58 protein-coding genes (1 of these 58 running past the window's edge) are annotated in these 57,671 nt (G+C 43.1%); 40 read left to right on the forward strand and 18 right to left on the reverse strand.

Features of this window, described 5'->3' with window-relative positions:
- The first annotated feature begins 350 nt into the window (after window positions 1–350).
- The 4 genes from O8C65_08405 (at window position 351) to O8C65_08420 (ending at window position 3,209) form a co-directional block, all read left to right on the forward strand.
- On the forward strand, window positions 351–842 hold the full coding sequence (locus O8C65_08405) for a hypothetical protein (GenBank protein ID MCZ7356940.1): 492 nt from the start codon (window positions 351–353) through the stop codon (window positions 840–842).
- A 373-nt stretch (window positions 843–1,215) separates the two neighbouring features.
- A complete protein-coding gene (locus O8C65_08410; GenBank protein ID MCZ7356941.1) occupies window positions 1,216–1,431 on the forward strand; it encodes a hypothetical protein in 216 nt (71 codons plus the stop codon).
- Window positions 1,432–1,447: 16 nt separating this feature from the next.
- Window positions 1,448–2,227 (forward strand): 3-hydroxy-5-phosphonooxypentane-2,4-dione thiolase, encoded by a 780-nt coding sequence (lsrF, locus tag O8C65_08415; protein ID MCZ7356942.1) that lies wholly within the window; start codon window positions 1,448–1,450, stop codon window positions 2,225–2,227.
- 4 nt (window positions 2,228–2,231) lie between these two features.
- Window positions 2,232–3,209 (forward strand): alcohol dehydrogenase catalytic domain-containing protein, encoded by a 978-nt coding sequence (locus O8C65_08420; GenBank protein ID MCZ7356943.1) that lies wholly within the window; start codon window positions 2,232–2,234, stop codon window positions 3,207–3,209.
- A 19-nt stretch (window positions 3,210–3,228) separates the two neighbouring features.
- Here O8C65_08420 and O8C65_08425 read toward each other — a convergent pair whose 3' ends face one another.
- Window positions 3,229–4,260: a hypothetical protein gene (locus O8C65_08425; protein ID MCZ7356944.1), complete on the reverse strand. Its 1,032-nt coding sequence runs from the start codon at window positions 4,258–4,260 to the stop codon at window positions 3,229–3,231.
- Between the two features lie 137 nt (window positions 4,261–4,397).
- Here O8C65_08425 and O8C65_08430 point away from each other — a divergent pair, with 137 nt between their 5' ends.
- The 6 genes from O8C65_08430 to O8C65_08455 all read left to right on the forward strand — a co-directional run bounded on the left by O8C65_08430 (window position 4,398) and on the right by O8C65_08455 (window position 8,535).
- On the forward strand, window positions 4,398–4,637 hold the full coding sequence (locus O8C65_08430) for a hypothetical protein (protein ID MCZ7356945.1): 240 nt from the start codon (window positions 4,398–4,400) through the stop codon (window positions 4,635–4,637).
- Window positions 4,638–4,688: 51 nt separating this feature from the next.
- Window positions 4,689–6,317, forward strand: coding sequence for an ABC transporter permease subunit (locus O8C65_08435; GenBank protein MCZ7356946.1), 1,629 nt, complete (start codon window positions 4,689–4,691; stop codon window positions 6,315–6,317).
- Window positions 6,318–7,061 carry an ABC transporter ATP-binding protein gene (locus O8C65_08440; GenBank protein ID MCZ7356947.1) on the forward strand — a complete coding sequence of 248 codons (744 nt, stop codon included), beginning with the start codon at window positions 6,318–6,320 and terminating at the stop codon, window positions 7,059–7,061.
- A gap of 2 nt (window positions 7,062–7,063) precedes the next feature.
- Window positions 7,064–7,537 carry an AAA-associated domain-containing protein gene (locus O8C65_08445; protein MCZ7356948.1) on the forward strand — a complete coding sequence of 158 codons (474 nt, stop codon included), beginning with the start codon at window positions 7,064–7,066 and terminating at the stop codon, window positions 7,535–7,537.
- Window positions 7,538–7,544: 7 nt separating this feature from the next.
- Window positions 7,545–7,703, forward strand: a complete 159-nt coding sequence (locus O8C65_08450) for a hypothetical protein (GenBank protein MCZ7356949.1) — start codon at window positions 7,545–7,547, stop codon at window positions 7,701–7,703.
- A 73-nt stretch (window positions 7,704–7,776) separates the two neighbouring features.
- On the forward strand, window positions 7,777–8,535 hold the full coding sequence (locus O8C65_08455) for a hypothetical protein (GenBank protein ID MCZ7356950.1): 759 nt from the start codon (window positions 7,777–7,779) through the stop codon (window positions 8,533–8,535).
- A gap of 173 nt (window positions 8,536–8,708) precedes the next feature.
- Here O8C65_08455 and O8C65_08460 read toward each other — a convergent pair whose 3' ends face one another.
- Both O8C65_08460 and O8C65_08465 read right to left on the reverse strand, forming a co-directional pair.
- A complete protein-coding gene (locus tag O8C65_08460; protein ID MCZ7356951.1) occupies window positions 8,709–8,879 on the reverse strand; it encodes a hypothetical protein in 171 nt (56 codons plus the stop codon).
- 90 nt (window positions 8,880–8,969) lie between these two features.
- Window positions 8,970–9,251: a type II toxin-antitoxin system HicB family antitoxin gene (locus tag O8C65_08465; GenBank protein ID MCZ7356952.1), complete on the reverse strand. Its 282-nt coding sequence runs from the start codon at window positions 9,249–9,251 to the stop codon at window positions 8,970–8,972.
- Between the two features lie 131 nt (window positions 9,252–9,382).
- Here O8C65_08465 and O8C65_08470 point away from each other — a divergent pair, with 131 nt between their 5' ends.
- The 3 genes from O8C65_08470 (at window position 9,383) to O8C65_08480 (ending at window position 10,454) form a co-directional block, all read left to right on the forward strand.
- Window positions 9,383–9,820 carry a hypothetical protein gene (locus O8C65_08470; GenBank protein MCZ7356953.1) on the forward strand — a complete coding sequence of 146 codons (438 nt, stop codon included), beginning with the start codon at window positions 9,383–9,385 and terminating at the stop codon, window positions 9,818–9,820.
- Window positions 9,821–9,963: 143 nt separating this feature from the next.
- Window positions 9,964–10,188, forward strand: coding sequence for a hypothetical protein (locus O8C65_08475; GenBank protein MCZ7356954.1), 225 nt, complete (start codon window positions 9,964–9,966; stop codon window positions 10,186–10,188).
- Between the two features lie 2 nt (window positions 10,189–10,190).
- Window positions 10,191–10,454, forward strand: a complete 264-nt coding sequence (locus O8C65_08480; protein ID MCZ7356955.1) for a type II toxin-antitoxin system RelE/ParE family toxin — start codon at window positions 10,191–10,193, stop codon at window positions 10,452–10,454.
- Between the two features lie 990 nt (window positions 10,455–11,444).
- Here the strand turns inward: O8C65_08480 and O8C65_08485 are convergent.
- A complete protein-coding gene (locus O8C65_08485) occupies window positions 11,445–12,362 on the reverse strand; it encodes a hypothetical protein (protein ID MCZ7356956.1) in 918 nt (305 codons plus the stop codon).
- A 310-nt stretch (window positions 12,363–12,672) separates the two neighbouring features.
- Window positions 12,673–13,827, reverse strand: a complete 1,155-nt coding sequence (locus tag O8C65_08490) for a formate--phosphoribosylaminoimidazolecarboxamide ligase family protein (protein MCZ7356957.1) — start codon at window positions 13,825–13,827, stop codon at window positions 12,673–12,675.
- A 103-nt stretch (window positions 13,828–13,930) separates the two neighbouring features.
- Here O8C65_08490 and O8C65_08495 point away from each other — a divergent pair, with 103 nt between their 5' ends.
- On the forward strand, window positions 13,931–14,065 hold the full coding sequence (locus O8C65_08495; protein ID MCZ7356958.1) for a hypothetical protein: 135 nt from the start codon (window positions 13,931–13,933) through the stop codon (window positions 14,063–14,065).
- Window positions 14,066–14,227: 162 nt separating this feature from the next.
- Here O8C65_08495 and O8C65_08500 read toward each other — a convergent pair whose 3' ends face one another.
- On the reverse strand, window positions 14,228–15,124 hold the full coding sequence (locus O8C65_08500; GenBank protein MCZ7356959.1) for a homoserine kinase: 897 nt from the start codon (window positions 15,122–15,124) through the stop codon (window positions 14,228–14,230).
- Window positions 15,124–15,606: an adenosine-specific kinase gene (locus O8C65_08505; protein ID MCZ7356960.1), complete on the reverse strand. Its 483-nt coding sequence runs from the start codon at window positions 15,604–15,606 to the stop codon at window positions 15,124–15,126. Before O8C65_08505 ends, O8C65_08500 begins: the two co-directional genes overlap by 1 nt.
- A 108-nt stretch (window positions 15,607–15,714) precedes the next feature.
- Between O8C65_08505 and O8C65_08510 the strand changes: the two genes are divergently transcribed.
- The 8 genes from O8C65_08510 to O8C65_08545 all read left to right on the forward strand — a co-directional run bounded on the left by O8C65_08510 (window position 15,715) and on the right by O8C65_08545 (window position 21,962).
- Complete coding sequence (locus tag O8C65_08510) at window positions 15,715–16,353, forward strand: biotin transporter BioY (protein ID MCZ7356961.1); 639 nt, start codon at window positions 15,715–15,717, stop codon at window positions 16,351–16,353.
- Window positions 16,354–16,386: 33 nt separating this feature from the next.
- Window positions 16,387–16,887 carry an NOB1 family endonuclease gene (locus tag O8C65_08515; protein MCZ7356962.1) on the forward strand — a complete coding sequence of 167 codons (501 nt, stop codon included), beginning with the start codon at window positions 16,387–16,389 and terminating at the stop codon, window positions 16,885–16,887.
- A 126-nt stretch (window positions 16,888–17,013) separates the two neighbouring features.
- Entirely contained in the window at window positions 17,014–17,535 is a 522-nt protein-coding gene (locus O8C65_08520) for a hypothetical protein (protein ID MCZ7356963.1), read from the forward strand.
- A gap of 247 nt (window positions 17,536–17,782) precedes the next feature.
- The gene (locus O8C65_08525) at window positions 17,783–18,361 is read left to right on the forward strand and encodes an NAD(P)H-dependent oxidoreductase (GenBank protein ID MCZ7356964.1); all 579 of its coding nucleotides are present in this window, start codon (window positions 17,783–17,785) and stop codon (window positions 18,359–18,361) included.
- Window positions 18,362–18,421: 60 nt separating this feature from the next.
- Window positions 18,422–19,042, forward strand: coding sequence for an orotate phosphoribosyltransferase-like protein (locus tag O8C65_08530; protein ID MCZ7356965.1), 621 nt, complete (start codon window positions 18,422–18,424; stop codon window positions 19,040–19,042).
- Between the two features lie 3 nt (window positions 19,043–19,045).
- Window positions 19,046–19,555 carry a hypothetical protein gene (locus O8C65_08535; protein MCZ7356966.1) on the forward strand — a complete coding sequence of 170 codons (510 nt, stop codon included), beginning with the start codon at window positions 19,046–19,048 and terminating at the stop codon, window positions 19,553–19,555.
- On the forward strand, window positions 19,552–21,018 hold the full coding sequence (locus O8C65_08540) for a cobyric acid synthase (protein ID MCZ7356967.1): 1,467 nt from the start codon (window positions 19,552–19,554) through the stop codon (window positions 21,016–21,018). Before O8C65_08535 ends, O8C65_08540 begins: the two co-directional genes overlap by 4 nt.
- Complete coding sequence (locus O8C65_08545; GenBank protein MCZ7356968.1) at window positions 21,018–21,962, forward strand: ribose 1,5-bisphosphate isomerase; 945 nt, start codon at window positions 21,018–21,020, stop codon at window positions 21,960–21,962. The genes O8C65_08540 and O8C65_08545 overlap by 1 nt, the downstream gene beginning before the upstream one ends.
- A gap of 1 nt (window position 21,963) precedes the next feature.
- On the opposite strand, the gene tpiA is transcribed toward O8C65_08545, so the two are convergent.
- Both tpiA and O8C65_08555 read right to left on the reverse strand, forming a co-directional pair.
- The gene (gene tpiA / locus O8C65_08550) at window positions 21,964–22,632 is read right to left on the reverse strand and encodes a triose-phosphate isomerase (GenBank protein MCZ7356969.1); all 669 of its coding nucleotides are present in this window, start codon (window positions 22,630–22,632) and stop codon (window positions 21,964–21,966) included.
- Window positions 22,633–22,641: 9 nt separating this feature from the next.
- Complete coding sequence (locus tag O8C65_08555; GenBank protein MCZ7356970.1) at window positions 22,642–23,412, reverse strand: circadian clock protein KaiC; 771 nt, start codon at window positions 23,410–23,412, stop codon at window positions 22,642–22,644.
- Between the two features lie 197 nt (window positions 23,413–23,609).
- Between O8C65_08555 and O8C65_08560 the strand changes: the two genes are divergently transcribed.
- From O8C65_08560 to O8C65_08580, 5 genes are all read left to right on the forward strand, one after another.
- The gene (locus O8C65_08560) at window positions 23,610–24,314 is read left to right on the forward strand and encodes a phosphoribosyltransferase (protein ID MCZ7356971.1); all 705 of its coding nucleotides are present in this window, start codon (window positions 23,610–23,612) and stop codon (window positions 24,312–24,314) included.
- A gap of 4 nt (window positions 24,315–24,318) precedes the next feature.
- Entirely contained in the window at window positions 24,319–25,173 is an 855-nt protein-coding gene (gene mtnP, locus O8C65_08565; protein MCZ7356972.1) for an S-methyl-5'-thioadenosine phosphorylase, read from the forward strand.
- 72 nt (window positions 25,174–25,245) lie between these two features.
- Window positions 25,246–25,752, forward strand: coding sequence for a hypothetical protein (locus O8C65_08570; GenBank protein MCZ7356973.1), 507 nt, complete (start codon window positions 25,246–25,248; stop codon window positions 25,750–25,752).
- Window positions 25,753–26,358, forward strand: coding sequence for a 6-phospho-3-hexuloisomerase (gene hxlB, locus O8C65_08575; protein MCZ7356974.1), 606 nt, complete (start codon window positions 25,753–25,755; stop codon window positions 26,356–26,358).
- Complete coding sequence (locus O8C65_08580; protein MCZ7356975.1) at window positions 26,358–27,464, forward strand: pyridoxal phosphate-dependent aminotransferase; 1,107 nt, start codon at window positions 26,358–26,360, stop codon at window positions 27,462–27,464. The genes hxlB and O8C65_08580 overlap by 1 nt, the downstream gene beginning before the upstream one ends.
- Before the next feature lie 121 nt (window positions 27,465–27,585).
- On the opposite strand, the gene O8C65_08585 is transcribed toward O8C65_08580, so the two are convergent.
- Entirely contained in the window at window positions 27,586–28,074 is a 489-nt protein-coding gene (locus O8C65_08585) for a hypothetical protein (protein MCZ7356976.1), read from the reverse strand.
- A gap of 387 nt (window positions 28,075–28,461) precedes the next feature.
- Here O8C65_08585 and O8C65_08590 point away from each other — a divergent pair, with 387 nt between their 5' ends.
- On the forward strand, window positions 28,462–28,752 hold the full coding sequence (locus tag O8C65_08590) for a hypothetical protein (protein MCZ7356977.1): 291 nt from the start codon (window positions 28,462–28,464) through the stop codon (window positions 28,750–28,752).
- 109 nt (window positions 28,753–28,861) lie between these two features.
- On the opposite strand, the gene O8C65_08595 is transcribed toward O8C65_08590, so the two are convergent.
- Complete coding sequence (locus O8C65_08595; GenBank protein MCZ7356978.1) at window positions 28,862–29,671, reverse strand: HAD-IC family P-type ATPase; 810 nt, start codon at window positions 29,669–29,671, stop codon at window positions 28,862–28,864.
- 245 nt (window positions 29,672–29,916) lie between these two features.
- On the opposite strand from O8C65_08595, the gene O8C65_08600 reads away from it, so the two are divergent.
- Both O8C65_08600 and afpA read left to right on the forward strand, forming a co-directional pair.
- Entirely contained in the window at window positions 29,917–30,534 is a 618-nt protein-coding gene (locus O8C65_08600; protein ID MCZ7356979.1) for a flavodoxin family protein, read from the forward strand.
- Window positions 30,535–30,553: 19 nt separating this feature from the next.
- Window positions 30,554–31,111 (forward strand): archaeoflavoprotein AfpA, encoded by a 558-nt coding sequence (afpA, locus tag O8C65_08605; protein ID MCZ7356980.1) that lies wholly within the window; start codon window positions 30,554–30,556, stop codon window positions 31,109–31,111.
- A gap of 1 nt (window position 31,112) precedes the next feature.
- On the opposite strand, the gene O8C65_08610 is transcribed toward afpA, so the two are convergent.
- Window positions 31,113–31,643 carry a YfcE family phosphodiesterase gene (locus O8C65_08610; protein ID MCZ7356981.1) on the reverse strand — a complete coding sequence of 177 codons (531 nt, stop codon included), beginning with the start codon at window positions 31,641–31,643 and terminating at the stop codon, window positions 31,113–31,115.
- Window positions 31,644–31,659: 16 nt separating this feature from the next.
- The gene (locus O8C65_08615; GenBank protein MCZ7356982.1) at window positions 31,660–33,000 is read right to left on the reverse strand and encodes a cyclic 2,3-diphosphoglycerate synthase; all 1,341 of its coding nucleotides are present in this window, start codon (window positions 32,998–33,000) and stop codon (window positions 31,660–31,662) included.
- A 166-nt stretch (window positions 33,001–33,166) separates the two neighbouring features.
- Here O8C65_08615 and hacB point away from each other — a divergent pair, with 166 nt between their 5' ends.
- The 4 genes from hacB to O8C65_08635 all read left to right on the forward strand — a co-directional run bounded on the left by hacB (window position 33,167) and on the right by O8C65_08635 (window position 38,265).
- Window positions 33,167–33,664 (forward strand): homoaconitase small subunit, encoded by a 498-nt coding sequence (gene hacB / locus O8C65_08620; GenBank protein ID MCZ7356983.1) that lies wholly within the window; start codon window positions 33,167–33,169, stop codon window positions 33,662–33,664.
- The gene (locus O8C65_08625; protein MCZ7356984.1) at window positions 33,661–34,536 is read left to right on the forward strand and encodes a hypothetical protein; all 876 of its coding nucleotides are present in this window, start codon (window positions 33,661–33,663) and stop codon (window positions 34,534–34,536) included. Before hacB ends, O8C65_08625 begins: the two co-directional genes overlap by 4 nt.
- On the forward strand, window positions 34,533–35,540 hold the full coding sequence (locus tag O8C65_08630) for an isocitrate/isopropylmalate family dehydrogenase (protein MCZ7356985.1): 1,008 nt from the start codon (window positions 34,533–34,535) through the stop codon (window positions 35,538–35,540). The genes O8C65_08625 and O8C65_08630 overlap by 4 nt, the downstream gene beginning before the upstream one ends.
- Before the next feature lie 184 nt (window positions 35,541–35,724).
- A complete protein-coding gene (locus O8C65_08635; protein ID MCZ7356986.1) occupies window positions 35,725–38,265 on the forward strand; it encodes a PAS domain S-box protein in 2,541 nt (846 codons plus the stop codon).
- On the opposite strand, the gene O8C65_08640 is transcribed toward O8C65_08635, so the two are convergent.
- The 3 genes from O8C65_08640 to O8C65_08650 all read right to left on the reverse strand — a co-directional run bounded on the left by O8C65_08640 (window position 38,257) and on the right by O8C65_08650 (window position 40,364).
- Window positions 38,257–39,231 (reverse strand): inorganic phosphate transporter, encoded by a 975-nt coding sequence (locus tag O8C65_08640; GenBank protein MCZ7356987.1) that lies wholly within the window; start codon window positions 39,229–39,231, stop codon window positions 38,257–38,259. The two genes, O8C65_08635 and O8C65_08640, sit on opposite strands and share 9 nt — an antisense overlap.
- An 83-nt stretch (window positions 39,232–39,314) precedes the next feature.
- Complete coding sequence (locus O8C65_08645; GenBank protein ID MCZ7356988.1) at window positions 39,315–40,040, reverse strand: tRNA 5'-guanylyltransferase; 726 nt, start codon at window positions 40,038–40,040, stop codon at window positions 39,315–39,317.
- A 30-nt stretch (window positions 40,041–40,070) separates the two neighbouring features.
- Window positions 40,071–40,364, reverse strand: coding sequence for a PRC-barrel domain-containing protein (locus O8C65_08650; GenBank protein MCZ7356989.1), 294 nt, complete (start codon window positions 40,362–40,364; stop codon window positions 40,071–40,073).
- Between the two features lie 97 nt (window positions 40,365–40,461).
- Here O8C65_08650 and O8C65_08655 point away from each other — a divergent pair, with 97 nt between their 5' ends.
- Window positions 40,462–42,159, forward strand: a complete 1,698-nt coding sequence (locus tag O8C65_08655) for a glutamate--tRNA ligase (GenBank protein MCZ7356990.1) — start codon at window positions 40,462–40,464, stop codon at window positions 42,157–42,159.
- A gap of 32 nt (window positions 42,160–42,191) precedes the next feature.
- Window positions 42,192–42,899 (forward strand): hypothetical protein, encoded by a 708-nt coding sequence (locus O8C65_08660; protein ID MCZ7356991.1) that lies wholly within the window; start codon window positions 42,192–42,194, stop codon window positions 42,897–42,899.
- 72 nt (window positions 42,900–42,971) lie between these two features.
- Here O8C65_08660 and O8C65_08665 read toward each other — a convergent pair whose 3' ends face one another.
- On the reverse strand, window positions 42,972–45,416 hold the full coding sequence (locus O8C65_08665; protein ID MCZ7356992.1) for a DEAD/DEAH box helicase: 2,445 nt from the start codon (window positions 45,414–45,416) through the stop codon (window positions 42,972–42,974).
- A gap of 129 nt (window positions 45,417–45,545) precedes the next feature.
- Window positions 45,546–51,473, reverse strand: coding sequence for a S8 family serine peptidase (locus tag O8C65_08670; protein MCZ7356993.1), 5,928 nt, complete (start codon window positions 51,471–51,473; stop codon window positions 45,546–45,548).
- Between the two features lie 373 nt (window positions 51,474–51,846).
- Between O8C65_08670 and O8C65_08675 the strand changes: the two genes are divergently transcribed.
- The 4 genes from O8C65_08675 to O8C65_08690 all read left to right on the forward strand — a co-directional run.
- Complete coding sequence (locus O8C65_08675; GenBank protein ID MCZ7356994.1) at window positions 51,847–53,418, forward strand: class I SAM-dependent DNA methyltransferase; 1,572 nt, start codon at window positions 51,847–51,849, stop codon at window positions 53,416–53,418.
- Complete coding sequence (locus O8C65_08680; protein MCZ7356995.1) at window positions 53,415–54,605, forward strand: restriction endonuclease subunit S; 1,191 nt, start codon at window positions 53,415–53,417, stop codon at window positions 54,603–54,605. The genes O8C65_08675 and O8C65_08680 overlap by 4 nt, the downstream gene beginning before the upstream one ends.
- 83 nt (window positions 54,606–54,688) lie before the next feature.
- Window positions 54,689–54,937, forward strand: coding sequence for a DUF433 domain-containing protein (locus tag O8C65_08685; protein ID MCZ7356996.1), 249 nt, complete (start codon window positions 54,689–54,691; stop codon window positions 54,935–54,937).
- A gap of 10 nt (window positions 54,938–54,947) precedes the next feature.
- Window positions 54,948–57,671, forward strand: partial view of an HsdR family type I site-specific deoxyribonuclease gene (locus O8C65_08690; protein MCZ7356997.1) — the 5' portion only. 219 nt of this gene lie beyond the right edge of the window; only the first 2,724 of its 2,943 coding nucleotides appear in the window; the start codon lies at window positions 54,948–54,950; its stop codon lies off the right edge, out of view.

The raw sequence follows: 57,671 nt of genomic DNA on the forward strand, positions 1-57,671 counted from the left end.
GGAGTTACTGGAGAATGTCTACACTGTTAACATCCATCATGGAGATAAGCTGTTAAAAAGAACGAGTTCTGTGACTGAAGAGCAGAAAAAAATTATGGATGTTTTTGGCTGTTGTCATAACCAAGGGTAAAAGTTGGGTGGATTAACTTCGTTCTTATCTTTGTTATCATGCCACTCATAATTATAACAATTACAATTATTATTTAAATGCATAAATATATAAGTCTTAAATTTCAATTATTGAATGATAGGAAGGTTTGGGATCTGGTGGTCCTCCCGCCATCTATAAAAAAGTTTTACCCGCTCCCCACCAATCCCAACATGCTCCTGAAAGAGCTGTGAGGTGGTCCATGAGAAGTAAGCTTGATACCCTGAATCGGAAAGAAGGGAAGAAATTCCTCGACAAGGAACTGGAGAGCTGCATGGAAGTGGATTATGCTTTTTCTAAGATAACCGATACGAATGTCCAGAAAGAAATAATAATCCCCGCTCTCCTTCTCAAAGAAAATCTCAAGAACAAGGATAGATATCTTGATGTCACGATGCATAGCAGATGGTCTTCCATCAATGGGGACATGAATGAACATGAAGCGTGGATGTTCCTCGATATCGACTTCGAAAACCTTGGTATATTGAAATTTAAGTTCAATCTATTTGATGCCAGGGCCAGAAGGTGGATTGAAACCCTGATTCTTGCAGATGGAAAAGCCGTTCTTTGCGACAAGAATGAAGAAACGAACTTCGCTGTCGGACTATCGAATATTCCCCTGGACATACCGCTTATACAGATGGCTTTAACGGCTTTTTTCTTGGCAAGAAAGAAATCTTTCGTAGGCGGGTAAAAGAAGAACGAAAAGTGAAGGATGAATCCGATGACTTTTCGATCATCGTGCCAATTAAATTTCACCTTTGAAAATCTTTCACTTCAAAATGCTGGAGTTGAAATTCAAGCTATTCAGAATAACGAAATGTTATTGACATCAAAGCATTGAGAAGGTTTCATTGTGTGTTGGTAGATAAAACACTATTCATATCGGCCATCTTCTGACAAATATGAAACCAAGGAGGGCACAGAGGATACAGAGCAAAACAAACAACTCTCTGTGCTCGCTGCGTTCTCTGTGGTTAATTATCAATTATAGACCTTACCCAAGAGGTAAGGTAACGATCTCAAAGTATCGTAAATCTTAAGTATTCAGAATCAGCTTTGTGATTGTGCCAATCGAGGGATTTGTAGATTATAAAAGAAGAGAATATTGCAACGATATTGAATGCCCTGTACAGGTTATGATGAATAAGAAGGCACAGGGCTCACCAGATTACAATGACCTTAGAGAGATATGCCAGGAAAATTGCCTGCATACCACATATGAATTCCATCATTGGTTGATAGAGAAGGGCTATTTGCTGGTCAGACCTGAAGAAAGGTAACAGGAGGAAATTGAAAATGAACTGGGGAATGAAGAACAGGATTTCAAGGATAATCAGGCCGAAAACAGGCCGCTGCGTTATGCTGGCTGTGGATCATGGTTATTTCCAGGGACCCACAACGGGATTAGTGAACCTGGGCATAACTGTTGATCCGCTGCTGCCATATGCTGACGCCTTGATGATAACCCGGGGCGCTGTCCGGAACTGGATAGACCCGACAGCGGATATACCCATCATTTTGCGCGTCTCTGGAGGCCAGAGCATTTTGAAGGAATTATCTAACGAAATACTTACTGCTTCTATAGAGGACGCAATAAGGATCAATGCTTCTGCAGTCACATGTTCGGTATATGTTGGCGGGGAATGCGAAAAGGAAACCATTGATAACCTGTCGAAGCTCGTGGATGAAGGGGAAAAATATGGTATCCCTGTTCTGGCCGTGACCGCTGTGGGGAAAGAGATGGTCCGGGACGCCAGATATCTTGGCCTTGCCTCCAGGATATGTGTGGAAATGGGGGCGCACATTATAAAAACCTATTACACCGAAGATTTTGGGAAAGTTGTTGAGGCATGCGGTAATATTCCTGTTGTCATCGCAGGCGGGAAAAAACTTCCGGAGAGGGAAGCCCTGGAGATGAGCTATAATGCGGTCTCGGATGGTGCGGTCGGCGTGGATATGGGCAGAAATATCTTCCAGAGCGATAGTGCGGTAGGCATGATACAGGCGGTAAGGGCGATCGTTCATGATGGAAAGTCCGTGAACGAGGCTTACGAGATATACGAACAGTCGAAATAGTACCATGAAAACCGCTGTATATTATAACAACAATGATATCAGGATAGAGAACAGGCCGAAACCTGAAATAAGAGATGGGGAAATACTGGTCAAGGTCAAAGCTTCCGGCATTTGTGGAACCGATCTGATGGAATGGTACCGCATCAAAAAAGCGCCCAGGGTACTGGGTCATGAAATTACAGGAGAGATCGTCGAATCCCTGTCTGATAGATTTAATATCGGGCAGAGGGTTTTCGTGAGCCACCATGTTCCCTGCAACGAATGCAAATATTGTCTTGCAGGCAATCATACTGCCTGTGAAACACTGCATAAAGGCAATTACGATCCCGGAGGATTCAGCGAGTTCGTAAGAGTCCCGAAAATAAATGTTGATAATGGCACATATGCTCTGCCGGATAATGTTTCTTATGAGGAAGGAACGATGATCGAGCCGCTGGCATGCGTTGTGAGGGCACAGAGGATAATCGGGGTCGGCGAATGGCAAACTATCCTTGTAATGGGTTCAGGGATTTCGGGTCTCCTGAACATACAGATGGCTAAATTGAAAAAAGCGAGGGTCATTGCAACCGATATCAACGAATATAGATTGAATAAGGCAAAAGAATCCGGGGCCGATGAAGTGTTCAATGCAAACGATGACCTGGAGATTAAAGCGGACAGGATCGTAATGTGTACGGGGGCGATGACTGCTTTTGAAAAAGCGTTCAGGTATGTGGACAAGAAAGGCATAATAATGCTGTTTGCAATCCCGAATAAAAACATTTTAATCCCTGTTGAAGAGTTCTGGAGGAATGAACTGGGCCTTGTATCAAGTTACGGCGCAGCACCTGTTGATCTTGAAGAGTCTCTGGACCTTATTAAAGATGGGAAGATAAATGTAAAGGATTTGATCACCGACAGGGTCAGACTGGATGATATCCAGAAAGGTTTCAAGATAGCTGGTGGAGCAGGGGAGTCGCTGAAGGTTATTGTAGTTCCTTGAACAAATGTTTAGAATAAAATTATCCATATCCCACAAACCTTGGCTCAGTCAGCTTTCTATGGAATTCCGGCATGCTGATCACTTCATTGATCGCGGAAGCTGCCTCAAGCCCCTCCTTTACCGGGAGACCCCAGATGTTCCTGCCGTAAATACCTCCTTCAGCTCCTGCTTTCATTACGATTTCCGTCTGTTTCTTCAGGCTCTCTGTCGGATCGCCCCGCAGTTTTGGCCCGCCTGAGAAAATCACAATGGAATTGGGAGCGGTCTGCACGACGAGGCTTGCCCTGAATATTTCCTGCTCAGATGTCAGGGCCGTCTCGGCATCTTTCGGCTCGATGTATTTGTAAGCGATCATGCTTGAGTTCTTTTTTGCGAGTCCTTCTATATACGCATCATACGCCCTGCGGTTGTCCGGCTTTACCTTTACCGGGTATTTGGTTTTGACTATGTCCGCTCCCAGGAAGCCCGAGGCTATCGCGACGGCATAGTGCGTCCAATAGAGGCTGTCCGCCTGCGTTATGCCCTGGAACTCCCCCTCCGTATCCTTCAATTTTGTCTTTTCATCAAGGCCGGTGCCCCGCGCATAGGCCCACACCACAGCTACAAGACCGGATTTATGCGCCTCCCTGATGATCCCCGCTGCCCTTTCCATATCAGCACTGATATGCTCCCCACCCGGGTAGATCGTCAATCCTATGGCTGATGCGCCGTATCTCAGCGCCTCTTTCACCAGTTCTGCTATTGCTCTTATGTCGGCTGAGCCTCTTCCCCTCAGGCTGATCTCTTCAGCGCTTGGGTCATCTCTTTCCCATAAGAATTCATGTCCCGGCCCGTGTTCCGAGCTTTTCTGGTCAAAAGGCATGAACAGGGCAGTCCCATTGCCCGGGCCGTTGTTGTAAAGCATACGGTAAAGGTTAGCTTCAACCCCTCCTTCCAGAAAACGCATTTTCTCAAGCCTTGGGCGGACAGCCACATTTTTTGCAATGTCGATCTCTAAATCAATTTCATCGATGTGTTTCCTGGAATCCATTAATTTTTGAACGAAAGCCATGTTTCTCTCCCTGATTTTTTTAACAAATCTTTGTCCTCTTTATTAAATGTTTCCGTTTAATCAACCTTTCGAACTATTTGAACCACAAACTACATAAATAAAGAGCTACAAAACAAAATTGGATAGAATAGGAAAAAATGTCAATTAATGAACTAATGCTGATGGTTTTCCTTGTCAACCTGCCATTTGGCTATATCAGGGGCAATGCCACACGGTTCTCAAGGCAATGGATGATGGCAGTGCACATACCGGTGCCGTTCGTTTTCTTGTTGAGAATATTTTCAGGTCTCAACTGGACCGTTATACCGCTGCTTGTTCTCTCAGACGTTGCCGGCCAGATAGCAGGCGGAAAGCTTAGAAAGCGGGAATTGCAGTAAGCCAAAAGAGGCCAAAAAAGAATATATATAAGCTGTGACTGCAATTAGCCGATGAAAAAAGGATATTTTATCATTGCTATCATCCTTTTCCTGGTTTCAGTCGCTTTAGCTTTCTACTTTTTTGATTTCATAGATTTTCCTGAACTTAAATTACTTCCATATTATGCAGCCGCATCATTTTCCCGAATGGCCATGGCTTATTTCTTTTCATTATGCTTTGCCCTGTCGTATGGCTACCTCGCCGCGACAAATAAGACCGCGCGCAAAATAATGCTTCCCTTTCTTGATATACTCCAATCCGTGCCAATTCTTGGGTTTTTCCCGGCTGCGGTTCTCTTTTTCATAGGCCTTATCCACGGAAGGCTCGGGGTCGAGGTAGCGGCAGTGTTCCTGATTTTTACAAGCATGGCATGGAATATGGCCTTTGGGATTTACGAATCCCTCACGACCATACCGAAGGAACTGGTTGAAGCGGCGGACAGTTACGGGCTCAGCGGATGGCAGCGCCTCGAAAACCTCACGCTCCCGGTGTGTGTCCCAAAACTGGTTTATAACAGTATCGTATCCTGGTCTGTGGGATGGTTCTTCCTGGTCGCATCCGAGATCATCTCGGCAGGTTCTGATACCTACAAACTTCCAGGGCTTGGAAGTTTTCTTATAGACACCACTTATTCCGGAAAAATAGCCCTGATGCTCGTTGGTTTATCCACACTGGTCATCATAATACTGTTGCTTGAATTGTTCGTCTGGAAGCCTATGCAGTCATGGGCTGACAAGTATAATTATGAGTATTCTGGCGAGAAAAAGCCAGGCGAGTTCATTTTTAACACACGAATAGTAAAATATATATTCAGGTTTATTTTCGAGGGTTTTTCAAAAATAATGGTTTCATCATATATCATATTTCACAAACATAGATCGATAAAAATCATCTCGAAATTCGTGGGTTATCTTGCTGTGGTTTCAATTCTTGCGTATATTGCTTACGTTTTTATTACATCTATCACAAGGCTGCTGCTGAACCTTCCGGATGATGCGTATTCAATACCACTGGCTATTGGATATTCTTTTGCCAGATTAAGTATCGCATATGTGATATGTGTTATCTGGACAATTCCGGCAGCATACTACATAGCCAGAAGCAAGAGAGCCTCATCCTATCTTATGCCAGTTATGGAAGTCGCCGCATCTATCCCCGCCATAGCGCTCTTTCCCGCAATGGTGGTTATTTTCATCAGGTACGGGAGCCTTGAGATAGCAGCGATCATTCTCATACTGCTGGGTATGCAGTGGTACCTTCTTTTTAACCTGATCTCAGGGGTAAAGTCGATACCCGGCGATATAGAAAATGCCGCAGCATCTTTCGGTGTCAGGGGAAAGCTCTACTGGAAAAAAGTCCTTCTCCCGGCTATGTTCCCATCGTTCATGACAGGAAGCATTACGGCATGGGGAGGAGGGTGGAATACATTGATAGTTGCGGAATTTATCGTATTCAAAGGCCAGGAATACCATCTTTTCGGTATAGGGTATTTGCTTGACAGGGCCACTTTCCAGTCGCCAAATTCGAGCATGGTAATATTATCCGTGCTCAGCATGTCTGTAACCATTATATTCCTGAACAGGCTTATATGGCAGCCATTATACAGGAAAGCACTGGCCAAATATAAATTCGAGGCATGAATGCTGGTAGAAATAAAAAATGTGTCCAAGACCTATGAAACCGACGGCAATAAGATACTTGTTCTCGATAATATCAATTTCTCTGTTGAAGATAACGATTTTATATGCATCGTAGGCCCTTCAGGATGCGGGAAAAGCACACTTTTGCGCATAATCGTGGGGCTGGAAAGACCAAACTCTGGGGAGGTTCTTTTTAAAGGGGAAGTAATTTCTCCAGATAATCCCAAGGTGGCAATGGTATTCCAGAATTTCGCGCTATTCCCCTGGCTTACGGTACAGGAAAACATAGAACTGGTTCTCGAATCCTTAAAGCTTGTGAAAGATAAGGGAAAAGCGGCCTGCAAATATATCAAAGCCGTTGGCCTGGACGGATTTGAAAAGGTTTACCCGCGTGAACTCTCAGGAGGCATGAAACAGAGGGTCGGGTTTGCACGCGCCCTTGCAGTGGAGCCTGTTCTCCTGTGCATGGATGAGCCCTTCTCATCCCTTGATGCGCTCACTTCCCAGAACCTGAAAGATGAACTGCTGATGCTCTGGGCCGATCCTGGCATGCCTCCGGAAGCGGTGATCATGGTGACCCATAATGTTGAGGAAGCAGTGTACATGGCAAATCGCATAATCATCCTTTCACACCGCCCCGGGAAGGTCGTGGCGGATCTGAGGATCGAGCTGGAACGACCCAGGAACAGGAAAGACCCTGAGTTCTATCGATGGGTTGATAAAGTCTATTCACTAATAGTGTAGCCATGATATTCCCAAAAGCAACCATCAGCGAGATAGTCGGGCTTCTTGAAGTGGTCAATGACTCCGGGGGCATAGAGGATGCCGCCCGCCTGGCTGGCGATTTCGACCTTGAACTCGATGAGATACTGCCTTCTATCGATGGCGCCGAATTGCTCGGGTTTGTCAGGGTGACTGATGGTAATATTGAACTCACTGGAGACGCCCAGAAACTCCTGGATACAGGAATAAGGGAAAGAAAGAAAATCATCAGGGATAAAGTTGCAGGTGTGGAGCTTATTAAGGGCCTCAGGAATATGCTCATGGAGTCTCCGGAGCGAAAGATGAGCAAGGAGGAAGCGTTAAAATTCCTCCAGAGCAGGATTTCCACTTCTGACATAGAGAGTTATTTCAGGATAATAATCAACTGGACAAGGACCGCAGGATTGATTGGATACAATAGCGATTCTGAAGAGATCTGCCTGATGTCGAAAGAGTGAAAGTTCGATGGCAGAAAAAATTTTGAGTCACAAACAGGCCGGATTGGAAATCCGGGGCATCCTGTGGATGCTCGATTGGTTTGAATCTTTAAGTGTTAACGGAGTTTCTTTTTCTTGCGGCAAGGAGGGCAATATCATGTTATTGGAATTAGGCCAAGATTTTTAATAGTAGTAATCTTATATATTTTGATTGATGCAGCAAAATTAATATAGTATATAGAAATTATCGTACGAGGTATATGGGTGATATTTCAAACATAGCTGGTTTTTTCAAAGAGACAATTATTTCAACAATATTATTTATATTTATTTTTGGAATATATAATAAGGAAAAAAATATACTTAAAGAAAAATCTGAATCATTCAAAACAGAAATATTAGATAAATTTTTGATAAATTCGACTTTCGAATTAGAAACAATTGAAAATAAACAGAGAGATAGATTTTTTGAAAAAGTAATGTCCTATAAAAATAAGACGATGAGCAAGGAACTGATAGAAGAAATTACTGATGTTTTAGAACACTTTTCAAATGAATTTCCCGATAGAAGAAAATTTGAGAATTATTTAACAGATTTTCAAAATAAAACATCTAATATATATTTTGTCTGGAGAGATTTAATATCAAACACGTTTTATAGTTGGATTAGTCTTGTAATTTTTTTTGTAATTTTTTCTGCGATTTTTATCATATTTCGAATTAGTGACAGCCTATATACACCATTGGCTTCTGGTTTTTTTTTATTATTCTTGTTCAATATTTTCTATAGTATAAGTTTCATACGATTTCATTTTTTTGGGGACATAGATATTTTTCTGAATTATAAAAATAAAGAAGAAACTATGAAGCTATTAAAAATAGAATTTGATCGATTTGTCGCAATTAAAAGAAGAAATGAAAAGATAAAAAATTTTCTTAAAAAACCCAAAAAGAGTATTAACAGCAACTACCACGAAATGAAACATCTTAATTATTACACATGGCTTACTCGTCAATAATCTAAATTTATTTAACTGTGATACTCTTCGAGTTAATTGAATAACATATCGCTCCAAAGCCCATGCTGACGATCAGGATCAATCCTCCGGCAAAAGGAATTAGAAATTGATGTTTAGAATAATGAACCCGGTGATAAATATCCATATATCGCTGGTCTTGAACTTAAAAAGGTCTACAAACCTTCTGCCTGCAGCGAACTACACAAAAGAAGTGATAGCATCAGCGCTATCATAAAAAGCATTCCTGAAATTACCGCAACCGGAAGACCAATAACAGTTACAGCGATCAAAATTATTAAAACTGCTGCTACAATGATGAAAACAAAACCTGCTACTGCTTTCACAATTGTAGCGAACTCTTCTTTATTTGCATCGTCAGCGTTTTAATTCAGGGGCAGAGATTCAAATGAGAAAAAATGTTTTGGGGCAAGCAGTTAAGCCGTCTGCTCCATACTTGATTTTTCAGCAACTGCTACATACTCTGCAAAAGATTTTGATTCCGGAATGGGTAACTTATCCTCCATCAATCCATGTATATGCATTTCAATAGCTTCATACATGTTCTTTTCAGCTTCTTCACGGGTTGCGCCTGTAGCCACACAGCCCTGTAAGTCCGGCGAATATGCCGAGTAGTTATTATTTGCTTTTTCAATCACAACAAGGAAACGATACATACCATCAGCTTTTAGCAATTTTATGATTTCGCGTATTTTCATTGTAAATCTATCTTTATGGCTATTTAAGCAATTCTATATCAACCTTCATGACCCAATAATGTAGGGAGATGCATAAGGGTTTCTATTGCTTTATTCGTTGTTCTGGTTTTTAGCTAATCGGAGGAAGATCGATGAAATTAAAAGACGTTGAGATTGTAATTATGAGCGATGAAGAATACGGAGAGCATCTAAACCAATTATTTGAAAGAGTCAAACGCGGCGAGCCCCATAAGATAATAGCGCGCACGGCAGAGGATATCGGAAAGATATTAACCCGAGAGCGCCTGCGCTTACTTTCGATTATCAGGGAGAAGAGGCTAGAATCTATCAGTGAGCTGGCAAGGATACTAAAACGCAAGGAATCAAATGTGCATAATGACCTCACGTTCCTGGAAGGTATCGGGCTCTTGAGCTTAAGGAAGGGAAAAATCACGTCAAGAAAGTGCCTGTTGTTGACTATGATGCGCTGCATATTACGGTACCGCTATTTGTTTAGTTCACTTCCTTCGGACCTCGAAAATGATCAAGTAAGGCACTATACTGATTTGCTGATATATTCAAACCGATAATCAAGCGAATCTCAGGCGCAGGATTTTCTTTAAAATATAAAAAATATTTTTTATATTAATTAAAATAGCTTTAATCTTTTCATTTGGCTATACCTTTGACATCAATACAAATCTTTAAAATCTATGAAATTCTATTTACTCTCATGGATTCTGCTGCTAATCTGGATGAATTGAAATTAGAATTAAAAAGGGAGCTCCGGCAAGAGATTCTGACAGAGGTTCTGGATATAATTCGAGACGAGTTTTATCCTCCTGAAGAAAAAATTCGCAAAGAATTTATAAAAAAAGTTGAAGAAGCTGAACGCAGGGTAAAAGAAGGCAGGTTCTCAAAATATACCCCGGAAGAGTTTGAAAAAAGGTTTCTTTGATCATGCCTTATACAATTCAAATTGAGACCGCCCTGGAGATAACTCTGGATAAACTCAAAAAGAAGGATAATTCTATTTATCAGAGGATAATCCACAAAATATTAGAAATTAGTAAAAATCCCGAACTGGGCAAGCCCCTCCGAAACGTGTTAAAAGGTAAAAGGAGAGTTCATGTTGGTTCATTTGTTCTTTTTTATTCGATTGACAAGAAAAACGAGATTGTGACTTTCCTTCAGTTCGAACATCACAATAAAGCATATCGATAATATGCGCCTGAAGTTTGGTTTTTGTAGTTAGGTTGTTCTGGATTCCTATAGCCTTTTGAGAGCATGAAAAACGCCTATCGTTATCAGTCCCGGAAGCCCGATTAAGATCGGGAGCATCAACGGTTGGCACATGAGAATTCCTATCGCTTTTCTGGTTGTTCGGGATTTTGACGCCGCATGGTAGCAGTATAGAGGGGTTAAGCGCATGTACGGGGTTTGTGACCTGTTCCATCAATTAAATTTCTAATCATAATAATAAGTACAATTATTATATATATGAATAAATATATACGTTCAAACGATTCATTAATTTATGGTGGATAGGTCGCCGCTTATGAATGAGAGTGCCTCCTGTCCACAAATTGTATCATAAGATTCCTTCAGGAGTGAAAAGATAATCATGATAAATGAAAAAGTTAAAGAACTTATACACCCTGACAACTTTATCTTTGTCGTGCCAGTGATTACGATAATTTTATCACTTGTATTACTATTCTATATGAGGGGATACAATGCATGGGGCAATCCACGGCTTTTCTTTCTTGTTTTGGTAGTAACGGGAGTCTTGTATATACAAACGGTTAGAATCATAAAAAAAACATATTTTATAAAAAATTAAGGAGGTTATCAGGGAAATATGCGTGATTCATTTATTTGGACATACGACAATAAACAGTTACTGGAATTCGCTTTGATTTATTTTGGATTTGGAATTGTATTAAACTTTTCCTATGGTCTGTATACAATGAGTCTTAATCATCTCTCAAACGGGATTCTACTCGGTATAGTTTCTCTTGGAATAAGTAGAATCATAGTACTTAAAGAAAAAATGGATGCATGATAAACGGCTTATCCTCTTCAGTCACAAATCCCGTACGATGTATGAGGCCTGTATAGCCGTTTTTTTTAGCAAAAATAGTATTAACAGCAGCCACTACGGAATGAAACATCTCAAATATTACCCATGGCTCACTCGTCAATAATCTAGATTTATCTAACGGTGGTTATGCTCCTCCAGTTCTCCCTCACCGAATAACATATCGCTCCAAAGCCCAGGCTGACCGCTATGATCAGGATCAATCCTCCGACAAATGGAATTAGATATATAATGTTTAGAATAATGAACCCGGTGATAAAAATCAATATATCGCTGGTCTTGAACTTGAAAAGGTCTACAAACTTTCTGCCTACAGCGAACGATACAAAAGAAGTAGATAGCATCAGCGCTATCATGAAAAGCATTCCTGAAATTACCGCAACCGGAAGACCAATAAAGGTTACAGCGATTAAAATTATTAAAACTGCTGCTACAATTATGAAAACAAAACCCGCTACTGTTTTTACAATCGTAGATTTCATTATTTCCTCTTCAACTTTAAAAAATTGCGCCGGGAATAATTTAATCAGGATTATGCCAAGTATCAGGAATCCAACAGTAAAAAGAATCCGAAATACGCCAACTATCGCCTTAAAACGCTGCGAAACTTCACTTCGCTTAAAGTCTACGCTGCCCGCACTTCCGGTGTTTTGAAAATTTTCACTTCTCACTGTCAGGTTGCCGTTGATCCTGCCTGCATTGTTGACCCTGCCGCCTGAAATGAATGCATCTTTGGTTATGGTAGCAGTAGAATGGATGTTGACATTACCCCCCGAAATTACGATGTTTTTTGCGCTGCCTTTCAGATCAATATTTCCCCCGGCAGCTACGATTTTTCCTTTGACATCGGAGTTTATCGATATCTGGCCGCCAGCAACAAAGACATCTCCGTTCACAGGCGCGTTGATATTAATTGTACCCCCGGCAATTACGACCCCGGCTACAGGAGCGTTGATGTCTATGATGCCGCCCGTCGCAAAAATATCGTCATCCACCGGGGAATCGACAGATACCTGATCTCCAGATAACATTCGTAATGCCTGGGCACCTGAAGCAAGTAGAAGAATTGATATAAATAAGATAATAAATTGATGTAGGAATTTGTATCCATTTCTTCTTAAAGTCTGAGGAAGCATACACTGATCACTCCATTTACTAATTTTACTATGTCAGCATTAAACCTTTCTATTGTGCATTTGAGACTTTTCAATTATTCTGGATAAATGAGAGCCTTCCGGGATAATCAACCACAGAGGACACAGAGAACACGGAGAGTTGTAACGTTTCTCTGTGTCCTCCGTGATCTCTGTGGTTTTTCAAACCAATATAAAGTCTCGAGAATCACGTCACTATCTCTTCCACCCTCTCCTGCTCGATGGCCCTCCGTATCTCCATCGCCGCGCGCCGGCCCGTGCTCATGGGTCTTCGCCACAGGGTATTCCCGTACGGGTGCCCCACAGAGACGTGCACGTTCGTGCCCCCGCCCACGCGGGGCGCCACATCATACACATAAAAATTCAGATCTTTGTCCACGCAGGTCTGGAGGCAGAACGGCCCTATGATGCCGGGCTTGTAGTATTTCTGCGTGGCCTTTACATATTTTTCAGCGAGATCAAAAGCATCCTCAAGAAGCGATTCACGCAGCGTTGCTGAATTGTGGCCGCACACCGTATATTCAGGCATGATCTGCCGCTCATTGAGTGTCATCTGCTGGGGTGCTGGCAGGCGCACATGCCCGTCAAGGCTCGTTTCGAAGCGCCAGTCGATGCCCAGCAGTTCTATTTTATTCATCTCTTCTTCAAGGGGTGAGTAGAACATGTCAAGATTGAAAACCGGACCGATGATGTAACGCTCGATCCTCGCATCGGCAAGTGCCTCCCGGGTGATTATCCCCTGCTTCAGGAAGGCCCCTGATTTTTGTTTGAACTCTGAATACGATGCTGCTGTGAAAAACCCGCGCTCAAGTTTCTTCACTGCATGCGGGAGCTTTACCATGACAAGACTGTCGATGTCCTCAGGTTTTTCGATCTTCTCCGGATAAGGAAGCCCGGCCTTTTCAAGCAGCCAGTAATAATCCCGCTCGATGCCCCGCTCCTCGCTGCGAAGCAGGTTGCGGCTCCCGAACATCGGCACTTTGAAATCGTCTTCGATTTCATCTATCCCGCAATAAGAGGTGAATGAGCGGTTCGGAATGAAAATCGTATTCTTATCACGAAGTTTCTGTTGATTCTCTGGCTTCAGAATTTCATTGAACTTTGTATAAACATCGGTTGTATCCACGATCCCGCGTATGAGCTTTCCGTTCTCCCGCTGCGCCTTGAAGTATTCTGCATACGTCTTTTCGCGCCCTTTCTCACAAACTGCATGTGTCCTGAGTCCTTCTTCCACAGCCCCGTCGCAGACATCGAGCGCGGAGTGAGATGCAAGGACGCCGATTGTGGTTTCACTCAAATCATAGTTTGACAGAACTTCTATTATTTCCGGTCTCTCAATCATAACTCACTTGTAGGTTTTTTATGTCTAAAAGGTTGCGATATTATAATTGTAAAGGCCTGATACGAAATACTTATACTTCATCACATTGATTTTATAATATAATATGACTGCAATCAGAACAAAACCGAGGGCTCCAGAAAAAGTTAAAATGTTCATCGAGATAGCAAAACTTCGAGTACAGGAAGGAGTGATTTTTGAAGGAAATAGAATTAAAGAGGTTTTGCCTTGGGAGAATTGAGCAATAAATTCAGAATTTTAGCTGAAATAAGTGAGAGACTTCCAGGAGAGAAAAAGCCCATTCTGGTTGGAGGTAGCGCGGTAGAATTTTATACAAGGGGTACGTCCCTTGAATTTATAAGTCCCATGATCTGAATCGAAGACGGGATCATAATATACCTATTCAATGACCAATAATTTCCACTCCTTTTCCAATCGTGGTCATGAAAGCCTCGCTCCTGACATGGCTTTCTAGAAAAGCCTGTTTCATAGCCTGTGCAACCACATCCCTTTCGTTCATCCTACAGACCGCTATCATTGTCGGCCCTGAACCGCTGATAGTTACTCCAGCGGCGCCTGCCTCAAGCCCTTTTTTCTTGACTTCCGCATATCCTTTGATGAGCTCTGAGCGCCTTTCCTCTATTATCCTGTTCTCCATGCTTTCCCCTATCAGTTCTATATCGCCTTTTATCATGCCAATGACCATCGACGCTGCGCTGCCCACATTGAAAGAAGCGTTCTTAAGGGAGATCTTTTCAGGAAGAATGGCGCGAGCCTTACGTGTACTGACGATTATATCGGGGTGAACTGCCACAATTCCGATGTTGGCGGGCATCAGGGAAATTACTCTGTTCTTGTGCACTATCGAAAAACCACCATAGATGGCAGGTGCCACGTTATCAGCATGCGCGACTCCGGCAACGACTTTCTCACCTTCCGCTGCAATGCGAACAAGTTCTTCTTTTGAAAGCCCGAGGTCGTATATCTCATTCAGGGCGAAAGCTGTCCCTGCTGCGGGCGCGGCGCTGCTTCCAAGCCCGCTGGATAGGGGAATATTCCGATGTATCGTGATCTTAGCGGGTTTTTCAAGAACGGAGGCAACAACACCGGCAGTGTTCTTTCGAGGGTCTGTTGGTATATGTTCTGAACCTTTCCCCCGGATTATTATTTCCGTTTTCTTACTTTTTTTGACTTCGATTATATCAGCAGGAATTTCTAAGGCGATACCGAATACATCAAATCCTGCACCAAGGTTTGCAGAAGTCGCGGGAACTCTGACCTTCAGATAATCCTTTTGCATTATTTTTTATAACCTATTGTGCGAAGGAACGATTTCCTTTCTTCGACATCTTTTTCAGTTTCAATACCTTTCGGGCTTTCCCCGTCTATAACCCCAAGTATTCCTCTTCCCTGTTCTGTCCTGGCAATTATGACTTCAACAGGATTTGATGTTGCGCAATAAATGCTGCATACCTCACCAATGTTCTTTATCGCGTTCAGGATATTTATCGGATAGGCGTTCTTAATAAATATAATGAAGCAGTGGCCGCAGCCAAGAGAAGAAGCATTATCTCGCGCCGCTCCTATTAGCATATCATCATTTCCCTCGCTCCTTACGAGGCACTTTCCTGAAGCTTCGCAAAATGCAAGCCCGAATTTTATCCCGGGGACGGATGTAACGAGAACCTCATATAGATCCTCGGTGCTTTTGATGAAATGCGTTTGGCCGAGTATCAAGTTCGTATCTTGCGGCGCATCGATTTTGACGGAAACTATTTCCATACTTTCCTCCCTTTTTTATTATTGTTTTTTAAGTATTTATGTTGTTTGTAGATAACCCTTAAATAGATTGTTTACCTCTCAGAATAAAAAGTTTACAATGGGTGACATATGTCGGAGTTCAACAGCGAATTAAAAAATATATCTGCAAAATATGAGTCGATTAAATATGATTTATTCAAATGGCGGTTTGAATCCACATTTGCGAACAAAGTTGTCCTTGCGCTGGGCTTTGCGTGTTTAACAGGATTGCTCGCACAATTGCGGTTTTATCTCCCTTACACGCCCGTGCCTGTAACAGGCCAGGTTTTTGCCGTTCTACTTTCAGGCGTCGTTCTCGGCAAATGGTACGGTGGGTTGAGCCAGGGATTCTACACAGCTATTGGAGTGCTGGGGGTTCCGTGGTTTGCTGATGCAAAAAGTGGTATGGCGGTCCTCACGGGAGTAACGGGCGGTTATATCATTGGATTTATTGCCGCTTCATTGATAATAGGATGGTTCACTGATATGTATATAAAGTCCAGGGGTTTCGTCGTGATGTTCAGCGTCATGCTTCTCGGGATAGCAGTGATTTACCTGGCTGGAATGATTCAGCTGGCGTTCGTACTTGGAGTCAATGCACAAAAGGCAATTGAACTGGGCGTACTTCCCTTCGTCGGTGTCGATATATACAAGGCATTGATAGACGCGGCGATCGCAACGGCTATTGTCCCGAAAACCGGATACGGAAATGAACTTGATTCCAGATGAATTGTTGTTTATCAGAACGAGAAATCCCAAAGAATGATATATATTGTTGACGCTTCACTTTTCATCATAAGAAAAAGGCTTGAAGGAAACATTGTGACCGTCCCCTCAGTGGTACAGGAACTCAGGGATGAAAATGCTATTACAACAATGGAATTAATGAAGGCAAGGATCGAGCCGCCGCTTGAACGTTTCAAAAAGGAAGTCTTATCCAAAGCCGGGATAACAAAGGACAGCGAGGAACTCTCGGATACAGACATCGATATTCTGGCAAAGGCGTTGGAATATTCAAGATGCGAGGAAACAATCCTTGTGACTGATGATTTTGCAGCCCAGAACACCGCGATTCAACTTGGAATCAAGGTTATGCCTGCGGGGCAGAGAATGATAAAAGATATCCTGATGTGGGAAAAACAGTGCATCGGGTGCAAGAGGCGATATCCGCAGGGAGATGTCTGCCCTGTATGCGGTTCCCCCATGAAAAAGAGGAGAAAAGGCCATGTTAAGGCCATGGGTGGAAGTATTAAAAAAGTTTAAGAAAAATTCAATTACAGTTTATATCTTCATCCTATACTTAACGACCAAAAGCTTTTTTAATGAATAAGCATAATGTTAATATGTTCGTAGGATTACGAATATTATAAATGAGGTATAAAAATTAAAATGGAAATCGGAAATATCAGAAATGAGAACAACTTTCATGGCCGGCTGGACAACGCTAAGACCCTTGCAGACATCTTCGAGGTGGTTAAAGCTGCCGTCTGGGTGAGCCAGAGGAAGAGCCGCGCCGGTTTGATGCTGGGACTTGCCAACCTGGGGAACCATCCGCAGGGATTTTTTGGAGGCTTCTATCCCGTTGGTACAAATGTGATCGTTATGAACAAAGTCCCTCTTGAGAGGATAAAAGAAACAAGACCTGAGCTTTACAAGCCATATATTTTTCATATCCTTATGCATGAGTACCTGCATACCCTCGGATACCTGAGCGAAAGTGGAGTGAGAGTCATGGTTCTTCAGATAACAAGAGAGGTCTTCGGGGATGAGCATCTTGCAACAAAAATAGCCGTAGATACCACCCATTTCTTCAAGAACCTTGTTTATCCTGATGCAACATGGCAGCCGGATAATATGAAAATGGAGCTTGTTGAGGGCTTTGACAGGGGCAGCACGAATTACATCAATTAAGACCATAATTACATTATGAAAAATCGATAAGGGAGCCCGGCATCATTCTGGGCATCAACTTGGAATTCCGGCTTCCTGCTTTTTTGCCTTGCCAAATGATGGAACCGGACAAATACAGCAATAATATTCCTGGAATAATTGAAACGATAAATGTTCTGGATAGGATTTCACACTTTTCAGATACTGGGTTCCGAAACGCATATCTATTGTAAATAGAATATATCACTATAGAGGGGAGGAGAAAACAATGAAACATCTGATTATCTATTCGCACCCGAATCCCAGGAGTTTCTGCCATGCCATCCTTGAAACCACTTCAGGGGCTCTAAAAGCAAAAAGGCATGAAGTTGTAGTAAGGGACCTGTATGCATTGGATTTTGACCCAGTGTTGAAAAGTGGCGATATAGAAGGGATCATATCCGGGAAAGTTCCTGCAGAAATTAAAGCAGAACAGGACAAGATAACCTGGGCCGATGTCATTACCTTCATATATCCCATCTGGTGGACAGGCTTACCAGCTATGGTAAAAGGCTACATTGACCGTGTGTTCTCATTGAATTTTGCATATTCTATGGGAGCCGGAGGACCTATCGGGCTGCTTGCGGGCAAAAAAGTTGTTATTTTCAACACAACAGGAGCAGCCAGGGAGATATACGATTCCACTGGAATGTTTGATGCCATGAAAAAGGCATCAGATACCGGGATTTTTAATTTTTCCGGGATTGAAGTTGTGGAACATAAATTTTTCACTTCAGTGCCTTCTACGGATGATGCTACAAGAAAGGGGTATTTATTGGAAGCTAAAGCCTTGATGGGCCTATTTTAATATATCTCCCGAACACCCAACCTTTTAATACAAAGATGGTATTATCATTCGTTGATTGCTATGAAAACAATTGATGAACTGATCCAGAAAGCTGTCGAGCTTCAGGCTGCCGGGCTTCTAACAGGCCAGATCGCAGATGAATTGAACGTTTCCCGCGAAACAGCCACATGGCTTCTCACCCATGCAAAAAAAGGAGATAATGTTCAGGCTCCTAAGGATATTTACGTGGATTGGAGCAATATCGGTCGAAGTTCAACCAGGCAGAGGTTGATCGCCGGGGCCCTCACGGATATGATCCTTGATTGTCTTGAAGAAACGTGCGTGAATGTGGTCATCGGCGTAGCCCTCAGTGGAATTCCACTTGCAAACATGGTGGCAGATGAATTGGGATGTGAATTTTCAACGTATCATCCCAATAAGCAGCGCTGGGAGCCAGAATCAAAAGAAACAAAAGGTACCATAAGCCAGAACTTCGCGCAGGTGGAAGGCAAGAACTGCGTTCTCATCGATGATGTGGTCACGACAGGCACAACACTTACAGAGGCAGTAGCTGTGCTTGAGGCACTTAATGCAAAGCCTGTTGCTATCGCGGTGCTGGTGGATAAGAAAGGTATAGACAGCATCCAGGGCGTACCGATCAATGCTTTATTGCGTGTGACCAGAGTGGATAAGATAGAATAAAAAATGCCAGACTGGCCGATCCATTTAATCGTCCCTCTGCTTGCCCTTCTGATAGTGAGCAAGAAAGAGGATCATAAATATATCCTCCTACTTTTGCCGCTTGCAGTAGTACCTGATTTTGACACTTTATTGACCCAGCACAGGGCGCTCCTTCACAACATTTTCATCCCGTCGTTTTTTCTGCTTTTCGGCCTGCTTCTGAAAGAAAAGAGATCGATTTTCATTATAGCCTCGGTCTACCTTGCGTCCCATGTCTTCATGGATATTTTCGACGGCGGGACAGTGCTTTTCTATCCTTTCTATAATCAGATGGCGTTCATTGATGCAAGTCTCGGGATGAGTAAAACAAATGAACTTTTGTGGACATTTAATTATGGTTTCAAACAGTATGGCACAGGATGGATGAAAGCATACGGCTATATCTCTGATAGCATAGGTACGGGTGCAATGCTTTTTGTGTTTCTGGCAGGAATATGTGTTGTATACAGGAACAGGATGAAACGGATTCGATGACAAAAAATCTCATGATCGTCGGGACAAGCTCCCACGTCGGAAAAAGCATGCTTGTGACCGCTCTTTGCAGGATACTGTCAAGAAGATACAGAGTCGCCCCTTTCAAGGCCCAGAACATGAGCCTCAATTCCTGGATAACCCGTGACGGCAGGGAGATAGGGATCGCCCAGGCCATCCAGGCAAACGCTGCGGGGGTAGAACCCAGTGCAGATATGAATCCTGTTCTTTTAAAGCCGAAAGGCTCGCATATTTCTCAGGTCGTTATCCTGGGAAAACCGTATGCGGACAAAAAGGCAGGGGATTACTACGATTCGATCGGTGAAATGATGTCGATAGTTGGCGAAGCGTATAATAGACTTGCTTCGGCTTACGATGTGATCGTGATTGAAGGAGCTGGCGGGGCGGCTGAAATAAACCTGTACCACAGGGATATCGTGAATATAGGTATGGCGAGGCTGGTCCATCCCGAAATGATACTGGTTGGCGATATTGAACGCGGCGGCGTGTTCGCAAGTATCTATGGAACATTGCAATTGCTTCCCGAAGACGTGAAGCCGCTCATTCGCGGAATAATAATAAACAAATTCAGAGGAGATAAAAGCCTGCTTGAGCCGGGAGTAAGGCAACTTGAAGAACTTACAGGTCTGCCGGTTATCGGGGTTATTCCATACACGGATATAAAGATCCCGTCTGAAGATTCCGTGTCCATAAAGGATAAGACCAGAAACGGTCACCCGGTCAGGATAGCCGTGATACGACTATCGCACATTTCTAACTTCACGGATTTTGAACCTCTTGAGAAACAAGCTGATATCAGATATGTCGATCCGGGGGAAGAACTCGATGAACCTGATGCTATCATAATCCCCGGTACGAAAAACACTATCGACGACCTTATGGAGCTGACCTCAACAGGTATGGATAAAAAAATAATTGAAGAGGCAGGAAAAGGGACTCCAGTTTTTGGAATATGTGGAGGATACCAGATCCTGGGAGAGGAAATAGTAGATAGTGGAATTGAAGGCACAACAGGGGTCTGTTCGATAAAAGGTCTGGGTCTTCTCAATGTTTCCACACGATTTGGCATTTATGAGAAACAGACAAGGCAGGTTGATATGATCATATCGGGTAATGGTGGGATCCTGGGGCCTTTAAAAGGGGAGAAAGTGAGGGGATATGAGATCCACATGGGTGAAACCTTGATAAAATCGTCCCACGAGAAAGCTGTTCACAATGCCTTCGGCGATGACGGATGCGTGAGTGAAAACGGTCTTGTCATAGGGACTTACCTTCACGGCCTCTTCGAAAATAGGAATATTAAAGACTCATTCCTCAGTTATTTATATAAACGGAAAGGTATGATATTTAAGAGTGAAGACGTCGGCGATAAGATAGAAGAATTGGCAGGATTTGTTGAGCACCAGATAGATATGGACTTCATATACCACATGCTGGAGGATTAATGAAAAAGCTTCTGGAGACCGTGCAAAAGATAAGATCCATGGAAATCCGTGGCGCTGGAAGTATTGCACGGACAGCAGCTGCTGAACTTCGGGATTATGCAGGGCGCGTTGCGGCAAGCGACATAGATGTATTCAATGAAAAAATGAAACATGCTGCCGAACTTCTTGCTGGCACGCGTCCCACGGCTGTATCCCTGCCAAATGCAGTGAGGGCAGTTATGAGGTATGAAGGCGAGACTGTTGAGGAGGCAAATTCCAGCATTAAAAAGCTGGCGGATGAATTTATCCGTAATTCAGAGAACGCAATCAAGCGGATAGGTGAGATAGGGGCGCGGAGGGTGCGCAACGGAGATACGATAATGACGCACTGTAATTCAGCAGCTGCTATCTCGATAATCGCCGAAGCACATGCGCAGGGAAAGCAAATCAATGTCATAGCTACGGAATCGCGACCCAGATTGCAGGGACATATTACGATCAAGCAGCTTGATGCCCTGGGGATCAAGACTTCGCTGATAGTGGATTCCGCTGTGCGTTATTTCATGAAGGATATTGACCTTGTGATAATGGGTGCTGACGCCATAACGGCCAATGGTTCGGTCATCAACAAGATAGGGACTTCCCAGTTAGCGCTGGCTGCCCACGAAGCCCGGAAAAATGTCATTATCGCTGCCGAAACCTATAAATTCAGCCCGAAAACCTTGCTGGGTGAGCTTGTTGAGATAGAAGAGCGGGATAGCAGCGAAGTAATCAGCAGGGAAAAACTGGAAGTGTTTTCAAACGTCAGCGTGAGGAACCCTGCGTTCGATGTTACGCCGCGGGAATATATCGATCTCATAATCACGGAGGTTGGGGCAATTCCACCTGAAATGGCATATGTCATTATCAAGGATTATTTGGGCTACGGGATTGAGGAAATGAATTCCAACGGGACGAAAAAATAGGCTATATCTTTCCCACAAGGTCAAGAAGCGCGGCCTTTGGGTCTTTTGCCTTGATAACTCCGGAAGCCAGAAGCACGCCGCATGTCCCGAGTTCCAGAGCAGCTGCAACATCTTCTCCTTTTGAAATGCCGGCACCGCAGAGAACGTCAACATCTGGAGCTATTTTTTTTACTGCCATGACAGACCCGCTTACTATGTCAGGGTCGGCCTTTGAAACAGGAATACCCGAACCTATTAGCTCGGGAGGCTCAATCGCAACAAAATCAGGCGCCAATGTCGCTGCTGCTGTGGTAACAGAAACATTGTTCGTGCACACGATGGTATTCAATCCTGCTTTTTTTGCGCAATGGAGCGCTGAATCGATATCTGATAGCAGGAGACGCCGTTCCGAGTGATTTATAAGCGTGCCACGGGCTCCTGCAGATTTGACGCATTCAGCAGTGATGTGGCCGGTGTAGCTCCCCGCTCCCACGCCATCGATATGCTGGGCAAAAACCGGGATTTTGACTGAAGATGCCACTCTATATAAATCGGGTACCTGCGGGCAGACGATGATTTCAATACCTGATTCATCGCTAACTTCCTCGCAATAACGGGTGATTCTCACAGCTTTCTCGCCGATACCTTCGGTATAGGTTTTGAAGTTCAGCACTATCAGCGGCTTTCTCATGTGGAATAATTATGGTGCGTATACTTCTTCCCTTGGATGAACCACTATGCCGGTTGATGTGATATCATACGGATGGATATTCTGACTGTGGTTTGTACCTCTCATCTTGAATATTTCTACACTGCGCACCCTTACCGCATCAGCTCGCTTATAGTACATCAAAATGGTACCTTCAGTTACGAATGTTTCAACACCGAACCTGCTGGCCTGGGTCTCATCAATGATTTCGCATGTCATCAGCGAGGTCAGCCCGAGGATTTCAAGAGTTGTGCTTAATTTCAGAAGCTCGACCCTTATCTTTGCAGGGTCCTGTAGATAAAAACCAATGGATGTAGTCCCATCTACTAAAGCCCTTTTTGCATCAATATCTTCCTGTATAGCAATGATCTGGTCAAGCATCGAACGCATATCAAAGGGTCTTACATCAACATACTTTTCATGTGAAGGAATGCCGATCTTAGTAGAACAGGCATCGAGGATAGCTAGTTTTCCTTCATCCTCGAGGGCTTCAAAATCCCATCCGAACTGTCTCACATTCTCTCTGACCTGTTCCGGGCGCTCTTCTGTCGCTATAAAGATGCCATTTTCGCCGTATTTCGTAATGCCGTTGTAGAGATACTGGAGCCCGAATATGGTCTTACCTGCGCCCGCTGCCCCGGATATAAGATAGGTCCGGTTCCGCAGCAGTCCGCCACCGCATAAATCATCAAAACCAGGAATTCCCGTTGGGACGCGTTGTGTGTCCATTGTTTCAGTTTTTGCCTGCTTTTTTTCAGCCATATAATTTATCACCTGATTATATACTAATCTTTTACTGACAGATATAAATACTTATTTATCAAATTTTAATGATAATGATGAATTATGCGCCGGAAAGCTACATTGCACAGATACTGTCTAAATAATTTTAAACTCGAACTTTCAAGGATTTACAAAAAATATATAACGCTACACTACCTCTTTGGGGTGGTGGAATCATGGTGCTTCCTGATAAATTCAAATGTGTTATAACCAACTGGGATTATATCTATGACCTGTGCAGGCATGTATCAGACGAAGTAAAAAGATCGGGGTATAAACCCGATACAATAATCGCGCTGGCACGGGGAGGTTGGTTTGCAGGAAGGGTGCTCTGCGATTTCCTTGGGCTCAATGACCTGACAAGCCTTAAGATCGAACATTACGTGGGCACCGCATCGGCGGGGAGCGGCCCGGCTATCAGGTATCCTCTGGCTGACAATGCTGTGGCAGGAAAGAAAGTACTCATTGTGGATGATATCACGGATACGGGAAAAAGCATCGTTCATGCGAAAGAGTATGTCGAGAGGCAGAACCCGGCGGAAGTCAGAACAGCAGTGCTTCAATACCTTTACACCTCTGATGTCAAGCCGGATTATTGCGGGGAAGTTGTACAGGAATGGGCATGGATCGTATACCCATGGAATTTTATCGAGGATATGATCGATATAATCTCACGGCTTATGGCCAAAGAAAAAAAGGATGAATGGACAATTGAGAAAATAAGATCGGGATTGTTGAAATACCATAATATCGATCCCATAAGCTATGAGATAGCTCAGCCGAATCGGATGGATGAGATACTCGAAGAAATGACCTGCAGGGGAATAGTCAAAGCAAAATCAGTTTCGGGTGAAAAAACGTGGAAATACGAAGGAGCGTGAAGTTATGCATGCAGATATTGCAATAATTGGGGGCAGCGGCGTTTATGATACCTCTATGCTCGATAATGTGAAGGTTGTTGGGCTTGATACTCCTTATGGTAAACCATCTGATTCCATCACAATAGGCTCCTTTGGGGAAATTAATGTCGCCTTTCTCCCCAGGCATGGCAAAGGGCACATGATTTCCCCGAGCAAACTGAATTCACGTGCGAACATACTCGCCCTGAAAAAACTCGGAGTGAAGAGGATAATCTCAGCATCAGCGGTCGGAAGCCTGAAGCTTGAACATAAACCCCTTGACATCGTGATACCGGACCAGATTTTCGACAGGACAAGGATCCGTGAGAGTACGTTCTTTGAGGACGGCATCGTTGTCCATATAGGTTTTGCTGACCCGTTCTGTCCTGAGATGTCATCTTTACTTGGCGACATAACTGAGCAACTGGGATACAGTGTTCATAGGAAGGGAACTTACGTTTGTATGGAAGGACCGCAGTTTTCCACGCGCGCTGAATCAAGAGTCTACCAGCAACTGGGATTTGACATCATCGGCATGACAGCGCTTCCTGAGGCTAAACTTGCGCGTGAGGCAGAGATATGTTACAGCATGCTTGCGACAGTTACTGATTATGACGTCTGGCACGAAGAGGATGTCACGATTGAAACGGTGATAGCCAATGTTGTGAAAAACGAGGAAGCTGTTCGCAATATCATCAAAGAGGCTATCCCGAGGATTTCCCTCGAGAGAAACTGCATCTGCGCTAATGCGTTATCCGGCGCGATATTAACTGCCTCTAATAAGATACCTGTCGGGACCAAAAAGAAGCTCTCGGACCTGATAGGGAAATATATAAAGTAGCATTTCTATAATGTAACGGGTTCCATGAACCTTTAATCATGATGCTCCAATAGTCGGGTGGATGAAAGACTGATGGTAGAAAATAATGTGATAAAAAACGGCTTTTTCACTGATGAGAGGGACGTCACAGCTATTGAAATGGGACGGGATGATGTAATCGTTTCCTGTACGCAGGGTAAGATCATGATATGGTTTGGCAGGCAGGCGACGGAACAGGTTATCAGGCAGGTAATTTTTGGCATATCCAATGCAGATTCTTCAGTAAATCACGAGCAAGAGGTAATATGTTCCTTCAGTGCGATCGCGGATTATGAAAACATTGGCTATGTACTGACATCGTACGCGAAAACCAGGAATGGTTACAGGGCGATATTCAATATCCCATTTTCAAAGAAATTTGCACTTGTGCATTTCGTTAAATCCATCGAGGACCAGCTTAAGCAGAAGGATGTCCGGAAAACCTTCCACTGGGATGGAAGCAAGGGCAGGATATTGCAGATTTACAATGAGTTGAAAAAGTTGGAGGGATGGGAAATAAAACGAATTGATTATAAAGTTGAAGGGGAAAAAGGAGTCTAAATGAGACGAAAGAAGGAATGTGAAACAACCATTGAATCGATGAATTTTATCGCAGAACATATTGAGAAATTTGCTTCGAAACTGGATAAGAGTTCTGTGACATCTCTCGTGAATGGCATAACGGGAGCGCGGAAAATATTCCTTATGGGCGCGGGAAGATCGGGGCTCGCCGCCCGGGCTTTCGCAATGAGATTGATGCATATGGGCTTTGATGTTTATGTTGTAGGTGAGACCACGACCCCGGCCGTACAGCCAGAAGACCTTGTGATCGCTGTATCAGGTTCAGGAGAGACCCCATCCATAGCAAGTCTTGGCGCGATCGCCAAAAAGATCGGCTCAAAGCTGGCTACCATAACTTCCAATAAGGATTCTACGCTGGGTAAGATCTCGGATATTGTTGTTGTCGTGCCGGGAAGACCCAAGGAAGACATTGATTACGAGGATTATCATGAACGCAGGATGATAGGCTATACACAATTGGCACCCCTTGGAACTATTTTTGAGATAACCGCACTTGTTTTTCTTGATGCTGTTGTTTCGGAGTTGATGGTAAAGACAGGCGCCAGCGAGGAAGATCTGAAATTGCGGCATACCAGATTTGAGTGATGTTCATGTTTTCTGAAAGGGTGAAGAGCATTGACATCTCAGGAATCCGCAAGATGTTCGAAGGTGCGGGACCGAACGCCATCAATCTTGGCCTCGGACAGCCCGACTTCGATACACCGGAGCATATTAAAAAGGCGGCCATAGAGGCTATCAATGCGGGTTTCACGGGATATACGGCAAATCTCGGGATCCCGGAATTGCGCGTTGCCCTGTGCAGGAAGTTTGAATCGGAAAATCATTTTACAATAACCCCGGATGAAGTAATCGTTACCTCGGGGGCATCCGAAGGTCTTCATCTCGCTCTTCAGGCACTTGTAGACCGCGGTGATGAGGTCCTGGTCCCGGATCCCGGTTTTTTGTCTTACCTTGCCCTTACGAAGCTTGCAGGAGGCAAGGTCGTGGGAGTCCCTCTTGGGAAAGAACTCACAATTAAGCCCGGCACCTTAAATGAACTCATTACTTCAAAAACACGTGCACTTATATTGAATTCGCCTTCTAATCCCACCGGGAGTGTCCAGACAAGACAGGAGATCAAGGCACTGGTGGAGATTGCAGAAGATAATGATATAATAATTATCTCGGATGAAGTTTATGAGCATTTTATTTATGAAGGGGAGCACGTAAGCCCGGCGCAGTTCTCGGATAATGTCATCACTATCAATGCGGTTTCAAAGACTTATGCCATGACAGGCTGGCGCATAGGATACGTAGCAGCCCGGAAGGAATATACCGAACAGATGCTCAAGGTGCACCAGTACATCCAGGCCTGCGCAAACTCAATCGCGCAAAAGGCGGCGCTGGCCGCGATCGAAGGTCCGCAGGATTGCGTGGCACAGATGCGGGAAAGTTTCAGGGTAAGAAGGGATATCCTTCTTAATGGATTCTGTGAGATGGGTATAAAGTGTGTGAAGCCGCAGGGGGCATTCTATGCGTTCCCCGAAGTCGAGGATGAAGATGCGCCGCAGAAGTTGCTGAAAGAAGGAGTTATTGTTGTCCCAGGTTCAGCTTTTGGAGAGAATGGGAAAGGGCATATAAGGATCTCATATGCGACTTCTGAAGGGAATTTGAGGAGGGCGATTGGGGTGATGGAGAGGGTGCTTAGGTGAATATGCCTGCTATGTCATGGTTAAATAACGGGATAATCCTTAAATCGTCATATTCAGGCCTCGTTCTTAAGTACGGCTAATAGTTAATTGTAGTTACGTTTATCTTTCAAGAGAAACAGTATCATATTAAACAAAAATAAATAACCCCAGGGATTTCAGCTTCAAAATTGAAGTTAATATAGCTTATTTCTCTTACTGATGTAGAAATTCTCTGTAGTTGAATTTGCCAATTTTCGTTATCATGGGTAATCGGGAAAACAACAAATAAAATAGCTTTATTGGCATAATCCATAGATTTTAATTTTTCAATATCATTCACTACCCCTTGTATATTATCTGTTATTGGGCGGGTTTTATTTTTAACATTTTTATATCGGATATTCGTATTAACTGTTTTGAGTTCAATAGCCCAATTCTCGAAAGTAATATCAACCCTATCTTTCTCTGGAATGATATCTTTAAAATATTTCAATAAGCTATTGCATAATTCTACTTTCAGCCAACCTTCAAATTTGGCTCTCTCTTTTGCAAAAATAGATAATCCTAGGCTGCATTCAATTTTGGGTTTTATTTCATCAAAGATTACTTTAGTTAGTTTATTAAACTCCATAATTTCCAACTATATGAACTAATTTTTAATTTAATCTTTTCAATAGTCTAACGCATTATACAAATAATAAGGTTGCCATTCCGCTGCCTTTTGAAGCTCCATAATACCCAATGTTCTGGAGAGGCATCTGCTATTACTTTGTCATTATGGGTCGTTTTTCAAATCATATCTATATTACTTCTCTAGCAAGCATTAATATACTGGCAATTCAAATATATTTTACCTTTAAAAAAAGTATAGACGAAAATTAGGTTTCGCATATAACGCCAAAATTTAAATGCGAACCGAGTTCGTATATGGACAAGTTATACGCAATCGTGAACAAAAGGCTTAATAGCGAGTAATATGTCACATAGAAAAAAAACCAATTTCCTATGAGGTGAAATAATGGGAAAAGAATCCAAAATGGACAATGAAGCCGCTTCAAGAATTCAATCGCATTCAGATAAGACAGGCGAAAATCAAGATTTTAAGGCAAGGGCACAGTCATCAGCCTCAAAGAATGATCAAAACAAAATAAAAGATGGACAAGAGAAGCAATACACAAGATGTCCTGACTGTGGTTCTGAAAAAGCGTATTACATACCCGTAGAAGATGGGGATGGAGGATACGGAATAGCCCTTGAATGTCCAGATTGCCATGGAAATGGAATTGATATGTATGATGATGACGATTGAAAATCCGCGTTCTGCGGCGCTGCGATTGCAGGTTCAAGGCTATCAGGCGGCTGAGTATAACTTCAAGGTTGCGGGCAATCTCGGTTAACCTTAAAAAGTCACTTGAAAATCAGATCTTGAGAACCCTATTTTCAATAACCCCAACTATCTCCTTAATATCCCTTATCACCACATCTGCCTCCTCGCAAAGCAGAGGCGGGCATTTACCTGTCTGCTGTATCGAAAGCACCCCCAGATCCGCTGCGCGCAATGCAAGGATGTCATTGATCCCATCCCCCACCATTATCACTTTATCGTATTGTTCTTTCAATCTCTTCACGATCGCTTCTTTTTTCTTTGGTGTGGAAATCTCATGAACGCATTCAAGCGGTATACATACATTCTTAGCAAGAGGCTTCAGGTTTCGCATGCTGTCGCCGGATGCGATAAATACCCCGATACCCCGTTCGGTGAGAGCCTGAATCACAGAACAGGAATTGGAATAAATTTTCCCCCCGGTGCAAATGACATACGGGATGCTTTTTGTTTCAGTGTCGATGACCAATCCCACACCCATGTAGAAAATATTCTTGCACTTCCGTTTGACAGACGCCATTACATCCTGCAAGTCTTTCATAGCAGACAGGGTGTCATTTTCAACCACTGATATAGCAGTGGCCTTATCCACATTTGCCCTCGAACATCCGACCTCTATATCGATTCTGTATTTCCTGATAAAATCTGAAATCAGCATGTCAGGCGGGCAGTTGACCAGTTTATTTGAATCCACCTGCATTACGATAAGAGCGCAGTATGGCCTTTTCCCGACAAGGTCGGTAGTTACGACATCATTGAGGTACTCTCCGGTTTTTATATTCTTCGCAACGCGGTACATGCGAAGCAGAGTTCCTGCGCTGTCAAACACCACGGCGATTTTCATACTCATAGAAGGTTCCTAAGAATAATTATGTTTTCCTAAAAAAGGAGGGTACCCGCATTGATGCATTGTGGATAGGATAGGATTTGATAGGTAGAAATATGATTCACTACCACGCAGATACCCTCTGATATCCTAATGATTATTATTAGTATTTAAATTTTATCATATGTTGGACTGTTGAGTTTATCTTAAGAAACCACACAAAAGTTATTTGAGAAAACAGTTCATCTGTAATATGTGAAAAAATGGCAGAAAAAATAAGACTTTTTGGTATTTCGGGAAGTCCAAGGAATGCAGCAACTGATTACATAATCCGTGAAGCTTTGCGCCATGCTTCAGAGAAATATCAGGCAGAGACCGAATATTTCTCGGCTCAAGGGAAAGAATTGAACTTCTGCATCCACTGCGATTACTGTATCCGGGAGAAAAAAGGCTGCATCCACAATGACGACATGGTGGAGGTCTATGAAAAACTGAGATGGGCTGATGCTCTGATAATAGGCACACCGGTTTATCAGGGGACGTTGAGCGGCCAGACAAAGGTCATAATGGACAGGTGCAGGGCAATAGCTGCGCAGGATCTGCATTTTATCCAGAACAAGCCAGGTGCGGCACTGGCTGTCGGGGGAGACCGTATAGGAGGCCAGGAACCATCGATCCAGGCAATACTCAACTTTTATGTTATAAATGAGGCCATCCCTGTGGGAGGAGGCTCGTTCGGTGCAAACTTGGGTGGAGCCTTCTGGTCAAGAGACCTCGGTGCAGAGGGGGCAAGGGATGATGAGGAAGGTTTAAAAAGCATGCGCAAGACTGTTAATAGATTGATGAACCTGGCTTCAATGCTGAGAGAAAATAGATTATGAGATAAGAAAAGGTAAAGATATGACTTTGAAGATCGCATGGGGAATCACGGGCTGCGGGGACTATCTCAAAGAGAGTATCGAGATAATGGAAGAGCTTACTAAAGAACACAGCCTCGAAGTAAAGGTATTTCTCTCGCAGGCTGGCGAGATGGTGGTGAAATGGTACAAGTTGTACAATGACCTGAAAACCAGTTTCCCCAAAACCTACACTGAAAAATCGCCAAATGTTCCGTTCCTCGCAGGGGATCTGCAGCTCCATAAATACGATTTTATGCTGATCATGCCCTCCACATCCAACACTGTCGGGAAAATCGCGGCCGGGATATCCGACACGCTGCTATCCAGTTCAGCAGCGCAGGCCATGAAAGCGAAAGTGCCTGTCTACATTTTCCCTGCCGACCAGAAAAGCGGTGAGATCACCACGGATCTGCCAGGCGGCAAGAAGCTGACTCTGACAATGAGAGATGTTGACCTCGATGCTGTTGATAAGCTTCGAAAAATGCCGGGTATCACTGTGCTGGGACACCCGGATGAGATAAGGGATATCATAAAAAGGCATATCGAAAGCAAAAAATAAATTAGCGCTTCTCGTATTCGAAATAACTGCAGGCATTATCGGTGCATCTGATTATTTTGCCTTTTACAGTATTTTTTATTATTTCAAGCTCGATAGCGCTTGGTTCCGCTATTCCCGGGACTGTGGCGCTGCCTGGCGAAATGAGAAGAACATCGGTTTTTTCAACAATGGGGTGGTGGAAATGCCCGAATATCAGAACGTCAACGTTCATCTCTTTTGCAAGGTACCGGAGCCCGTCAGTACTCTCGGAGGTCAGCTGCCCTTTGTGTATGATGCCGACTCTTACACCTTCCACTTTTATGACCCTGCGCTCCGGGAGGAAATCCACGAGAAGGGGACTGTCCATGTCTCCATGGACCGCTATAAGTTTCCCCAGACCGCGAAGTTCGTTGTAGCATTCAAGGGTTTCAAAATCCCCTGCATGGATGATGATGCTTGAGCACCTGATGATAGAGATCAGTTCCCCGGGAAGCTGTGAGAGCAGGGACTGTCCGGGCTTGATATGCGTATCCGACAGGATGGAGATTTTCATATTATCATTGGATTGGTTATTTTGCAGCAGTTGGAAGCAAACATTTTGCATTCAACCACTCGTCGATCACATCTTCCAGCTTAATATCCACTTCCTCGATCATGTACCTGACCCTCACGACAGGCTTATTGAGCTTCAAAAGCCTGCCAAGATCAATAGGAGTTCCCGCTATCACAACATCGCAGTCCGCGGCATTAATCGTCGTTTCCAGCTCTTTCATCTGGGTTGGGCTATAACCCATAGCGGGAAGCACAGCGCCAAGATGTGCGAAATCCTCATAGACCTTATGTATCGAGCCAACGGCATTCCTTCGCGGGTCGATCACTTCCTTAGCTGCGTATTTCTTTGCAGCTATTATCCCCGCGCCAAAGGACATTCCGCCGTGGGTGAGGGTGGGGCCGTCCTCAACAACGAGAACCCGCTTTCCCTTTATCAGCTCGGGGCTCTCCACAGTCACAGCCGACCTGGCTTTTATTATCAATGCTTTCTTATTTATGGATCTGACATTCTTAATGACAAGCTCCACATCCTCTTTCCTTGCCGAATCCACCTTATTTACAATGATCACATCTGCAAGGAGCACATTGACTTCCCCGGGATAATAAGTCAGCTCATGTCCGGGCCTGAGCGGGTCCGCAATCACGATATGGAGATCCGGCCTGTAAAAAGGGATATCGTTGTTACCGCCGTCCCAGATGATAATGTCCGCTTCCCCCTCCGCTCTTTTCAGGATCTTCCCAAAATCGACACCGCTGTAGACAACAGTTCCGCAGCAGATGTATGGCTCATATTCCTCTCTCTCCTCGATGGTGCACTCGTTCCGGACGCAGTCTTCCATAGCGGCAAATCTCTGGCATTCCTGCTTCAGGAGATCGCCATACGGCATCGGATGGCGTACAACCACAACGTTGAATCCTTTTGCCTTCAATATGTCCACCAGCTTTTGCGATGTAGGGCTCTTGCCAGAACCCGTTCTCACCGCGCATACGGAGATCACGGGTTTTTTGGACTGAAGCATCGTGCTTTTTGTCCCCATCAGCCTGAAATCGGCTCCTGCAGCCAGCACCAGGGATGCTTTCTGCATGACCGTCTCGTGCGGGAGGTCGGAATAAGCCAGAACAACCTGGTCTATGCCATGTTCTTTTATGAGATGCGGTAATTTCTCTTCGGGGTATATGGGGATGTCTTTAGTATACAGGGGACCCGCCATTTTCCTGGGATAAGACCGACCGGCTATTCCAGGAATCTGTGCTGCGGTGAAAGCCACCACCTCATAGTCCTTATTATCCCGGAAAAAAACATTGAAATTATGAAAATCGCGTCCTGCTGCACCCATTATTATAACTTTTGTCTTCATGAACTAACCTCAGTATTTTGATTATTTCCAACAGATTTAATTGTATTGTATATTGAAGAATTGATCGGTCCAGACGATGAGCGAGACCCTTTGCGCCATGAATTACCTTCGAACAAATATTCACCAAAATGATTATGCTTGCTTTGAACAATTACCACAGCAAGCAATGAATAGTAAGAGCATCAGTAAAATCTCAGGAAGAGTATGGAAATTCGGGGATAATATAGACACAGATGTTATTATCCCTGGCAAATACCTGCGCACAACAGATATGAGCTTATTTGCAGCCCATGTAATGGAAGGGATCGATCCCCAGTTCTCGAAAAAGGTGAAAGAATGTGATGTGATCGTGGCAGGAAAGAATTTCGGATGCGGCTCGTCCAGGGAACAGGCGCCACTGGCCTTAAAGCATGCAGGTATCAGGTGCATTGTGGCAGAGTCGTTCGCGCGGATCTTTTTCAGGAATGCCATCAACGTAGGTCTTCCGATCATAGAAGCCAAAATAGAATGCGAGGAGGGCGATATTATTGAGATAGACCTTGAAAAAGGGACGGTAAGAAATAAGGAAAAGACCTATCCAGGGACCAGGCTTCCGGATTTCCTGCGAGATATCCTGGCGGACGGCGGACTTGTGGAACATCGGAAAATGAAGGTGCAGCAATGATTTTCCCGGCAGATTATAAAAGTGTGGGTGTGACAAGGACGGATCCGACGGAACGAATTGGATGTCCGATATATTTTTCAACAGAATACCTGATCTCAGACATGCCATCAGGATATTCCATATTTAAGGTTAAGAGTGATGGGGAAGGATTGTTGAAAAAACTTAACTCACTTGAACTGATAGCAAAAGGTCAACAGATAAAAAAATTTGATGAAAAACTTGATTCTCATGACAGGACCAGGCTTATCGAGTCGGCAATTCCGATTTGCAGGGGAAAGATAAACACCGTCATTTTTGAAGGTCTGGACAGGCATATCACTTTTGTGCAGGACCCGAGCCTTCACGAGGTTATGGAGATTGAGATAATCGACCTATCACCCCCGGAGCCGCCATGGCTTGCTTTTGCCATCCAGAGACTTGTAAAGAGCGGTATTCTGGGCGAATTGAATATAAGGTTCACCACGAAGCTGATCGACCTTCGAATATTCGAAGGGGAAAAAATGGTCTTCCCATGCCATGCTTCAGAACTCAAGGGAAAATATCTCGATACAGATATCGATATCGAAAACAATTCCGAGCTTGTGGGATGCGATATCTCAAAACAGATATTTGAACTGCGGTTCCCGAACCTTACTTATAAGCACATCAACATGTGCCCGCTGAAGGCAGAGCTGTATATGCCTACCAGGCCATTCATTACACGATGCTGCCAGAGCAAGAAATCCGGGATGGTGAACATCAACGGCATAGATGGCGCGGTGGTACACTGGGGGGCATCTGAATACGATATCGTGGATGCGATCAGGATGCTGGTAAAAGTTTTAAGAGGCAATAAGGAAAACGATAAGATAATTGATCAGATGATAAAATGAAGATCGCAGTTGTTCCGGGAGATGGCATAGGAAGAGAGGTCGTACCCGCAGCACTGTCCGTGCTCGATGCATTTGATCTTGATATCGAAAAAATACCGCTTGATATCGGTTATGGAAAATGGGAGCTGACGGGAAGTGCTATCACCGATGAGGATATAGAAATCCTGAAGGAGTGCGATTGCGTCATATTCGGAGCAATTACTACCCCGCCAGACCCTGGCTATAAGAGTGTATTGGTGCGCATCAGAAAAGAACTTGATCTATACGCCAATATACGCCCATTCACACCGTTGCGAAAAGTGAGGTTACCCTGTGCCAGGAAGTTCGATTTTATTATCGTGCGTGAGAACACTGAAGGCATGTATTCAGGCAGGGAAGAATTGCACGAGGATGCTGCATACACTACGCGAGTTATAACCCGCAAAGGGAGTGAAAGGATCGCAGAGCGAGCATGCATCATGGCAAAACACGGGAAAAAGCATATAACCATAGTGCATAAGGCGAACGTATTGAAATCGGATTCATTTTTCCGCGATATATGCATCGGTGTTGCAAAGAAAAACGGGATATCATACGGCGAAATGCTGGTGGATGCAATGGCGTATGATCTGATCCTGCATCCGGACAAGTTTGATGTAATAGTGACTACGAATCTATTCGGGGATATCCTGAGCGATGAAGCCGCTGCCATGGTCGGAGGGCTTGGTCTTTGCCCGAGCGCCAATATCGGCGACTGCTATGCGCTTTTCGAGCCCATCCACGGCAGCGCGCCGGATATTGCGGGGAAGGGTATTGCCAATCCGATTGCAGCTATCCTGAGTGTCAGGATGATGCTTGAATGGGCTGGAAAGGCCAGGGAAGCAGAGTCAATAAACCGGGCTGTGGATGATGTTCTTAAGCGGGGGATAGTAACACCTGACCTTGGGGGTTCTAATTCAACTGCCGATGTATCGAACGCCGTCGCAGAATCGGTTAGCAGATTTATAGGAGAGCACCAATACTGAAAATGATGGTTTGTAGAATTTTGCTACCAACCACGTAAACTATAAGTGTATATTAATCATAAAAGGTTTATAAAAACTGCGAAGCGATAAACCCTAGACCAGCAGCTATGAACAAAAAACGGAAGAATTTATCGGCTGTACCAATCGGACCTCGTTATCCGTGGAATCCGCAGGAGGATAGGGGGTGACTGGCGATAGAAGTGCAAAACCATGGTTTCCAGGTTTTGGAGGATTAATAGGAATCAGTATAGGACTTGCAGCAATTGCCTGGGTTCTGGATTCAATTTTAGATTCTGTTATATTCCATAATGGAACTATTCTTGAGCAAATACTATCCCCAACTATCAATGAAATCGTGGTCAGGGTTTTATTTGGGTTTGTTATAATCGTGTTCGGTACCTACACACAGTTGAACATGGACAGGCGCAGGCGGGTGGAAGAGGCGCTGCAGCAATCCGAAGAAAAATACCGGATGCTGGTTGAGAATATCCAGGACGGCGTATTTATTATCCAGGATGCTAAATTTCAATTTGTCAATGAAGCAGTTGCAAGAACGGCTGGCTACCAGGCGGGGGAACTTATAGGCAGGGAATTCAAGGATTTAGTTGCACCCGAGGATTTGGCAATGGTAGCAGGCCGCTATTCTCGAAGGCAGGCTGGAGAAAATGTCCCGTCGGAATATGAATTTCACATGATGCGTAAGGACGGGGCAAAAATCGTTGTCAATATGAATGTGGGGCTTGTAGCTTATCACGGCAAGGTGGCAAGTATGGGGATTTTGAAAGACATCACTGAACGAAAAAAAGTTGAGAAGGAAAAGGAAAAGCTCATTAAAGCAATTAATAGCAGTACCGACGGAATCACGATTGCAGATGAAAAAGACCGTTATATCTACGTAAATGCAGCATATGCTAAGACTTTTGGCTATGCCCAGGAGGAGCTTGTTGGAAAGACCTGGCGGGAAATCACGCCTCCTGAGCTGATACCTCCAACTGAAAAAGGATTGTCCGGCACAATGCACAAAAAGGATATCGGCGTATTCAACGGAGAGGTTCCGGGGCTTCGGAAAGACGGCACTGAAATCCCCACGGAAGTCAGGGGCACGGCTCTCTGGGATGAGAACGGCAATTATGTAGGACATATTTGCATCGTAAGAGATATCACAGAGCGCAAAAAGGTGGAAGAGAAGCTGAAACTATTATCGGAAGCTGTGGATGAAGCCCTGGATGGAGTTATAATAACAGACCTGAATGGTTTCAATATCTATTCGAACAAGGCTGTAGAAAATATCTACGGTTTTTCCAGCGATGAATTAAAGAGTAAGCATGTCAGCGAACTGAATTCAGACCCCGAATTTACGGGGAGGGTGATACTCCAGAATATAATAACGAAAGGAAGATGGGCCGGGGAATTCATGGCAAAGAAAAAGAATGGCCAGGAATTTCCTATCTGGCTGACTGCATCCATTGTCAAAGATGACAAAGATAAACCGATAGCAATGGTCGGTGTCATCAAGGATATCACCGAACGCAAGCATATAGAAGAGGTTTTGCTCGAAAAAGAGGAACGGTACCGGAGTCTTTTTGAAGATTCTCCGATTTCACTATGGGAAGAAGATAGTTCTGGTATTAAAAAATACATTGATGCTCTTAAAAGTAAAGGGATTGAAAATCTGAGAACATATTTTGACAGGCATCCGAAAGAAGTTGCCCTGTGTGCAAGCATGATGAAAGTGCTTGATGTAAATAAAGCATCAATAAATTTGTTCAAGGCAAAAAGTAAAATCGACCTTATAGACGGTTTGGAGAATATCTTCACAGATAGGTCATACGAAACTTTTAAAGATGAACTTATTGCGATTGCTGAAGGTAAAACCTCCTTTGAAAGCGAAGATATTGTTAAAACATTAACAGGCGATAAGATTCATATCAGCATGAGATGGGTTTTAACTCCCGGCAATGAAGAAACATATTCGAAAAGATTGGTCTCTATCGTAGATATCACGGAACGCAAGCGTGCAGAAGAAGAAATAAAGAAATATACAAGAGAACTTGAGGAATCAAATCGCATGAAAGAACTTTTTGCAGATATCATGCATCATGACCTTTTGAATCCACTCAATACCGCCAACGGCTTTATTGAACTTCTTAAGGAAAATGAGACAATATCAAGGAAAAAAGCCTACCTTGAGACCATTGAAAGAAGTCTTGTAAAGGGAATGGAACTCATAGATAGCGCCATGAAATTTTCAAGATTTGAGAATTTGAAAAGTATTGAACTGGAAGAGCTGGATTTAAAAAATGTTATTGAAGGAGTCATTGAAGCCCTCACCCCGCTTGCGGATAATGCGGGAATTGAAATCGTGAACCGCATAACTTTGGATTTGCCTGTGAAGGCCAGTAAAATAATCGAAGAGGTTTTTTCAAACCTCATTTCCAATGCCATAAAATACGCATCATCTGGTAAGAGAATAATTATAGAAAGCGAGGATAAGGGAGAAAACCTGCAAGTCAGGGTAATAGATTTCGGGGAAGGTATAAAGGAAAGAGATAAGACCGTGATTTTCGAACGATTCAGGAGGGGAGGAAAAAAGGGCGTTAAGGGTTCAGGTCTCGGTCTTGCCATTGCGTGGAAGATTATGGAATTACATAACGGGAGGATATGGGTTGAAGATAATCCCGAAGGCGGCTCTATTTTTATCGTGGAGATTCCAAATCTAAATTAATTTAATCAATGCAAACGCTATAGCACCTGCAAGGAGCGGGGATATGACCCAGGCAATCAGTATTTTCTTCACAGTATTGCTTTTCATTATATGCATCCCGCTATTGGCGCATCCGATACCAATGATCCCTGAAGCCACGATCTCGCCAAGTGATACAGGGATCCCAAGGATTGAGGCTGCATGGACAATTATAGCGGATGTGAATTCCACGAACACGGCTCGAATTACACAGAGTTCGCAGATATCTTTTCCAACGGTATCCAGTACCCTGCCGCCCATGAGAAGAGCGCCAAGGCCGATCGCAAGACCAGCAAAAATCTCACCGTAAGTCACCGGGATCTGGCCAGCTCCAACAAACGGTCCTACTATGATGCCTGCATGATTGGCCCCTGCAGAAAACGCCACGTAGCAGCCTGATATGGTCAGAAGTACATTCAAGGATTTGCGTATCGAAGCTTCTGAATCATGATGGTCTGCAAGCCAGACCAAAATGTTAGTGTAAAGATATTTCCCCATAAGGTACGCGAGCAACCATGCAACAATGGGCGTAACAACCCACCAGACCATGATCGTTGCAAGAAGCGGAGTATTCAATTTAGATGCTCCGTAGAAAAATCCGATACCAATGACCGACCCAACAGCAACCTGGCTTGTGGATATTGGGACACGCAGAAGATTTGCCAGAAAAACGGTGGCCGCTGATGCCCCCACAGCAATGATGGCTCCTTTAATCAATATTGTGCCGGGAGGGAGAATTCCGCTTCCAAGGGTTTTAATAACTTCTCCACCGCCTAATACAGCCCCAAGAACTGCGAAAACTCCGATTAGTACTACCGCCTGATATTTTGTGCGGACTTTTGCCCCATAAGCGGCACCCATCGCAGCAGCAGCATTATTGCCGCCGATATTTATTCCCATAAAAAGAGCAACCGCAAGCGCGGCGAGTAAAGTTATTGTAAATATCATAAGAAATGTCCCAAATCGAGCTGACTACTATTCTATAGTTAATATAACGTACCGATACAGGCAAAAATTGACCCAAAATATACTCAGGCTGTAAGCCTGTCAACCAGTATCCGTCCCTCTTCGGTTTTGAATATGGGGGGATCCCACTCCTGAATTATTTTTGTCCTCTCTGCTTTTACATCTATTCTTCTAACAGGATCGTATCCGAGTTTTTCATAGACTTCCCTGTATATCAATATTCCACATCTCTGCCACACTGGTGTTTCCGCAAGGTTGATCCCATGTCGGAACACCAGTTCGTGTACTTCGCTTGCCTTCATGTTCTTGAGCCGCTGCGCAGCTTCATTTTCAGAGAGCCCGGTCTCACGCAGCGTGTAATACCCGTAGGAACTCACATGGTTCCTCCAGGTCTCGGCCTGTCTCCATAAAAGGTATTTATAAATATCTTCTTTGCCAAGGGGGATAATTCTTGAATCGAATGCTATCGGATTTTGCAGATTCAACTGGATGGTAAGCGCCGAAGAGATGAAAGCAGGTATTATTGAATCGATCTTCTCGATCCTGTTATTATACGGTATTTCATAGAAAAAAAGATTGATCTCATCTGAAAATGTGAATGCAATTAACGGATTTAAGCCGCTGTCCTTAAAGAATACCTCTACACAATTCGCCATGGCACGCGCGAATCTTTCATCGTATGGTTTCTTAAGAGCCAATAAATCAAGCGCGCGCCTGAACCCGCGCCCATCGATCCTGACTGCAAAAGGAGGGAAAACCTTAAGATCGGAATATATCTCCCGATCTTTCATTTCTTTTTCTGAGAAACCTTTGCTCACGGCTTATTGTTCTTCTTCATCGGATATATTATAATCTTCAGGGATCTCTTCGGGTTTCTTGAACTGGTCTTTGACATGCCTTATAAGAACAACATCTGCGACGGCAGTAACCCATCTGAAAGGGATGACCACTCCTTTGCCGGATGCATCGAACATATCAGGATTTAATTTCGTAACAGCAAGACCTGAAACCTTTTTATCATTCAATTCAAGTACAACATCATTTACTTTTCCGATGTAAACTCCTCTGTCAGTGTAAACATTCAAACCGAATAACGTTGAAACCTCTGCCTGCATCGTATCACCTTCATCTGAATATGAATGATAGCAATATATACTTTATTGATTTTGGACTGGCGAAGTTTTAATATTGCACTGTGATGATTAAGGCAGGATGCAAACTGATGATATAAAGCTCCTTATTAGGAAATATGCCCTGCAGAATGCTGTCAAATATAACAAGACTCCACAGGCCGGAGCAGTCATGGGCAAAGTCATGGCAAATCCTGAACTGCGCTCTCGCGCAAGGGAAATCACATCACTTGTGGGAGAAATTCTGAATGAGATCGAAGAGATGAGACCAGGGGCATGGGAAAAAGAACTAAATGAGCTTGCCCCTGAACTTATAGCTGAATTAAAAGAAAAGAAAGAGCCTGAAAAAGGTTTGCCATCGCTTGAACTCAATGGACCTCTTGTCATGAGGTTTGCCCCAAATCCCAATGGACCTCCAACTATTGGAAGCGCCAGGGGGATAGTGGTGAACTCTGAATACACAAGAAAATACCAAGGAAAGCTCATCATACGTTTCGATGACACCGACCCTGCGACCAAGCGACCAATGCTTGAGGCGTATGATTGGTATCTTGATGACTGTGAATGGCTCGGGGCAACACCGGATGAGGTCGTAATAGCATCAGACAGGATCCCGCGATATTACGAGATTGCAGAACAATTGATAAAAAAAAATGGGGCGTATGTCTGTTTCTGTGAACAGGAAGAGTTCAAGGCGCTCAAGGATGCGAAGAGAGCGTGCCCTCACAGGGAACAGGGCGCCGAACAAAATCTTGAATTCTGGAAAAAGATGCTTTCTGGCGGGTATAATGAGCAGGAGGCTGTGCTTCGCATCAGGACAGATATCGGCCATAAAGACCCCGCTATCAGGGACTGGGTTGCGTTCCGCATTATCAACATCCCGCATCCAAGACCGGAGGTAGGGGATAAATACTGTTCCTGGCCTCTCCTTGATTTTGAGGGAGCGGTGGAGGACCATCTTCTGGGAACGACTTTGATCATTCGCGGCAAGGACCTCGCGGACAGCGAGACCCGCCAGAAATATGTCTATAAATACATGGGCTGGACTTATCCGAAAACATTGCACTGGGGACGGGTGCAGATACACGAGTTCGGGAAATTGAGCACGAGCGGCTTGAAGAAAGCGATAGCTGAGGGTGTTTACACAGGGTGGGATGACCCGCGTGTGCCCACGATAAGGGCGCTTCGGCGGCGGGGCATCAGACCTGAAGCTTTGAGAAAATTCATGATCGATCTGGGACTCGGGGAGACCGATATCAGCCTGAGCCTTGACACCCTTTACGCAGAGAACAGGAAGATAATCGACCCGATAGCGAACAGGTATTTTTTTGTGTGGAACCCGGTTGAAATGGAGATCGAGGGCGCAGAGCCGAAGATAGCAAAAGCTCCCCTTCATCCGGCGCGGGGAGGATTGAGGGAAATTCCAGCGGGAACGACGGTGCTTGTATGCAGGAGTGATGTTGAAATCCTTGGGGTCGGAGAGCGATTGCGCTTAAAGGATCTTTACAATATCCAGATAACGAGCATCTCACCGCTGAAAGCAAAGTTCATTGGAACTGATATGGACCTTGTAAAAAAGGAGAAGGCGCGCATCATACACTGGGTGCCTCCCGACGGGCTTAAAGTCAGGGTGCTGTCGCCGGATGGTGAGTATTCCGGGATCGGGGAGCGCGGTATTGAGAAGGAACTTGACACAGTTGTGCAGTTCGAGAGGTTCGGGTTCGTAAGGATCGATAGCGTTAGCGGGGATGAGGTCGTGGCGTATTTTACGCACAAGTGAAAGATTATATTATTTGTACAGAATAGGTATTTATGGAAAAGAGAATAGAAGTTGTAGCAGGTACTGCGGGCTGGGTTGTCCAAGATTGTGGGATTGTTTTCAAAAAGGGGGCAGACTTCAATAATCTTCAGTTCGAGGCAAACCAACCCATCATATTCGAAAGTAACACCAAGACGAAGATTCTGAAGCAATTTCATCTAAATCGATATCACTTTGTAGGTGAGATAGAGGCCATTATGGTGGATTTAATAAGTCTCGATGTTGTGAAAGATGCCGAATCTAAATTTCTCAAGGATGATTTTAATTTTGAAGAATATCTGGAGGATTGGAGGAAGAAAGGATACGGGCCAAGAACAGTAGTTCAGGAAATAATTGTAGATTGTGGTTTTCCGATCAGGTTTAATTACGGTAATGAAGGAAATATACAATTCTTGAATAACTGGGGATGGGGGCATAGAATAGACAAACTAAGGCCTGGGCTATTTGTAGCTGGAGAAATGGCTTTACATTTCCTTACCTGCGTCGATGCTGGAATTCTTCGCAAAACTGTTGACTGTAAAGTCTTGAACATTTATGAAATAATAAAGGATCCGTTAAACCAAAATTTTGGAGAGGTTATTGAGCTTGAAGACTCCGGAAACCCTTTCAAACTTGATAAGGATGATTTATTAGTAAGATTAGGAATTAATAATATTGGAAGATTTATTCGTGATCCAAACTGTGAGATATTAACAAAATAATTCTACCATGATTCTCTTGAGAACAGTATAATATTATAACCGACGGGATGGCTATATTATTTAGAATAAACTTTAACTTTCCATCCTCTCCCTCAACCCCCTCGCCTTCTCACCCAGCTCTTTCCGCCCATATATCCCCGCGATCAATTCCACAGCTTCAAGCGCCCTCGCAGCCTGGTCCAGGTAATTCAGAACATCCCCGGCATACGCATAAATCCCATACTGCTTCGTAAGCTCAGCGATAATGCCATCAGGCGACAATCCTTCAGCGCACAGTTCTATGACCCTCTCCGAGAATTTCCTCTCAGCGCAACCGCAGTACGGTGCATCCTTGCACCTGCAGGCCATGAACTCACGCGCAAAATCAAGCATGGTGCGACGGAGGTTCTCTTTCAGCTTTGAAAATTCGGCAGAGGAGAAAACGATATCAAGCCCGGCGCCGAACACGCGGGTCGGGATATCAGTCCCAAGGGCATCCGATAACTGTGAGGCATACTTGAAATACACAGCGTCCAGGGTTCCAAGCCCCGTAACAATATCAAGCGGTTCCCGTCCTTCAAGCACGGCGTCCTTGATCAGGAAAGTCTGCTCAACACTTAGGAAATGAGACGCTACGATTTTTCCAAGTTTTGTGGGAGAATATCCTGAATCCTTTTTTTCTATGAACCCGTATTCTCTCAGTTTCCCGAGCAAATAATCTAGATCTCCCCTGCCCAGCAGTAAATCATCTAATTTCCTGATATCTGAAAGTTTACGCGCTACCATGATATTGGAAAGGGTCTCTTCAAGCAATTCATCGTCCCCATACTCCACGCCAAAATGCTCAAGTTCACCGCGCAGGAGCCTGAAAGCTATCTCGTCCTCGGTATCCCCTTTTCCGAACCTCTTTTCGGGGTCTGCGAGTAGCACCACTATCCCGCGATCATGGTAATCCGGTCTCCCCGCTCGGCCCAGCATCTGCTGGAACTCCCGCACCGTGAGCCACTCTATTCCCATGGCGAGGGATTCAAAAATTACCTGCGAAGCCGGGAAATCAACACCTGCTGCAAGCGCCGCCGTCGTCACGACCACTGGCAATTCTCCTTTCCCGAATCGCTCTTCCACTTTCTTCCGCTCATTGTATGAAAGCCCGGCATGGTAAGGCAGCGCTTTTATGCCAAGCCCGTCTGCCAGCATGTGGCAATTGCGGCGTGAATTGGTAAATACAATGGTCTGACCGAGGAAGCCCTTTGATGATCTCTTGCTATATTCCTGCCTCGCAAGTCGCTCTATCAAGCGCATCTTCTCATATTCCGGCGCGAAGATGAGGTGCCGGTCGATCGGCACTGGCCGTTCTTCAAATTCGATTAACGCCGCACCCAGTTTTTCGGCCAGCCACCCAGGTTTTCCTACAGTGGCTGAGAGATAAATGAACTGTGCGTCTGGAGAAGTAAATTTCAAACGTGCAATAAGACCATCAAGCCTGTGCCCTCTTTCTTTGTCCTCGAGCATATGCACCTCGTCTATTACCACGGTACCGATATTCCCAAGCTGTCCGCCTGACCTGAGGATGTAATCGATCCCTTCATAGGTTCCCACTATTATGTCTGAAGATAGTGAAGTCCGGACACCTTTTGCACCGCCTGTTATCCTGCTCGTTCCAACGCGAAGAGACGTTGTGGCAACGGAAGAATATCGCCTTGTGAACTGTTCATACTTCTGGTTCGCAAGCGCCACAAGCGGAACAAGGAACAGCATCTTACCTTTTTTATTCAGGATGTTCTGGAGACCGGCAAGCTCCCCGACAAGCGTTTTTCCGGTAGCGGTAGCTGAAACGATCAACTGGTTTTTTCTTTCAAGTAATCCTGCCTCGACCGAAAGCGCCTGGACTGGCAGCAGTTCTTCCAGCTGGCGAAGGAGGATCTTTTTGAGTTCTTCGTGGACAGGCAGGTCTTTTACTTTGATATGGCGTTCAACCCTGCTTGCCTCTATCGTATCGAATCTCGTCAGGCCGGAATCCAGTTTTTCCGGGCTGAGCATCGCAAGTACCCTGTCAAGGTCTCTGCCCTGGAGCAATAACTTGATTAGCCTGTCCTGGCCGTGCCTGCCAAGTTTCGCGGTTTTTGCTTCCCGCATTAGTTCTTTTATTGCGCATTCTTCACACACATGTTCATTGTGAAATCGGATAGGATTGCCGTCTATCGTGGTATATTTGCCGGCAAGGATACATAGCCGGCATGTGTTCGTATAGCCATAGTCCAGCTGGTATGCTGCCAGCATTTCTTTGAACCCTGCTTCCGATCCCTCATTCCCTTCAGCGATAAGGATTTTATCTGCAAGGCGCAGGAGTTCGATGAGTTCCTCTGGCGCCCTGTATTCTTCTTTCTCTCCCTGCCTTATCCTGAATTTACCGACACGTGCTCCTTTTGGGGTCTTTTTTAATGTGAGGATGCCCTGGAAAACAGGTTCTTTTGCATTGTCTTTAATTGGCAGAACGAGGATTTTTGAATTTTGCGGGTGAATGATCACAGAAAGCATTTGTAACGCTGAATAGTTGGCTCATGTTATTAATTTTGGGTGTATGGAAATTATTGTGATCCAGAAAAAAAGATATAATATAAAAAAAGATGGAGTTTCAGATATCGCAGTCTGAAGGCCAACATTCGGCTAATATTCTACCTTCAAGCTCCCTATATCGGTCATCAACTCCAACAGCACAATGCCAGATGGTGTCACTTTCTGCTCCTTTTTCCCTTCAATCTTAACACTTATCTCGGTTTGATCTTTTTTCCCGCTAAACTTTGCCTTGGCATCGAAGAGCTTCTTAACTTCGATCTCTTGCTCCAATTCATTGAGCAAGCCCTTCTCCTCAGTGTATTCCACCTGATCTCTGTTCATTGCTATGTTCGAAACTGTTCCAGCGTTGTACTGTGTGCTGATGACCTCTATTTCAGCTTCCTTGCCCTCTTTCTTGTGTCTTAAGATGAGTGTGAGCGAGTTGTTTGCAATATCCCTGAGGGCGTACTGTCTCCGTTCCCAGGCTTTTTCGTTCTGGTCTTTTTGCTCTTTCTTATCTTTATTTTCTTTCTTCGAAGGCAATATTATATAGTTTGTATCATTTCCAGTCTCGACGTTGTATACCCTGAAATCTTTCAAGGAGATGTCGAATCTTATTGCTGCTTCTGGAGGTGTCTTGTCAATTTTGATCGTTTGGCTCTTAATCAATTCTACGTTGCCCGCATTATCTGTTGAGCAATAGTAAATCGTTGATATCCCTTCGCTGCTTATGTTGAACGGGGCAGTATATCGAATCCAGGTTGCATTATCCAGGCTATATTCAATCCAGTTCACGCCCGAACCACCTAGATTGTCCGTTGCCGTTAGATTCATCCGGACATCAGAAATGTACCAACCGTTATTGCCAATGCTTCCAGATAATACAGCAGTTGTTATTGGAGATACGGTATCAGAAGTGGCTATTTGTGGAATAGATGGGCCACCGTCGTCTATGATTATGCCATTGGCTGTAAGGTCATCGTCTCCTAATCCTCCATCTGTGAGTGTTATTGTTATGGTGTTGCCATTGATGCTGCTGGGAATAGTGTACCAATGAGTATTGTGGTTTTCTCCATATTTCCAGTAAGTTGTACCATCTGGCAGGTATTCTGGAAATGTCATTGTGAGAGTTATGCTGCCGCCAAGATTTATGCCTGTAATGTTGAATCTGAAAAGACCATAATAGAGATTTGCCTCAATTGGAGGTTGTTCAAGTATGGAATTCGGATCCACAGCTATCATATCTTGAATAGTGCCTGCGCTTGATTGAAGGAACACGGTGCCTTTTCCGGTGATAGATTCAATATGGAATCCGGATGGTTCTATCACTGATAAACTTACACTTCCACTAACTTCTCCATTTCTTGCAGTTATTGTTGTTATTCCTGGTGAAAATGTATATGCAAAAAATATACCTTGACCCATATCAAATGTTCCCAAGCTTGAATTGCTGGAACTCCAAGTTACTATAGAGGTGATGTCATTCCCATTTTGATCCTTCGCAGTAAAGGAAATTGTATTACCCATAGCAACTGATGGCATAGCTGGTGAAATAGTTATAGTTGTGATTGATGATGAAACAGTCACATTTACACCTTCTGTTAAACTACCACTTCGTGCTGTTATTATTGCTGTTCCTGTTCCAGTTGCTGTAAACTTTGCTCCTGAATAAAATGTGTCTGTAATCGGTTCAATTGTGCCCACTGTTGGATCACTGATGATCCACGTTACAGGTAATTCCATGATAACTCCAAATTGATCTTTGGGCATAGCGAAAAAATCCCAATTATAACCCGCAAAAATCACTCCATAATCTTGAACCTCTTCGGTGGTGGGAGAAAGTGTTAAAGATGTTAATTTTTGTTCATACGGCATTTTAAATGATACCAACGGATATCTATCAACATCAGAACCCTCTTGAATATTATAACTTGAATCACATATGTTATTATCGTCTGAATCAATACAACCTTCAAAATTTTCATCAAAATTACTATAATGATTACCTATATTCTCGTAATCCCACTGATTCTGACCATTGCTATAAACTAGATCCTTTAAGAAATTATTCTGATAAATTACATTGTTATTGCTGGAATCCAAATAGATACCTGCCTCATTTGCCGATAATATATTTTTAAATATCATATTCTCTATTGAATTATAAAAATAAATACCGTCACCATTTGAAATTACAATATTTTCTGATATAAGGTTATAATCAGAGCCGTCCAAAAAAATACCTTCACGATTATTCGAGTAAACATTCCCGTTGATGAGGTTATTTCTTGAAGATTTGAGGTAAACTCCATTTTGGTTTGAAAATATATCATTATTTGTAATCTTGTTATTATTCGAATTTACCTTAATTCCTGCATAATTGAAATCATAATTAACTTCCGAGTTTGTAACTCCAAATCCTTCAAGTGTTATTCCATTTGAGGATATTGTAATTGGACTACCAAACCCCCCAGCATCTACTATTGGCTTCCCACTGCCGGTATCAACTCCTTTTAATATAAGTTCAGGAATATTCACGTCCGCGTTTTCATGATAAGTACCGCTGTTAACAAGGATTGTATCCCCAGGATATGCTGCATCGAGAGCATCTTGGATTCTGGTATAATCACAATCACTGGGGCAAACTGTGCGCGTAATTGGAGTTGGTATCACAGGTGTTGTGGGTAATACCAATGAAACCAATGGATACCTATCCACATTATTTGGATCCAAAGGATTGTTTCCGCTTGGAATATTATAGCTTGAATCACATATGTTATTGGAATCAGAATCAATACAACCTTCAAAATTTTCATCAAAATTGCTGTAATGATTTCCAATAATTCCATTATCCCAATTATTATTTGATAACCCATAGTTGTCAATGGCGTTTTCACTGTTACCAAAAAAATTGTTCTGATAGATATTATTGCTATTGCTTAGTAATATTATGCCCCCCATCTGGCAACATTCCAATCTTCTTAAACCATTTAGATAGACATTATTACCCGTAATGATATTTCCTTCTTGTGAATATGCACCTCCTCCAACAAAAAGTCCCATATTATTTAAATAAATATTATTGTTTGAAATAATATTATTGTTAGGACTTGAATGAGTTAAAATGCCAATACCATTGGAGAAAACATTATTATTTGAAATGTAGTTATTTGTTGTAGCTATATTTATTCCTGCATTGAAGTCAGCTTCGTATTCACCACCGCTATAAAAAAATAATTCACCACCACTATTGCTTGCATTAAATCCTTCAAGAGTAATTCCATTAGCAGAAAGTTTGATCGCACTACCAGTGCCACCAGCATCTACAATCGGCATTGTACCATCTGTTTTCTGACCCCGAAGGGTGAGTTGTTTGTTGATATCCACATTTTCTTGATACGTTCCACTATGCACTAAAATCATATCACCAATGTTCGCTGCATCAATAGCCGCTTGAATTCCGTTGTAATTGCAATTATTTTGGCAGACAGTAAGTGTCGCAGGATTCGGATTGGGCGACCCTATTACAAGATTTATGTTTGTCGTTTTTGTCTCTCCACCACCTGTTCCAACAATGACTACTGTATAAGATCCTCGTGGTGTTGTATTTGATGTAGTGATAGTTACTCTAGTAGCTTCATTAAGCATTGCCGGATTCTGAGAAAATTTACAGGAAGTTCCTTCCGGTAATCCGGAACAGCTAAGCATAACAGGTGTAACAAAACTTCCTTGACTGATGAGATCAATTAATAGTGACATAAAACCACCAATTGCAACAGACTGAGATGGTGATTCATAAAGTGAAAGAGTGAACGTTGGATCGTTGTCCAGAACTTGGTAATATTCCTCGTGCACCTCATTTCCATTAGCATCTTTCCATGTCTTAGAAAGATCATAACTATCATAACCCCAACTATACCAGCTACCTGAACCATCATCTGCGGTAACATACATTGGAAATGAACTTAATCTGTCACTTGGACTGGTTAACTTTTTCGACATCCATGTATATTCTTGTTGGGAATCACAATATGAACTATCTTTATTTGGATCATAAGAGTAATCCCTTGTGCAGTTATACTTTATACTTGAATCATAATCCCTGCGGTCGCCGATATTTAAAATTTTATGTCCGGGGAGTTCAGGTGTCGCTCCAAATGACCACTGATAATAAGTTTCTCCGACTAATAAATAATATTCATCATATCCATCGCCGTCATAGTCTTTTATATGCCAGTTATTAGCACAATAAGGGCTATTAACTACAGTTTTAAGATAGTAGCCCACATCAGTATTAGAGAGATCTTTCGAAAAATCCACACAATATGAAGGAATGCCCTGAATACTTGATCTTGTACTGAACTGCCAGCTATATGGTGACTGCAAATTATTATTTGCCAAATCCTTAACATTTGTTCCCACCGAAACAATATACGTTGCGTCATAATCAAGGTCTGAACTTGGAGTATAAGTCATGGTGTTGCTGTTCCAGTAAAAGCTTCCTGCAGTTGAAGGAGATATTGAAAAAGACGATTCGGCAGATGCATGATCTATTGCTTCACTGAAGGTGATGGTTATTGATGTATTTGCAGGAATATTGCTACCAGTCGGAGTATTATAAGTGATTGTCGGTGGAGTGGTGTCTGTTGGTGGAGGTTGTCCTAACGATGCGCTAAAATCCATATGATCGCTATTATCAGCGGCATCGTTTGCCCAGTCGCTCCAGAAATAACCATTGTAAGCTCTTACATGCCAATGGTAATGCTTTCCATCAACTAAGCCCCCATTTATATATTCTGCAATTGAAGGTGTAATTTGAGAAGACTCTGGATTCGAAATAGTCTTTTCAAGAACAATCTTGGTGCCGTCAGTTTTCAAGCCGCTATCCTCCCAAACTCTAATTTGATAAGCTTTGATTTTATTTAAGGATATGTCACTTAAAGGAGGCCACCATCGATACGTGGGTGTTAAAGTATTGACATGAGAATCCATCTCTGGCTCTTGTAATATTGGTGTTTTTGGTATAAGATTTATCCTTCCTTTCCCATCCAATAGTGTTTCTTTTTCATCCTCGGTCAGGACGTCGATTGCTGTATCTTTCAGGATAGTTTCTGCTGTTGGTGCATTATTTCCCATCCTCTGTAAAAGTAAAAGTGCTCCAGCAACATGGGGCGCAGCAAAAGAACTTCCAGATATATAATTTTCATAGCCATTTTCCGAAGTATTTAATGTGTATATACTCTTACCTGGTGCTGCAAAATCTGGTTTCGCATAATCTGGGGGTACGATTTTAGGATTTTGTGGGCTGCCACCCAAAAATAAGTAATCATTAAAATCTTGAATAGAAGAGACACTAATTACCTTTACACCAGTTGATGGTGATATAGGATACTTATCATCTTTATTTCCTGCTGCGGCAACGAAACTTGTATCACTGTCTACTTTATCTGATGCATACTGAGCGATCTCGTCATAACAGCTACCCTGAAAAGAAGGGCAAATTGAGGTGACAATAACATTTGCACCATTATCTACGGCAAAATTAATTCCAGCTTCATAATCAATAAGACCCGTAATACCCTCAGCAGGCTTTATAATAATGAATTTTGCTTTTGGTGCAATTTCCCAAATAATCCCTGCAATTCCAGTTCCATGTCCTTCACTATCATCAATACCGTAAATTGCATATGGACCACGAGAGGCAATTATATTTATTTTCCAATCAACAGGATTATTTTTACCGTCCATATTCACAATTGGGTGATCTATATCTATCCCTGAATCAATTATGGCTACAATTTTGCCCTCACCATAATTTCCCCATCCCCTTTCATGCATTTTGTCAAACCCAATATTTTCAATTCCCCAATTTTCTTTATTCATACAATCCCAATATGATTTTGGGTCGTTGTTTATTAAATCTGTACCGCATCTTATATCAGCAGCACTCGCTCCGCCAGCCAGCAATAAGATTGCCAGTATTGTTATCCCAAAAACTATCCTAAGGACACGCTCTTTATTCTTTTTATTCTTAAACATCTTTCCCACCTATCCATTGATGCATGATTACTTCTCTTTGAGCAAGTCACTCATCTTATGTTACCCGTGTAAATCGTAATTCTATAAATAAATTGTGAAATTAATGGCTCTTCTATATTTCAACCCTAATATCTCGTTCTATAGCAACAAAGAGATTGATTTTTGACGATGTCTGTATCAGAATATACTTTTGCTCACGGAAGTCGTTATTATAGCTGTTATCTGTATAGCCAGCATCATCGCCTAATTTCATCATCGAGATTTCCATTTTTCCATTTCTCTCAGTATGATAGAGTTAATAGAAAATGAAAAAGATTATCATTTCAGACGAAGTGTAAGATATACGAACCAAGTTCGGACATAGATGGGTTGAATGGCAAAAACAAACGGAAATGGTGAGAAAGTAAAATCCATGGAAAGCTGGATCTGGGATGCAGCTTGCAGTATAAGAGGTGCAGCTGATGCGGCTAAGTTCAAAGATTACATTCTTCCATTAATATTTATAAAACGATTGTGTGATGTGTTTGACGATGAGATTGACCGCATTGCAGAAAAAGTAAAAAGCAGAACCAAAGCCCTGCACTTAGTGGAACGGGATAAATCAATAGTGCGTTTTTACATACCCATTAAGCCCAAAGACCCTGAAAAGGAAAGAACATGGGATGTGATTAGAAAGCTGTCTGATAAAATTGGACAGCAACTCACCGATATTCTTCGTGAGGTAGCTAAAGAGAACAAAGACCTGCAAGGAATCATTGACCGTGTTGACTTCAACGCCACCACGCACGGGCAGCGTGATATTGATGATGACCGATTGAGCAAACTAATTGAAAAAGTTTCTGAAAAGCGATTGGGATTGAAAGATGTAGAGCCGGATATAATCGGGCGCAGTTACGAGTACCTGATACGAAAGTTCGCCGAAGGAAGCGGACAGAGCGCCGGGGAGTTCTACACGCCAACAGAAGTGGGTTTCATCATAGCGAAGATCATGGATGCTGAGCCCGGCATGGAAATTTATGACCCATGCTGCGGAAGCGGCGGTCTGCTTATTAAATGCGAGATGGTAATGGAAGAAAAGATGGCGCTGCGCTCTAAAGAGAAGTATGCGCCGCTTCAATTACATGGACAGGAATTTATTGCATCTACGTGGGCAATGAGTAAAATGAACATGGTAATACATGACATGGAGGGCGAAATTGAAATCGGCGACACTCTAAAAAATCCCATCTTCAAAACCGCTGGCAAACTAAGAAAGTTTGACCGTGTTGTTGCCAATCCCATGTGGAACCAGGGCAAAGACAGCTTATCCTATATAAATGATGATTTTTTTATCAATGATGAAATGGAACGCTTCCCCGCAGGTCCTTGCGGAGGCAAGATTGACTGGGGCTGGGTGCAGCATATATACAGCAGCCTGAACGATAAAGGTAGAGGAGGCGTTGTACTTGATACTGGAGCCGCCAGCCGGGGCAGCGGCAACCAGGGGAGCAATAAAGAAAAGGAGTGCCGCAAATGGTTTGTTGAGCATGACCTGATTGAAGGGGTTATCTACCTGCCTGAAAATCTGTTTTACAATACCTCTGCGCCAGGAATTATCATTTTCCTGAACAAAGCCAAAAAGCACAAGAACAAAATTTTCCTTTTACATGCAGGCAAGGAGTTTGAAAAGGGCGATCCCAAGAACTATATCACAAAGGAAGGGATCGAGCGCATTTCTGAGACCTATAAAGCCTTTAAAGAAGTTGAAAAATTTTCCCGGCTGGTGGGTAAAGATGAAATTGTTAAGAATGATTACAATATTTCGCCCAGCCGCTACATACAGGTTAATGATGCCTACGCCTACCGTCCCATTGAAGAGATTGTGGAGGAACTTCGCGAACAGGAAAATGAGTATGTCACCATTGATGTCGAAGTGAAAAGCATTTTAGCAAAATTGGGGATATGATGGAAGGCTGGAAAGAAACTGAGGTCGATAAAAATCCAGTAAATTGGGAAATGGTGCTTTTCCCTAAGTTTGTTATTCTTCAAAGAGGCAAGGATTTAACAAAGGTTAATTTTAAAACTGGAAATGTTCCGGTTGCTGGATCAAGTGGAATAATTGGATACCACGATACAAGTTTTGTGAAAGCACCAGGAGTAACAGTTGGGAGAAGTGGTTCCTGTGGTCAAGTTTGTTATTACGAAACTGATTTTTGGGCTCACAATACTTCACTATATGTTAAAGACTTCAATGGAAATGATGAGCTATTCTCATACTTTTATTTAAGTTATCTTGATATTGGAAGGTATAAAACAGGGGTTTCTGTTCCTACTTTAGATAGAAATTCATTAAATAATATCAAAATCCCTCTTCCTCCCCTCCCCGAACAACGCAAAATCGCCCATGTATTAAGCACGGTGCAAAAAGCCATTGAGCAGCAGGACAATCTCATATGCACCACCAACGAGCTAAAAAAAGCTCTCATGCAAAAACTTTTTACCGAAGGCACCAGAGGCGAACCCCAAAGAAAAACCGAAATCGGGTTGGTGCCGGAGAGTTGGGAGGTTGTGAGGATTGGGGATATGTATGAGTTTACTTCAAAACCGAGAGGGTTAGACATTGGAAGCCCTGTTCCTTTTATCCCAATGGACTTGGTGCCGTTCAATGAATTGGAGATTAATAAATATGTGCTTCGGGATAAGGTTTCAAGCGGAACATATGTAGAGAATGGAGATTTACTTCTTGCCAAGATAACTCCTTCATTTGAAAATGGCAAGCAAGGTTTTGTTTCCATTGATAAACCATTTGCCTATGCAACTACTGAAGTTATTCCAATAAAGGAAAAACAAGGTTTAAGCGATAAATTCTACCTATATTATTTCCTTCTAAAAGATGATATCAGGTCACAGTTAACGGGTAAAATGGAAGGTTCCACAGGCAGGCAAAGATTGAGTAAAACAGTTTTGGAAGAAACACTTATCCCAAAACCTTCATTATCTGAGCAGATTGAAATTGCAAAAATGTATATTTCATTCGATAAGAAAATATCTTTTTGTAACAGCAAAAAACAAACCCTCACCGCCCTATTCAAAACCCTCCTCCACGAGCTGATGACCGGGCAGCGCAGGGTGCATGAGATGGAGTTCAAGTAATAGCGGATTTCCAGTTCTTTTATAAAAGACAATCAATGGTCTTTATATGACTAAAGAGATAATAATAGATAAGGTGGAAAACTATGAAAGCGGAAAAATTGCTTGAACGCATAACTCTTAACCCAGATGTTATGACAGGAAAACCTGTAATCAAGGGGACAAGACTTACGGTGCAGTTTATCGTGGGATTATTAGCGCATGGCGCTTCTGTGGAGGAAATCCTTGAAGAATACAAAGGATTAACCAGGGAAGATATAAGAGCATGTTTGCTTTTTGCAACAGAATCCCTTGAAAACATTACATTTATGCCTTTGACAGCAGAGGCTTGTTAGATGCGGTTTTTTGAAAAAGAAAATGACAGCGCCCAAACCAACAGAACATAAAAGCGTCCAAGCTCGTATACTAAAATATGCACAGGAAATCGGCTGGAGGTATGTCTCGCAAAGCGAAGCCGAGCAGCGCAGAGGTTTTGATCCATCCGGCGCTTCTCCGAGAGAGAAAGCCAAAAACGCTTCCCGCTTTTTTACCGATACTTTATTTGAAAAGGTAAAAGACTTTAATCCAAAGTTCAAAGACAGCAAAGAAGAACTCCTTCGCAAACTCAATTTGCCTTTGCCAACCATCGCGGGCAACCGGGATTTTTTACAGCATCTTCAGGGAGAAAAAACGTTCTTCAGCAAAGAGGAAAACCGTGAATTTAACCTTGTGCTGATAAACTATGGCGAGCCAGACAAAAATGTGTATGAAGTAACCGAAGAATATTATCTTTTCAATGGGCAGTATGCCAATCGGGAGGATGTTGCATTTCTCATCAATGGCATTCCGGTTCTTGTAATCGAATGTAAAAACGCCACCAAAGACGAAGCCATTGCAATAGGTATAGACCAGATCAGACGCTATCACCGTGAGACGCCGGAGTTTTTTTGTCCAGAGCAGATTTTCACAGCCACTGAAAGCATTGGTTTTTCGTATGGCGTAACATGGAACCTCATCAGAAGAAATATTTTTAACTGGAAAGAAGAAGAAATCGGCAATCTGGAAGTAAAAATTAAATCCTTCTGCGGCAGGCAGAATATTCTTGATTACTTGAAAAAATTCATTATTTTTGCAGAGCAAAATGAAGAGCTGAATAAATACATTTTAGCTCAACACCAGAAAACAGCAGTAACAAAAGTATTAGAACGGGCAATCGACCCGAAAAAGACAAGAGGTTTAGTATGGCATACGCAGGGAAGCGGCAAAACCTTTACTATGATAAAAATAGCTGAACTGCTGTTTAAAGCCCCCGAAGCCGAAAAACCCACCATTCTCTTGTTGATCGACCGCAATGAACTGGAAGACCAGATGGCCAGAAATCTTGAATCGTTGGGTGTAAAAAATGTAGTACAGGCAGAGCATATAAGAGACTTGCAAAAATTGCTGAAAAATGATTATAGAGGAATAATAGTCAGTATGATGCATAAATTCCAGGATATGCCTGCTGATGTCAATCTTCGCAAAAACATTTATGTGCTGATTGATGAAGCGCACCGAACCACAGGAGGAGATTTAGGAACATATCTGATGGCTGCCGTCCCGAATGCTACTTTAATAGGATTTACAGGCACGCCGGTTGATAAAACAGTTCATGGTAAAGGAACATTCAAGACCTTTGGCCTTGAAGACGAATCTGGTTATCTGCATAAATATTCCATTGCAGAAAGCATTGAAGATTATACAACATTGCCCCTGTTTTATGGGATGGCTCCAAATGAGCTTTTAGTCCCCAGGGATATTTTGGAAAAAGAGTTTTTGAACCTGGCGGAAGCTTATGGGGTAAGCGACATCGAAGAATTGAATAAAATCCTGGAACGTGCTGTTAATACCCGCAACTTTTTGAAAGGAAAGGAACGGGTAGAAAAGGTGGCTGAATACGTGGCAAGTCATTACAAAGAAAATGTCGAGCCAATGGGCTATAAGGCATTTTTAGTTGGAGTTGACCGTCCAGCATGTGCCATGTATAAAAAGGCGTTAGATAAGTTTCTGCCCACGGAATATTCGGAAGTAGTTTACACCGGCAACAACAACGACACAGAAGACCTAAAGAAATATCACATTGACACTAAAAAAGAAAAGGAAATTAGAAAGAAGTTCACCAAAATCGGAGAACTGCCCAAGATCCTGATCGTTACGGAAAAACTTTTGACAGGTTTTGATGCACCGATTTTGTACGCCATGTATCTGGACAAACCAATGCGTGACCATACCCTTCTTCAAGCCATTGCAAGGGTAAACAGACCATATGAGAACGAAGAAAAGGATATGAAAAAGCCTCATGGTTTTGTCCTGGACTTTGTAGGCATATTTGACAAACTTGAAAAAGCACTCGCATTTGATAGCAAAGAAATCAATTCGATAATAAAGGATATTCAACTGCTGAAACACCTGTTCAAGGCAAAGATGGAAGAAAAAGTTCCTCCTTACTTACAACTGATTAAATTTGGTTTTAACGACAAAGACACAGATAATCTCATTGCATACTTTAGAGATAAATCCAAAAGAAAAGAATTTTTCAAATTATACAAAGAGGTGGAAATGCTATATGAAATCATTTCACCTGATAAATTCTTAAGACCATACATTGACAATTACACTACGCTTTCTGCTATTTACCAAATCGTAAGAAATGCCTATGCAAAAAGAGTCCAGGTTGACAGGGAGTTCCAGAGAAAAACAAATGAATTGATCCAGAATAAAATAGGCATGAGCAATTTGCAGCAGGTTAATGAATTCTTTGAGATTAACGAAGAAACGATTAAAAAAATACAAGATACTCAGAAAAATGACAATACACGGGTAATCAACTTAGTAAAGAGTATTGAAAGAATTGCTGAAGAAGAATCTGATGACCCATTTCTAATTGGTTTGCAGGAAAGAGCTGCCCAAGTAGAAGAAAGCTATGAGGACAGGCAAATTACCACGCAGGAAGCATTAGAAGAAATCAGAAAGATTTATGAAGATGACATAAAACGGAAAAAAGAACAGGTAGAGAAGGGCTTTGATGGCCTAACTTTCTTCATTTACAGA

The sequence above is a fragment of the Candidatus Methanoperedens sp. genome (genome assembly GCA_027460535.1).
Taxonomy (GTDB): Archaea; Halobacteriota; Methanosarcinia; order Methanosarcinales; family Methanoperedenaceae; genus Methanoperedens.

Coding starts and splice junctions, on each gene's coding strand:
- O8C65_08405 (MCZ7356940.1), top strand. CDS start 351: ATGAGAAGTAAGCTTGATACCCTGAATCGGAAAGAAGGGAAGAAATTC.
- lsrF (MCZ7356942.1), top strand. CDS start 1,448: ATGAACTGGGGAATGAAGAACAGGATTTCAAGGATAATCAGGCCGAAA.
- O8C65_08420 (MCZ7356943.1), top strand. CDS start 2,232: ATGAAAACCGCTGTATATTATAACAACAATGATATCAGGATAGAGAAC.
- O8C65_08425 (MCZ7356944.1), bottom strand. CDS start 4,260: ATGGCTTTCGTTCAAAAATTAATGGATTCCAGGAAACACATCGATGAA.
- O8C65_08430 (MCZ7356945.1), top strand. CDS start 4,398: ATGTCAATTAATGAACTAATGCTGATGGTTTTCCTTGTCAACCTGCCA.
- O8C65_08435 (MCZ7356946.1), top strand. CDS start 4,689: ATGAAAAAAGGATATTTTATCATTGCTATCATCCTTTTCCTGGTTTCA.
- O8C65_08440 (MCZ7356947.1), top strand. CDS start 6,318: ATGCTGGTAGAAATAAAAAATGTGTCCAAGACCTATGAAACCGACGGC.
- O8C65_08445 (MCZ7356948.1), top strand. CDS start 7,064: ATGATATTCCCAAAAGCAACCATCAGCGAGATAGTCGGGCTTCTTGAA.
- O8C65_08450 (MCZ7356949.1), top strand. CDS start 7,545: ATGGCAGAAAAAATTTTGAGTCACAAACAGGCCGGATTGGAAATCCGG.
- O8C65_08455 (MCZ7356950.1), top strand. CDS start 7,777: ATGGGTGATATTTCAAACATAGCTGGTTTTTTCAAAGAGACAATTATT.
- O8C65_08465 (MCZ7356952.1), bottom strand. CDS start 9,251: ATGAAAATACGCGAAATCATAAAATTGCTAAAAGCTGATGGTATGTAT.
- O8C65_08470 (MCZ7356953.1), top strand. CDS start 9,383: ATGAAATTAAAAGACGTTGAGATTGTAATTATGAGCGATGAAGAATAC.
- O8C65_08475 (MCZ7356954.1), top strand. CDS start 9,964: ATGGATTCTGCTGCTAATCTGGATGAATTGAAATTAGAATTAAAAAGG.
- O8C65_08480 (MCZ7356955.1), top strand. CDS start 10,191: ATGCCTTATACAATTCAAATTGAGACCGCCCTGGAGATAACTCTGGAT.
- O8C65_08485 (MCZ7356956.1), bottom strand. CDS start 12,362: ATGTTATCTGGAGATCAGGTATCTGTCGATTCCCCGGTGGATGACGAT.
- O8C65_08490 (MCZ7356957.1), bottom strand. CDS start 13,827: ATGATTGAGAGACCGGAAATAATAGAAGTTCTGTCAAACTATGATTTG.
- O8C65_08495 (MCZ7356958.1), top strand. CDS start 13,931: ATGACTGCAATCAGAACAAAACCGAGGGCTCCAGAAAAAGTTAAAATG.
- O8C65_08500 (MCZ7356959.1), bottom strand. CDS start 15,124: ATGCAAAAGGATTATCTGAAGGTCAGAGTTCCCGCGACTTCTGCAAAC.
- O8C65_08505 (MCZ7356960.1), bottom strand. CDS start 15,606: ATGGAAATAGTTTCCGTCAAAATCGATGCGCCGCAAGATACGAACTTG.
- O8C65_08510 (MCZ7356961.1), top strand. CDS start 15,715: ATGTCGGAGTTCAACAGCGAATTAAAAAATATATCTGCAAAATATGAG.
- O8C65_08515 (MCZ7356962.1), top strand. CDS start 16,387: ATGATATATATTGTTGACGCTTCACTTTTCATCATAAGAAAAAGGCTT.
- O8C65_08520 (MCZ7356963.1), top strand. CDS start 17,014: ATGGAAATCGGAAATATCAGAAATGAGAACAACTTTCATGGCCGGCTG.
- O8C65_08525 (MCZ7356964.1), top strand. CDS start 17,783: ATGAAACATCTGATTATCTATTCGCACCCGAATCCCAGGAGTTTCTGC.
- O8C65_08530 (MCZ7356965.1), top strand. CDS start 18,422: ATGAAAACAATTGATGAACTGATCCAGAAAGCTGTCGAGCTTCAGGCT.
- O8C65_08535 (MCZ7356966.1), top strand. CDS start 19,046: ATGCCAGACTGGCCGATCCATTTAATCGTCCCTCTGCTTGCCCTTCTG.
- O8C65_08540 (MCZ7356967.1), top strand. CDS start 19,552: ATGACAAAAAATCTCATGATCGTCGGGACAAGCTCCCACGTCGGAAAA.
- O8C65_08545 (MCZ7356968.1), top strand. CDS start 21,018: ATGAAAAAGCTTCTGGAGACCGTGCAAAAGATAAGATCCATGGAAATC.
- tpiA (MCZ7356969.1), bottom strand. CDS start 22,632: ATGAGAAAGCCGCTGATAGTGCTGAACTTCAAAACCTATACCGAAGGT.
- O8C65_08555 (MCZ7356970.1), bottom strand. CDS start 23,412: ATGGCTGAAAAAAAGCAGGCAAAAACTGAAACAATGGACACACAACGC.
- O8C65_08560 (MCZ7356971.1), top strand. CDS start 23,610: ATGGTGCTTCCTGATAAATTCAAATGTGTTATAACCAACTGGGATTAT.
- mtnP (MCZ7356972.1), top strand. CDS start 24,319: ATGCATGCAGATATTGCAATAATTGGGGGCAGCGGCGTTTATGATACC.
- O8C65_08570 (MCZ7356973.1), top strand. CDS start 25,246: ATGGTAGAAAATAATGTGATAAAAAACGGCTTTTTCACTGATGAGAGG.
- hxlB (MCZ7356974.1), top strand. CDS start 25,753: ATGAGACGAAAGAAGGAATGTGAAACAACCATTGAATCGATGAATTTT.
- O8C65_08580 (MCZ7356975.1), top strand. CDS start 26,358: ATGTTCATGTTTTCTGAAAGGGTGAAGAGCATTGACATCTCAGGAATC.
- O8C65_08585 (MCZ7356976.1), bottom strand. CDS start 28,074: ATGGAGTTTAATAAACTAACTAAAGTAATCTTTGATGAAATAAAACCC.
- O8C65_08590 (MCZ7356977.1), top strand. CDS start 28,462: ATGGGAAAAGAATCCAAAATGGACAATGAAGCCGCTTCAAGAATTCAA.
- O8C65_08595 (MCZ7356978.1), bottom strand. CDS start 29,671: ATGAAAATCGCCGTGGTGTTTGACAGCGCAGGAACTCTGCTTCGCATG.
- O8C65_08600 (MCZ7356979.1), top strand. CDS start 29,917: ATGGCAGAAAAAATAAGACTTTTTGGTATTTCGGGAAGTCCAAGGAAT.
- afpA (MCZ7356980.1), top strand. CDS start 30,554: ATGACTTTGAAGATCGCATGGGGAATCACGGGCTGCGGGGACTATCTC.
- O8C65_08610 (MCZ7356981.1), bottom strand. CDS start 31,643: ATGAAAATCTCCATCCTGTCGGATACGCATATCAAGCCCGGACAGTCC.
- O8C65_08615 (MCZ7356982.1), bottom strand. CDS start 33,000: ATGAAGACAAAAGTTATAATAATGGGTGCAGCAGGACGCGATTTTCAT.
- hacB (MCZ7356983.1), top strand. CDS start 33,167: ATGAATAGTAAGAGCATCAGTAAAATCTCAGGAAGAGTATGGAAATTC.
- O8C65_08625 (MCZ7356984.1), top strand. CDS start 33,661: ATGATTTTCCCGGCAGATTATAAAAGTGTGGGTGTGACAAGGACGGAT.
- O8C65_08630 (MCZ7356985.1), top strand. CDS start 34,533: ATGAAGATCGCAGTTGTTCCGGGAGATGGCATAGGAAGAGAGGTCGTA.
- O8C65_08640 (MCZ7356987.1), bottom strand. CDS start 39,231: ATGATATTTACAATAACTTTACTCGCCGCGCTTGCGGTTGCTCTTTTT.
- O8C65_08645 (MCZ7356988.1), bottom strand. CDS start 40,040: ATGAAAGATCGGGAGATATATTCCGATCTTAAGGTTTTCCCTCCTTTT.
- O8C65_08650 (MCZ7356989.1), bottom strand. CDS start 40,364: ATGCAGGCAGAGGTTTCAACGTTATTCGGTTTGAATGTTTACACTGAC.
- O8C65_08655 (MCZ7356990.1), top strand. CDS start 40,462: ATGCAAACTGATGATATAAAGCTCCTTATTAGGAAATATGCCCTGCAG.
- O8C65_08660 (MCZ7356991.1), top strand. CDS start 42,192: ATGGAAAAGAGAATAGAAGTTGTAGCAGGTACTGCGGGCTGGGTTGTC.
- O8C65_08665 (MCZ7356992.1), bottom strand. CDS start 45,416: ATGCTTTCTGTGATCATTCACCCGCAAAATTCAAAAATCCTCGTTCTG.
- O8C65_08670 (MCZ7356993.1), bottom strand. CDS start 51,473: ATGTTTAAGAATAAAAAGAATAAAGAGCGTGTCCTTAGGATAGTTTTT.
- O8C65_08675 (MCZ7356994.1), top strand. CDS start 51,847: ATGGCAAAAACAAACGGAAATGGTGAGAAAGTAAAATCCATGGAAAGC.
- O8C65_08680 (MCZ7356995.1), top strand. CDS start 53,415: ATGATGGAAGGCTGGAAAGAAACTGAGGTCGATAAAAATCCAGTAAAT.
- O8C65_08685 (MCZ7356996.1), top strand. CDS start 54,689: ATGAAAGCGGAAAAATTGCTTGAACGCATAACTCTTAACCCAGATGTT.